A 57298-nucleotide genomic window follows, 5' to 3' on the forward strand; every position below is an offset into this window, starting at 1 on the left:
CCGCCCACTAGACCGCCACCCCGCCCACTAGAGTCGTGCCGTGGCCTCCCGGTTCGTGCCGTACATCGTCGTCGGCGTCCTCCATCTCCTGTCCGTGCTGCTCTCCGGCGTCCTGCCCGGCGCCGAGCAGCTCGTCGCCCTGACCAAGCCGCTGCTGATGCCGGTGCTGCTGGTCTGCCTGCTCTGGGCTCTGCCGGTGCGTCGCGGCGAGGTGGCTGTGCTCGGCTCGCTGGCCGTCCTCTTCGGCTGGCTGGGCGACGTGTCCCTGATGGATGTGGGCCCCGGCTTCGTGATCGGCCTCGGCTTCTTCCTGCTTGCGCATCTCGCGTACGTCGTGCTGTTCTGGCGCAGGATGCGCGTGCGCAGGCCGCCGTGGTGGGTCGCCGTCTACCTGCTCTGGTTCGCCGCGCTGCTCGGCGTGCTCGCCCCGCACGCCGGCGTGCTGCTCGTGCCGCTGGCGGCGTACGGGCTCGCCCTCGTCGCGCTCGGCGCATCCGGGGCCGCCTGCAACAGCTGGATCGCGGTCGGTGCCGCCTGCTTCGTCGTCTCGGACAGCCTGCTCGGCCTCGACAGGTTCCTGCCCGGCTTCGCCCTGTGGCAGGTGGACGCGCTGATCATGCTGACCTACATCGTCGCCCAGGGACTGATCTGCTTCGGCATCGTGCGCAGGATGCGTGCCGCAGTGCCCGCCGCCCCTGCGCCGCTCGCGCCCGTGGTGGGAGGCTAGGCCGGTTCGCCTACCGACCGCCGGGCCGCCCGGTCTATCGTGCCGCCGCCCGCGCCTCCACCGCGCGGTCGACCAACGTGGCGGCCACCAGCGCCGACGCCACCACCGCCACCCCGATGGCCACGCCGATCAGCCCGATCACCGGCGACGCCAGCGGCAGGGCGAGCAGCAGGACCACGGCGATCCCGGTCTTGAGCGGCCGCACCACCACCTCGTCCACCAGCGGTCTGTGCAGCACGTACAGCATCACCAGGAACACCGCGACGGGCACGACCACCGCGTACTCCACCACCGTGTCGGACAGCGTGACCCCGCCCTCCGAGCCGCGCTGCACCGCCGTCTCCAGTCCAGCGCCGAGCGCAGCGAGCGAGGCGAACACGAGGTAGTGCCCGTAGCCCCAGTAGAACGAGCGACCGCGCCGCGACCGCAGCCCCTCCGCCGCGGGCTCGAGGAAGTACAGCCACCAGAGCGCGAACAGCAGCACCAGTCCCGCGGAGGCGATCACCACCAGCGTGACCGAGACGCCGTTCGCCTCCAGCGCCTTCTGCACCCCGATGGCCGACGCGGACACCGACTCGCCGAGCACGATGATCGTGAACAGCCCGTACCGTTCGGCGATGTGATGCGGATGCCAGGAGGTCTTGCCCGTCCGCTCCGCCCAGATCGGGACGGAGAGGTCGAGGGCCGCCGCGATCAGGAACGTCCACAGCCCGGTCTCCGGAGGCAGGAACAGTCTGGACACCCACAGCACCTGCACCGCCGACACCCCCGCCGCGTAGCGGAAGGCCGTCACCCTGCCCTGTGGATGCTCGATCCCGGCCCTGATCCACTGGCTCACCAGCCCGACGCGCATGATCAGGTAGCCGATCGTGATGGCGGTGAAGTCGCCGCCGCCGAACGCGCTCGGGACCCCGGCGGCGAGCACCAGGACGCCGCCCATCTGCACGAGCGTCGTGATCCGGTACGGCACGTCGTCGGTGTCGTATGCCGACGCGAACCAGGTGAAGTTCATCCACGCCCACCAGATCGCGAAGAACACGGTCAGGTACGGCCCGATGTCGGCGGAGAGGTGCCCGTGCAGAGTGCCTTCCGCGAGCTGCGCCGCCACCTGGGCAATGGCGACCACGAAGGTCAGGTCGAACAGCAGTTCGAGCGGGCTCGAGACGCGATGGGCCTCGTCGGTCGCGCGGCCGGTCATCGGGATGCGGAAGGCGCTGGTCATGCATTCATTGTGGCCGAGGGGAGGGGCAGGCGGTGGGGCGCGTGCGCCGCCCGGCCGGGTGCGCCAGCATAGGGGTATGCTCCGCCGCCATCCCGTCCTCAGCATCGTCACGGCCCTCTACCTGGTCGCGGTCGGCTGGATCACCCTGTCGTCGCAGCCGCAGGACTCGGAGCAGAACACGTTCATCCGGGATGTCATCGCGCAGATCGGGCGGTTCCCCGCCACCTCCTGGGTCACGTACAACGGGGTCGAGTTCACCGCGAACATCGCGATGTTCGTGCCGATGGGCGTGCTGTTCACCCTGCTGCTCGGGATGCGCAGGTGGTGGGTCGCGCTGCTCATCGGCGTCGTCGCCACCTGCACCATCGAGTTCATCCAGCTGTTCCTGCCGACCAGGTACAGCGACGTGCGCGACCTCATCGCGAACACGGCGGGAACACTGATCGGGATCGGCGTGGTCGCGCTGATCACGTGGCTGAAACGACGCGGGAATAGTCAGGGCACACCGTCCGTTGATGACGATATCCATGCAAACGCATTGAAATAGGGAGCAGCGGAAATGCAGTTCGGAATCTTCAGTGTCGGCGACATCACCACCGACCCCACCACCGGTCACACCCCGACCGACGCCTCGCGGTTGCAGGACGTCCTCACCATCGCCCAGCACGCGGAAGAGGTCGGCCTCGACGTCTTCGCGATGGGGGAGCACCACAACCCGCCGTTCTTCCCGTCGAGCCCTGTCGCCATCAACAGCTACCTCGCCGCCAAGACCAGCCGCATCATCCTCTCCACGGCCACCACGCTGATCACCACGAACGACCCGGTACGCATCGCCGAGGAGTACGCGATGCTGCAGCACCTGTCCGGCGGCCGGATGGACCTCACCCTCGGACGCGGGAACACCGGTCCGGTGTACCCGTGGTTCGGCGAGGACATCCGCCAGGGCATCCCGCTCGCGCTCGAGAAGTACGCGCTGCTGCGCCGGCTCTGGACCGAGGAGTTCGTGGACTGGGAGGGACGCTTCCGCACACCGCTGCAGGGCTTCCAGTCGACCCCGCGCCCGCTCGACGACGTGCCCCCGTTCGTCTGGCACGGCAGCATCCGCAGCCCGGAGATCGCCGAGCAGGCCGCGTACTACGGTGACGGCTTCTTCGCGAACCACATCTTCTGGCCGGCATCGCACACCCAGCAGATGATCGCCCTCTACCGTCAGCGCTTCGAGCACTACGGTCACGGCGCCGCCGACCAGGCGATCGTCGGCCTCGGCGGTCAGGTGTTCATGCGCAAGAACTCGCAGGATGCCGTCGCAGAGTTCCGCCCGTACTTCGACAACGCGCCGGTGTACGGCCACGGCCCGACGCTCGAGGAGTTCACCTCGCAGACGCCGCTGACCGTCGGCAGCCCCCAGGAGGTCATCGACCGCACCCTCGGCTTCCGCGACTACGTCGGCGACTACCAGCGCCAGCTCTGGCTGATGGACCACGCCGGCCTTCCGCTGAAGACCGTGCTGGAGCAGCTCGATATCCTCGGCGGGGAGGTCGTGCCCGTGCTCCGCAAGGAGTTCGCGAAAGACCGTCCCTCCCATGTGCCGGACGGCCCGACCCACGCCGCGATGGTCGCCGAGCGCGACGCCGCGGAGCTCGTGGCCGACGCCGACGCAGCAGGCGCGGACGCCGCATCCACTGTTTCGGAGGTGAAGTGATGACCGCCAGGAAGATCGCCGTGATCTCGGCCGGCCTCAGCCAGCCGTCGTCGTCCAGGTTGCTGGCCGACCGGCTCGCCGAGGCGACCGTCCGCCGGCTGGAGGAGCAGGGCGTCGAGGTCGAGGTGACCACGATCGAGCTGCGGGATGTGGCGAAAGACGTGACCAACAACCTCCTCGCCGGGTTCCCCAGCCCCGCGCTCGCCGACGTCATCGAGACGGTGACGGGAGCCGACGGCCTGATCGCCGTGACGCCCATCTTCACCACGAGCTACAGCGGGATGTTCAAGTCGTTCTTCGACATCCTCGACCCGACAGCGCTCGACGGGATGCCCGTGCTGATCGGCGCGACCGGAGGAACCGAACGGCACTCGCTCGCCCTCGAATACGCGATGCGCCCGATGTTCACCTACCTGCACAGCGTCGTCGTGCCGACCTCGGTCTACGCGGCGTCGGCGGACTGGGGGAGCGGAGCGGACACGGTCAAGGCGCTGCCCGACCGCATCGAGCGCGCCGCCGGCGAGTTCTCCACGCTGGTGAGCGCGTCCGACCGCTCGTCGCGCATCACGGATCCCTTCGCCCTCGACGGCGACTTCGCCTCGATGATCGGCGGGTTCCAGGGGGACTAGTCCTCCTGCTGCTCCTCCCGCCCGCGAGTAGGTTCAGTGCATGACCGACGCCGTCGAGAAGTCCAGGCCGGATGCGCCACCGCTGTTTTTCGAAGCGGAGGCCGCCGGCCTGGACTGGCTCGCCGCCGTGACTCCCTCCGGCGGAGCGCGGGTGGTCGGCGTCGTGGAGGTGGCCCCCGGCCGGATCGTGCTCGAACGCGTCCAGGAGGCGCGCCCCACCCCGGATGCCGCCCGTGCCTTCGGCGCTGCCCTCTCGGTGACCCACGCCGCGGGCGCCGCCGCGTTCGGTGCTGCGCCGGACGGCTGGGACGGCCCGCTGTTCATCGGCAAGCGCCCGCTGCCGGTCGCCGCCGAGTCGTCCTGGGGCCGGTTCTACGCGCGCGACCGCGTTCTGCCGTACCTGGACATCGCGGTGAACGCCGGCGGCGTGTCCGCTGCGCAGCTGCCGGTGATCAGGGAGGCCGTCGACCGGGTCGCGTCCGGCGAGCTCGACGACGGTGAGCCTCCCGCCCGCATCCACGGGGATCTGTGGAACGGCAACCTGCTGTGGGATGCGCGCGGCTGCGTGCTCATCGACCCGGCGGCCCACGGCGGCCACGGCGAGACCGACCTCGCCATGCTCGCCCTGTTCGGCGCCCCGCTGCTCGACGAGATCACGGCGGGGTACGACGCCGCCCGGCCGCTGCGCGCCGGCTGGCGGGAGCGCATCCCGCTGCACCAGCTGCATCCACTGGCCGTGCACGCCGCGTCGTACGGGCCGTCGTACGGCGACGCGCTGGCCGCCGCCGCGCGCGCCACGCTCGCGCTCCCGCTGCCGGAATAACGGCCTCACCTGCTAGGATTCTTGTGGTTGGCTGCATGCCGACCGCAAACTCAATACTGAGTACCAAACGGAGCAGGCTGGCAGGAGCTGGTCCTCGGTGGTGGTATCCGGATGCGAATGGCAGCTCTGACAGGCGCGCAACCGTGTATTTCTACTGATGGCCAGACGGGCACAGAACCGCGCCGGGACATCGTCCTGCGCGCAGGAAGCCGCACGTACACGGAGGACTTCCGTGTCGATCTGCCTGTTCCCCTGCTCCGATGGAGGAGTCGCCGCCCATACGGGGCGACGACGTAAAACAAAGGAGAAAGACCTCTTGGAAGGTCCCGAAATCAAGTTCGCCGAAGCAGTCCTGGACAATGGACGATTCGGCACTCGCACGGTCCGGTTCGAGACCGGACGCCTCGCACAGCAGGCACAGGGCGCCGTCGCCGCCTACCTCGACGAGGAGACCATGCTGCTGAGCGCGACCAGCGCCAGCAAGCACCCGAAGGACAACTTCGACTTCTTCCCGCTGACCGTCGACGTCGAAGAGCGTTCGTACGCAGCAGGCAAGATCCCCGGCTCGTTCTTCCGTCGTGAAGGCCGTCCGTCGACCGAGGCCATCCTGGTCTGCCGTCTGATCGACCGGCCCCTGCGTCCGTCGTTCGTCGACGGCCTGCGCAACGAGGTCCAGATCGTTATCACCGTCCTGAGCATCGCTCCCGACGAGTTCTACGACGCTCTCGCGATCAACGCCGCATCCATGTCGACTCAGATCTCCGGCCTGCCGTTCAGCGGCCCGATCGCCGCGGTGCGCCTCGCGCTCATCCCGGGCAACGGTGCTGCAGAAGACCAGTGGATCGCGTTCCCGAAGGCGTCGCAGCTGGAGGAGGCCGTCTTCGACATCGTCGTCGCCGGTCGCGTCATCACGGACAAGAACGGCCAGGAAGACGTCGCGATCATGATGGTCGAGGCCGAGGCCACCGAAGGCAGCTGGAACCTCATCCAGGCCGGCGCCACCAAGCCCAACGAAGAGGTCGTCGCACAGGGCCTCGAGGCCGCGAAGCCGTTCCTCAAGCAGCTCGTCGCCGCGCAGAACGTCGTCGCGGAGCAGGCTGCCAAGGCCATCGCCGACTACCCGGTGTTCCTGCCGTACTCGCAGGAGACGTACGACAACGTCGCCGGCCTCGCGTACGACGAACTGGTGAACGTCTACCAGATCGCCGACAAGATCGAGCGCCAGAACGCCGACGACGCCCTCAAGGACCGCGTCAAGGTGGCCCTGACCGAGAAGGTCGAGGCCGGTGCGCTTCCCGCAGAGGTGCTCACGCAGTTCTCCGCGGCGTACAAGTCGGTCTCCAAGGTCGTCATGCGCGGACGCGTCCTCCGCGAGGGCATCCGCATCGACGGCCGTGGCCTCACCGACATCCGTCCGCTCGACGCCGAGGTGCAGGTCATCCCGCGCGTTCACGGTTCGGCGATCTTCCAGCGCGGAGAGACCCAGATCCTGGGCGTCACCACGCTGAACATGCTCAAGATGGAGCAGCAGATCGACTCCCTGTCGCCTGTCACGAAGAAGCGCTACCTGCACCACTACAACTTCCCGCCGTACTCGACCGGTGAGACCGGCCGCGTCGGTTCGCCGAAGCGTCGCGAGATCGGGCACGGCTTCCTCGCCGAGCGCGCCCTCGTGCCGGTGCTGCCGAGCCGCGACGAGTTCCCGTATGCGATCCGCCAGGTGTCCGAGGCTCTCGGCTCCAACGGCTCGACGTCGATGGGCTCCGTCTGCGCATCCACCCTGTCCCTGCTGAACGCCGGTGTGCCGCTGCGCGCCCCGGTCGCCGGCATCGCGATGGGCCTCATCTCCGACACCGTCGACGGTGAGACCCGTTACGCGGCCCTCACCGACATCCTCGGTGCGGAGGACGCGCTCGGCGACATGGACTTCAAGGTCGCCGGCACGAGCGAGTTCGTCACGGCGATCCAGCTCGACACCAAGCTCGACGGCATCCCCTCCGCCGTTCTGGCCGGTGCGCTGAAGCAGGCGAAGGATGCTCGGACGACCATCCTCAGCGTGCTGAACGCCGCCATCGACCAGCCGGACGAGATGGCCCCGACCGCGCCCCGCGTGATCTCGGTCCAGATCCCCGTCGACAAGATCGGTGAGCTGATCGGCCCGAAGGGCAAGACGATCAACGCCATCCAGGACGAGACCGGCGCCGACATCTCCATCGAGGAGGACGGCACCGTCTACATCGGCGCCGTCGACGGCCCGTCGGCCGAGGCAGCCCGCGCCCAGGTGAACGCGATCGCGAACCCCACCAACCCGGAGGTCGGCGAGCAGTTCCTCGGAACCGTCGTCAAGATCGCCGCGTTCGGTGCGTTCGTCTCGCTGCTCCCGGGCAAGGACGGCCTGCTGCACATCTCCGAGGTGCGCAAGCTCGCCGGTGGCAAGCGTGTCGAGAACGTCGAAGACGTGCTCGGCGTCGGCCAGAAGATCCTGGTGGAGATCACCAAGATCGACGACCGCGGCAAGCTGTCGCTCGCCCCGGTGCTCGCCGAGGCCGACGACGCGGACACCCACGGCCGCGACGCCGCCAGCGAGGGCCCCACGGCTCCCGCCGAAGGCGAGTAGTCCCGTTTCCACGAAGGCCGTCCCGACTCCGTCGGGGCGGCCTTCGTCGTCCCCGCCGATAGCTGCGGTCAGCGCGCGGCGTCTCTGGCGAGCAGGGGATGCAGGCGGTAGGCGATGAGCTCGCCCATGTCGAGCGCGGTCTCTGCGCGTTCGACGCCCTCGGCGGCCTGGATGGCGCCGGTGATCCGGAACAGGTCTTCCGCGTCCGTGCAGACGACGCGCACGAGCAGGTCGGACGGGCCGGAGAGCCCGTGCGCAGACACGATCTCCGGGATGGTCGCCAGCTGCTCCACGATCGTCGCGAGCTTCTGCTGGTGCACGTGCACCGTCACGAACGCGGCCAGCGGGTAACCGGCGGCGTTGGCGCTGATCCGGCGATCGAACGACAGGAACACCCCGGACCGCTCCAGCTCCGCCACTCGCGACTGCACCGTGTTGCGGCTCAGGCCGAGGCGGTCGGCGAGCGTCACGTTGGACGATCGGGGGTCCTCCGTGAGGGCCACGAGGATGCGTCGGTCGGTGCTGTCGATAGTGCGCATAGTGTGAAAGCTAGCACGCGGCGACACGGCCGAATAGTGCAGGTTGCACGGTCGACACGCCGATGGTTGTGCGTGGTGATCCGAAAGCGTAACGTTCCGGGTAATTCCGGCAAGGACGCCGGAAGCCGGTCCACAGCGCCACAAGCGTGAGGGCCGGGCGCGAGAGTGAAGGTTGCGTGAACCGTGACGATCGACAATCAGCCTGACATCCGGATGTCCGACGACGACGGCCGGATGGACGATGTGCACCTCGGCGAGCTGCGGCTCGGCGGCATCGACACCGTGCAGCTCCTGACTCCCGACGGGATGCGGTTGAGCGACGACAGGTACGACGCCTGGATCTCCGACATCGGCGACGAGCAGCTCCTCTCCTTCTACGAGGACATGGTCGTCATCCGCCGCATCGACACCGAGGCGACCGCGCTGCAGCGTCAGGGCGAGCTGGGACTCTGGCCGCCGCTGCTCGGCCAGGAGGCCGCCCAGATCGGCTCCGGCCGCGCCCTCCGCTCCGACGACTTCGTCTTCTCCAGCTACCGCGAGAACGGCGTCGCGTACTGCCGCGGCGCCCAGCTCACCGACCTGGTCAGGGTCTGGCGCGGCACGGCGCAGTCCGGCTGGAACCCGTACGACATCAACATGGCCACCCCGCAGGTCATCATCGGCGCGCAGACGCTGCACGCCACCGGATACGCGCTCGGCATCCAGGCCGACGGCACCGACGCGGTCGCCGTCGCATACTTCGGCGACGGCGCCACCAGCGAGGGCGACGTGAACGAGGCGATGATCTTCGCCGCGACCTATGCCGCCCCCGTCATCTTCTTCTGCCAGAACAACCAGTACGCGATCTCCGAGCCCGTCGCGCTGCAAGCGCAGCGGCCGATCGCCGAACGCGCTCCCGGGTTCGGCATCCCGAGTGTGCGGGTGGACGGCAACGACGTGCTCGCCGTGCTCGCGGTGATGCGCTCTGCGCTCGAACGGGCGCGGTCGGGAGGCGGCCCGACCTTCATCGAGGCGGTCACATACCGGATGGGCCCGCACACCACTGCAGACGACCCCACGCGCTACCGCGACCCCTCCGAGCTCGAGCAGTGGAAGGTGAAGGACCCGATCGCTCGCGTCGGCGCATACCTCAGCCGCAGCGGCGCGCTGGACGCCGCCCGCGAGGAGCAGGTCGCCGCGAAGGCCGACGCCGTCGCCGCCGAGCTGCGCGCCGGATGCGTCTCCCTGCCGGATCCCGACCCGATGACCGTGTTCGACAACGTGTACGCCGAAGCGCACACCGGGATCGCCCGCGAGCGCGACCACTACTCCCGCTACCTCAGAACCTTCGTCGGAGGTGACTCGCGATGACGACGCTGACCATGGCGAAGGCCATCAACGCCGGGCTCCGCCACGCGCTGGCGGACGATGACCACGTGGTGCTGATGGGCGAGGACATCGGCACCCTCGGCGGCGTCTACCGGGTGACGGACGGCCTGCAGACCGAGTTCGGCCCGCGCAGGGTGATGGATTCCCCGCTCGCCGAGTCCGGCATCCTGGGCACGGCGGTGGGTATGGCGTACCGCGGGTACCGTCCGGTGGTGGAGATCCAGTTCGACGGGTTCATCTACCCGGCGTTCGACCAGATCGTGAGCCAGGTGGCGAGGATGCACTACCGGACGGCCGGCGCCGTGCGGATGCCGATCACCATCCGGGTGCCGTTCGCGGGCGGGATCGGCGCTGCCGAGCACCACTCCGACTCTCCGGAGGCCTACTTCGCGCACGCGGCGGGGCTGCGGGTGGTCAGCCCGTCCGGTCCGGAGGACGCGTACACGCTCATCCGGCAGGCCATCGCCTCCGACGACCCCGTGCTGTATTTTGAGCCGAAGCGCCGCTACCACGTGAAAGGCGAGGTGGATGAGGACGCCCCACTCGCCGACGCCCGGCCGATGGGCACGGCGCGCGTGGTCGTCCCCGGAAGCGATGTGACCCTCGTGACCTACGGTGGCCTGGTGCAGACCGCCAGGGATGCGGCCGCCGCTGCCGCCGACGACGGCGTCTCCATCGAGGTGATCGACCTGCGCTGCCTCTCGCCGCTCGACGTCGACACCGTCGCCGCCTCCGTGCGGAAGACCGGCCGCCTGGTGATCTCGCACGAGGCCGCGCTGTCCGGCGGGATGGGGGCGGAGATCGCCGCGTCCATCACCGAGCGCTGCTTCTACCATCTGGAGCACGCGCCGGTGCGCGTCACCGGCCACGACATCCCGTACCCGGCCGCGAAGCTGGAGGGGGCGCACCTGCCCGACCTCGACCGCATCCTGGACGGCGTGGACCGCGCGCTGGACCGCCCGAACTCGCTGAGCGGGGTGGAGGAACTGTGACCGTCAAGGAGTTCGCCCTCCCGGATCTCGGCGAGGGGCTGACGGAGTCCGAGCTGGTGAGCTGGCGGGTCGCGGTGGGGGACACGGTGCAGCTGAACCAGATCATCGCCGAGGTGGAGACCGCGAAGGCGCTGGTCGAGCTGCCTGCGCCGTACGAGGGCCGCGTGTCGCAGCTGTTCGTGGAGCCGGGCGTGACGGTGTCGGTGGGGGAGCGGATCGTGGCGTTCGAGGTGGGCGGCCCGGAGGAGCCCGCACCGGATGCGCCGACTCGGGACGCGCAGGAGCCCGCCGTCGTGGACGCCCCGGAGCCCAACCTGGTCGGCTACGGCGCGAAGGCCGAGTCGACGGCGCGACCGCAACGCCGTGCCCGGGTGGCGGCGTTCGCGGCGGGGGCGACGACGGTTCCGGATGCGCGGGTGACGGCGCCGTCCGACGTGCCCAGCGCTGCACCTACCGCCGACCGGCCGCGCAGCACGCCTCCCGTGCGGAAGCTCGCGCGTGAGCACGGGGTCGACCTCGCGAGCATCGCGGGAACCGGCGAGCGCGGGCTGGTCACGCGGCACGATCTCGAGGCGTTCCTGGAGGCTGCGACCGGCGCCGCCTCGACGGGTGCGACCACTGCCGCCTCCGCGGCAACGTCCACGGGCCGCGAGACGCGCATCCCGATCAAGGGGGTGCGCAAGGCGACGGCCGAGGCGATGGTGCGCAGTGCGTTCACCGCTCCGCAGGCGACCGTCTTCCTCACCGTCGACGCCACGCCGACGATGGAGTTGGTCGAACGACTGCGGGCGGCCGCCGAGAGCCCGGAGCGCCGCCCAGGCCTCCTCACCGTCATCGCGAAGGCGCTCTGCATCGCCGTCCGCCGCACGCCGGAGGTCAACGCGCGCTGGGACGACCCGGCGCAGGAGATCGTGCAGTTCGGCTACGTCAACCTCGGGATCGCGGCCGCGACGCCGCGCGGGCTGGTCGTGCCGACGGTGCGGGATGCTGACGCGCTCGGCCTCGGCGACCTGGCCGCGAGCATCCGAAGCCTGGCGGAGACCGCGCGGGCAGGACGCACCGCGCCGGAGAGCATGACGGGCGGGACGATCACGATCACGAACGTGGGAGTGTTCGGGATCGACGCCGGCACGCCCATCCTGACGCCGGGCGAGGCCGCGATCCTCGCGGTCGGCGCCGTACGTCGGCAGCCGTGGGAGTTCCGCGGCGAGGTCGCGCTGCGCGACGTGCTGACGCTCGCGCTCTCGTTCGACCACCGCCTGGTGGACGGCGAGCAGGCCGCCCGTTTCCTCGCGGACATCGGCCGGATCGTCTCCGACCCTGCCTCCGTCCTCACGATGGTCTGACGCCTCCGCATCCGTTCGAGCGGAGATCCCGGTCCTCCGGCCCCGGATCTCCGCACCAACGGAGGAATCCGCGGCGCGTCGGCCCGAACCTCCGCGCGAACCACAAAAACGGAACCTCGGGGAGACACGCCGCCGGGAACTCCGTTTGGACGGACTTTCGGCCGCATCTCGGGCAGTTCTCCGGTGGAGCGGTGTGCTGGCGGCGCGGTGGCGGACGCGGCCCGGCCTACGCGTGCAGGGCGGCGTTGAGCTCGACGCCGCCGCCTGCGCGGCGGAGGACCTCGACGGCGCCCGTGAGCGAGTTGCGGCGGAAGAGCAGGCCGGGCACGCCGGACAGCTCGACGGCCTTGACGGTGCGGGGTGCGCCGTCGGCCGTGGGCGCGTCTCCGACGAGCACGACCTTGGTGCCCGCGGTCACGTACAGCCCGGCCTCGACGACGCTGTCGTCGCCGATCGAGATGCCGATGCCCGAGTTCGCGCCGAGCAGCGCCCGCTCTCCGATGGCGACCCGCTGGGTGCCTCCGCCGCTGAGCGTTCCCATGATGGATGCGCCGCCGCCGATGTCGGAGCCGTCGCCGACCACGACGCCCTGCGAGATGCGGCCCTCGACCATCGAGGTGCCGAGCGTGCCGGCGTTGAAGTTGACGAAGCCCTCGTGCATCACCGTCGTGCCGGGGGCGAGGTGCGCGCCGAGCCGCACGCGGGAGGCGTCGGCGATGCGCACGCGGTCGGGCGTCACGTAGTCGAGCAGGCGCGGGAACTTGTCGATGCCGGTCACCTGGATGCCCGCCCGCTGCAGCTGCGGGCGCAGCCGGGAGTAGTCGGCGGGATGCACGGGGCCCGCGTTGGTCCACGCCACGATCGGCAGGTGGCTGAAGACGCCGTCGAGGTTCACCGTGTTCGGGGCGGCGAGCAGGTGCGAGAGCAGGTGGAGGCGGAGGTACGCATCCGGGGTGGAGGCCGGAGCGGCATCCAGGTCGATCTCGACCGTCACGATGTCGACGCGCACGTTGCGGCGGGCGTCTTCGACGGCCAGCGCCTCGAACTCGGCCGGAGCGATCCAGCGGTCGCGCCCGGCGGGCAGGGAACCCAGCCGCGGCTCGGGGAACCAGGTGTCGAGCACGGTGCCGTCGCCTGCGACGGTCGCGAGGCCGTAGCCCCAGGCGGTGCGGGGGGATGCTGGCGCGGCGGATTCGGAGGAAACGTCGGAGGGCATGGCTCTAGATTAGTAGGGTGCCTCTCGACCTCAGCGCCTCGTCCATCGACATCACCCGCCAGATCTGCGACATCGAATCGGTGTCGGGCAACGAGAAGGAACTGGCCGACGCGATCGTGGAGGCGCTCAGCGGCCTCGATCATTTGGAGATCATCCGCGACGGCGACACCGTCGTCGCGCGCACCGATCTCGGCAGGGAGCGCCGCGCCGTCATCGCCGGTCACATCGACACCGTGCCGCTGAACGACAACCTGCCCACCCGCTTCGAGACCGCGGACGGCATCCAGTACCTCTGGGGCCGCGGCACGGTGGACATGAAGTCCGGCACCGCCGTGCAGCTGAAGCTCGCCGCCGAGCTCACCGACCCGGCCATCGACATCACCTGGATGTGGTACGACCACGAGGAGGTCTCCGCCGACCTCAACGGCCTCGGCCGCCTCGCCCGCAACCGGCCCGACCTGTTCCGGGGCGACTTCGCCATCCTGGGCGAGCCGAGCAACGGCGTCGTCGAGGGCGGCTGCAACGGCAACCTGCGCGTCGAGGTGCGCACGTACGGACTGCGGGCGCACTCGGCCCGCGGCTGGATCGGCGACAACGCCATCCATAAGGCCACGCCCATCCTGGACACCCTGGCGGCGTACACGGCGCGCGAGGTCGAGGTCGACGGGCTCGTCTACCGCGAGGGCCTGAACGCGGTCGGCATCACCGGTGGCGTCGCCGGCAACATCATCCCGGACGAGTGCATGGTGCACATCAACTACCGGTTCGCGCCGTCCCGCACCTCCGAGGAAGCCGTCGCGCACATGCACGAGCTGTTCGGCGACTACGAGATCACCGTCGTCGACCGTGCGGACGGCGCCCGCCCCGGACTGGATGCGCCGCTCGCGCAGGAGTTCCTCGCCGCGGTCGGCGGAACGGCCAAGCCGAAGTATGGCTGGACGGACGTGGCGCGGTTCAGCGCGATGGGCATCCCGGCTGTCAACTACGGCCCCGGCGACCCGCTGAAGGCGCACGCAGACGACGAGCGCGTCGCGGTCGACCAGATCACCGCCGTCGAGGCGGGACTCCGCGCCTGGCTGACCGGTGCTTCCCGCCGCTGACGTCGAGGCGCCGCCGGCGGCGGGCGGCCTCCAGCGCACCTGGGCGCGCTGGTGGGTGCGGGTGCTGGCCGTGTACGCGGCGAGCAGGGTCGTCTCCACCGTCTTCCTGCTGATCTTCGCAAGCGTGCAGGGCAAGAACCCCTGGACGGGAGCGCACCCGGACTACTTCTCGTTCGCGACGATCTGGGACGGGCTCTGGTACAACATCGTCGCCGTATCCGGCTACCCGTCGTCCCTGCCGACGGTCGACGGCATCCACGTCACCGAGAACGCGTGGGCGTTCATGCCTGGATACCCCGGCCTCGTGAACGTCGTCATGTTCCTGACCAGGATGCCGTGGGCCCCCGCCGCCGTCACGGTCTCGGTGCTCTGCGGGGCAGGGGCGGCGCTCGTTTTCAACCGGCTGATGCTGCGGGTCGGCCTGTCCGCGTCGACCAGCCTGTTCGCGGTGGTGCTATTCTGCGTCTCTCCGGTCTCACCGCTGTTCCAGCTGGCGTACGCGGAGTCGCTGTACCTGCTGCTGCTCGCCACCGCCCTGCTGCTGCTCGTCGAGCGGCGGTACGGCTGGCTGTTCCCCGTGGTCACGGTCATGGCGTTCACCCGTCCGAGCGGACTGGCATTCGCGCTGGCACTCGGGATGCACGTGATCTATCGCTGGGTGGTGCGCCGCCGCGACCCGTTCCCGGTGCGCGACCGCATCCTGAGCCTGTCGCTGACGGTGTTCAGCGGGCTGGCCGGGCTGGCGTGGCCCGCCATCGCCGCAGCGGCGACCGGGTCGCTCACGGCGTACACGGACACCGAGCTGGCCTGGCGCTCTCCATACATCGGATACACGCACCTGGTGCCGTTCGCCTCGTGGTTCCAGGGCGCGTACTGGTGGTCGAACGCCATGCTCGGGCTGCCGGGCTGGCTCGGCATCGTGGTGCTCGTGATCGTGCTGGCCCTCTTCGCGATCACGCTGTTCTCGCCCGGTGTGCGCAGGCTCGGCGTCGATCTGCGGTTCTGGATCGTGGCGTACGCGCTGTATCTGCTTGCCGTGTTCTTCCCGCAGTCGAGCACGTTCCGGCTGCTGATGCCGCTGTTCCCGCTGCTCGGCGCGATGGCGCTGCCGCGCAGCAGGGTGTACCGGGTGGGGCTGGTGCTGCTCTTCCTGGCGCTGCAGGTGGGCTGGCTCGCGATCGCCTGGGGTGTCGACGGAGCCGACTGGTCGCCCCCGTGATCGGCGGTCAGCCCCGAACGCGGGTGGATTCGATTTCCGCCCGTCCGCTCCGATGACAGATAATAGACATACATCCACGAAAGGGGAGCTGCATGGCGGCCATGAAGCCGAGGACCGGGGACGGGCCAATGGAGGCTGTGAAGGAGGGTCGGCTCATCATCGTGCGGGTGCCGCTCGAAGGTGGGGGACGGCTCGTCGTCTCCGTCAACGACGCGGAAGCCAAAGAACTTCACGATGCTCTCGCGAGCGTCGTGACGACCTCCTAGCGCACACGAACGAGTACCCGAGGAACGGGCCCCACGGGGCCCGTTCCGCCGTTAAGTCGTCGGTTACGGCGTCAGCTTGGTGAGCTGCAGCAGGCCGTCTCCCGCGGGGGAGAGCGCGGCGATCACGGCGCCGGAGCCCGCGGTCTCCGTGATGAGGGTGCGGAAGCCGGTCGCGACGTCGTCCCGCGCCGCGGGGTCGGAGACGCGGCCCTTCCAGAGCGCGTGCGCCACGAGCACCGTTCCACCGGGGCGGGCGAGGCGGAGGCCGTGCTCGACGTACTCGATGACCGAGCCGGGGTCGGCGTCGACGAAGACGATGTCGTAGGAGTTCTCGTTCATGCGCGGGAGCACATCCAGTGCCCTGCCGGTGATCAGCCGCACCCGGTTGGAGGCGATGCCCGCCTCGGTGAAGAACCCGCGGGCGTGCTGCTGGTGGTCGACCTCGGAGTCGATCGAGGTGAGCTGCGCCTCCGTGCCGCCTGCGAGAAGCCACAGGCCGGAGACGCCGACGCCCGTGCCGATCTCGACGATGCTCTCCGCCGCCGTCGCGGCGACGACGACAGCGGCCTGCGCACCGATGCTCGGCGCGATCGGCTCGATGCCCAGTTCGAGCGACTGCTGCCTGGCGCGCGCGATCACCTCGCTCTCGACGATGACGTCGTCGGCGAACTTCCAATTCGAATCTTTGTCAGACACAGTGCTCCCGATGCTCTCCGGTCCAGGATACGGCCAGGACGCACAGCAACACCGCAGGCGCGACCGCGATACCCTTGCTCCTGTGTTCGGTCTGACTTTCGACAAGTTGCTCATCGTGGCGGTGATCGCTGCCTTCTTGCTCGGACCGGAACGCCTTCCCACCTACGCGGCCAAGCTCGGTAAGTTCACCAGGTCGCTGCGCGATTTCGCGAACGGCGCCAAGACCAGGATGCGCGACGAGATGGGCCCGGAGTTCGACGAGGTCGACTGGAAGAAGCTGGACCCGCGCCAGTACGACCCGCGCCGCATCATCCGCGAGGCGCTGCTCGACGATCCGGCCGCCACGTCGACGGTCACGGAGAGCAGCATCAAGCCGGTGACCGAGTCGGCGTACGCGCAGCGCAAGCGCAAGCTGGAGGCCGGCGCGGTCCCGCCGTTCGACACCGAATCCACCTGAGCGGAAGCCCGCAGCGCTGAATCCTCCGGGGAGGCCCCCGCATCCAATACGATGCGGGAATGATCGCAACGGAGCAGACGGTCGCACGCGCGACGGTCACGCGCTACGCCGTCGGCTCGCTCGGCACGGGCGGCTTCTCCACCCTGCCGGGGCTGGTGCTCGTCTACTACCTGACGGACACGCTCGGCGTCGCCGCGATCGTCGCCGGCCTCGTCGTGACGCTGGCCAAGGTGTGGGATGTGATCATCGACCCGGTGATCGGCGCCCGCTCCGACCGGATGCTCGCCGTCGGCGGGTCTCGCCGCCCGATGATGATCCTGGGCGCGGTCACCCTCCCCGTGCTCTTCCTGCTCACCTTCGCCGTGCCGGTCGGGACGCCCGAGCCGCTCGCGGCCGTGTGGGTGTTCGTGGCGTTCCTGCTGACGGCGACGGCGTTCAGCCTGTTCCAGGTGCCGTATATCGCGCTGCCCGCTGAACTCGCCTCCGGCTACGATCAGCGCACCAGGCTGCTGACCTGGCGCGTCGTGGTGCTCACCTTCGCGATCCTGCTGTTCGGCGCGGGTGGCCCTGCCTTGCGGTCGCTCGGCGGCGACAACCAGTTCGCCGGCTACTTCCTGATGGCGCTCGTCGCCGGTGTGGTGATCGGGGCCGGGATGCTCGTGTCGGCGTTCGTCGCACCGCGCCGGCCGGCATCCACCGTCGTCCCGCCGACGGTGGGCGTGCTCACGACGCTGCGCACGAACTACGCGGCCGGGGTGGCGGCGCTCCGCGACAGCCAGCCGTTCCGGGCGCTGCTGCTGACCTTCCTGCTGCAGGGGCTCGCCACCGGGCTGATGCTCGCCGGGGCCAACTACGTGGCGACCTGGGTGCTGCACTCGGAGGACGCCGTGACGTTCCTGTTCGTCGCGCTGATCGGTCCAGCGCTGATCGTGACTCCGCTGTGGGGCGTGATCTCCCGGAGGATCGGCAAGGAGCGCGGGTTCGCGGCGGCGAGCATCCTGTTCGGGGTCGCCGCGCTGTCGATGCTGCTGCTCGTCTGGTTCCCTGGTGCCTGGGTGTATGCGCCGGTCGCGCTGGTCGGCGCAGGGTACGCCGGGATGCAGTCACTGCCGATGGCGATGCTGCCCGACGTGATCTCGCACGACGCCACCCGTAACGGACCGGGGCGGGCCGGGACGTTCGGCGGGATGTGGACGGCGGGGGAGACCACCGGGATGGCGCTCGGCGCGACCGTGCTGACGATCATCCTGGCGCTCACCGGCTACGTCACCCGGTCGATGACGGAGTCCACGGCGATCGCCGCTGGGCAGCCGGCGAGTGCTGTCGTCGGCATCGTGATCGGTTTCAGCATCGTTCCCGCGGCGATCGTGGCGCTCAGCCTCATCCCGCTCTCCCGGTACGGCCTGCGCAAGGAGGACATTGATGGTCGCGTTTGACTCTGCGGCGATCCTGGGGCGGCTCGCCGCGCTCCGGGCGGCGGACGCCCCGACGCACGGCGGTCGCGTGCTGAGCTACGTCTACGACTCGGGTCTCGCCGAGGTGGACGAGCTGGCCGCGCAGGCGATGCGCCTGGTGCAGCCCGTGAACGGGCTCGACCCCACCACGTTCACCTCGGTGGCCGTGATGGAGCGCGAGGTGCTCGGCTTCGCCCGCGAACTGCTGCACGGCGCGGACGACGTGGTCGGCTCGGTGACGTCGGGCGGCACGGAGTCGTGCCTGCTCGCCGTGAAGACCGCGCGCGACGTCTGGCGGGCGGCGGGAGGCACCGGCCGGGCGCGGATGGTCGCTCCCGTGACGGTGCACGCTGCGTTCCAGAAGGCGGCGCACTACTTCGACGTGGACCTGGAGCTCGTCTCCGTGCATCCGGAGACGGGTGTGGTCGACGCGGACGCGATCGTCGGCAGGCTCGGGGCCGACGTGGCCCTGGTCGTCGTCTCCGCGCCCGGATACCCGCTCGCGGCGCTCGACCCCGTCGAGGCCGTCGCCGCCGCCTGCGCGGACGCCGGCATCGCTCTGCACGTGGATGCCTGCATCGGCGGCTGGATCCTGCCGTTCTGGCGGAACGCCGACGGCACTCCGCTGCCGCTCTGGGATTTCCGCGTTCCCGGCGTCACCAGCATCTCCGCCGACCTGCACAAGTTCGGCTACGCACCGAAGGGCGCGAGCGTGCTGCTGCAGCGCGGCCGCGACCGGCAGAGGATGCAGTACTTCGCGACCACGGGCTGGCCGGGCTATCCGGTGGTCAACCCGACGATGCTCGGCTCCAAGTCGGCCGGAGCCCTCGCGGCGTCCTGGGCGATCGTGCAGGCGCTCGGCGCGCGCGGCTTCGCCGAGCTGGCCGAGTCCTGCCGCCGGGCGACGCGCGCGCTGGCCGACATCATCGGCGACATCGACGGCCTGCGGATCGTGGGGGACCCTGTCGGGCCGCTGCTCGCGGTCGCCACCGACGAGTCCGTTCCTCCCGAGCGCCGCGTCGACCCGCACCACTGGGCGGACAGGGCGGGGCGCCGCGGCTGGCACCTGCAGCTGCAGCCCGGTCTGGTTCAGCCGGACGGAACGCGGCTGCCGCACACCACGCACCTCACGATCACCCCGGTGACCGAGGAGCGCGTGGACGAGCTCGAGGCTGCGCTGCGCGCCTCCGCCGACGAGGTGCGCGGGGTGCCGGCGGTCGACCCGTCCGCGATCCTGGGGGCGCTCCCGCCGGGCCTCGCGGACGGCCCGCTCGACGCGGAGACGGCGTGGGGCGTGCTGCAGGCGATCGGGCTCGCCGGCGCGAGCGACGACGCGTCAGGAGCCACGCTGCCGGACGAGCTGGCGCCGTTCCTCGCGCTGATCGGGGCGCTGCCCCGGCCGCTCACCGAACGTCTGCTGATCGAGCTGCTGGCGCGGATCGTCGAGCCGACCGAGAGCTGACGGTCAGACCACCGAGATCCCGAGTTTCCGCCCGGAGAGCCCGCGCGCCCGGGTGGCGAGCCTGTCCGCCACCGACCGGATGGCCACGGCTGCGGCATCGGCGGGGTCGGTGACCACGATCGGCGCGCCCGTGTCTCCACCCGCTCGCAACGGGATGCTCAGCGGCACCGACGCGAGCAGCGGCACCTCCTCGTCCTGTCCGGCAGAGAGGCGGCGCGCGACCTCGGCCCCGCCGCCGCTGCCGAACAGGTCGAGCACGGTGCCGTCCGGCTGAGGGAGCCCCGCCATGTTCTCGATGACGCCGATGACCTTCTGGCCGGTCTGACGGGCGAGTACGCCACTGCGCTCAGCGACGTCGGCGGCCGCGGGCTGCGGGGTGGTCACCACGATCACCTCGGCGTTCGGCAGCAGCTGCCCCACCGAGATCGCCACGTCGCCCGTACCGGGCGGCAGGTCGAGCAGGAGCACGTCGAGATCGCCGAAGAAGACGTCGCCGAGGAACTGCTGGATGGTGCGGTGCAGCATCGGGCCGCGCCAGGCGACGGCGGCCGACGGCGAGTCCACGAACATCCCGATCGACACCACCTTCACGCCGTAGGCGACGGGAGGCAGGATCATGTCGTCCACGCGGGTCGGGCGCTGTGCCACGCCCTCGGCGTCTGTAAGGCCCAGAATGCCGGGGATCGAGAAGCCGTGCACGTCCGCATCCACGATCCCGACCCGCAGGCCGCGCTCCGCGAGGGCGACGGCGAGGTTGGCGGTGACGGTCGACTTGCCGACGCCGCCCTTTCCGCTGGTCACCGCGTAGACGCGGGTGAGCGAGTCCGGCCCGAACTGCTGGGCCCGGGATGCGCGGCCTCCGCGCAGCTTCTCGGTGAGCGCCCTGCGCTCCTCCTTCGACATCACCGTCACGTCGACCGTGACGGCGGTGACGCCGGGCACGCTCGCGGTGGCGGTGCGCACATCCCGTTCGATCGTGTCGGCGGCCGGGCAGCCGACGATCGTCAGCTTGACGCCCACCGTCGCGTGCCCGGACGGGTCGACGGCGACGCCGCCCACCATGTCCAGCTCGGTGATGGGCTTGCGGATCTCCGGGTCGAGCACACCGGCGAGGGCGTGCATGACCGTGTCGGCCAGCTCAGCCACGCGCCTGCGCCCCGTCGCCGTCCCTGCCGTCGTCCTCGCGCCTGTCCAGGTCGTCGAGGAGGGCGCGCAGCTCGGCGCGGATGAAGTCCTTGGTCGCGATGTCCTTGATCGCCAGCCGCAGGGCGACGACCTCGCGCGCCAGGTACTCCGTGTCCGCCAGGTTTCGCTCCGCGCGCTGCCTGTCCTGCTCGATCTGCACGCGGTCGCGGTCGTCCTGCCTGTTCTGGGCGAGCAGGATGAGCGGGGCGGCGTACGACGCCTGCAACGACAGCACCAGGGTCAGCGCGATGAAGCCGAGCGCGATCGAGTCGAACCGCCAGGCGACGGGGGCGAGGGTGTTCCACGCCATCCAGAACACGACGAAGACGGTGAGGCCCAGGATGAACCAGGGTGTGCCCATCGCGCGGGCGATCCACTCGGTGAACCGGCCGAACCTGTCGTTGTTGTCGACGGTCTGGCCGCGGCGGGGGATGACGGTGGTGCGGAGGCCCTTGGGCGCATCCAGGCGGGTGTCCTGCTTACCTCGTGCCATTGCCGCCCCTCCTTCCGTTCACAATGCGGATACTGCCGGTCTGATCGGAGACGGGCGCGCGTTTCACGGGCTCGTCTTCGTCGCGACTTCGCCAGTCGTCTGGCAGCAGGTAGTCGAGGATGTCGTCAATGGTCACCACCCCGACCAGTCGGTGGTTGTCGTCCACGACGGGAACGGACACCAGGTTGTAGCTGGCCAGGATGCGCGACACCTCTGCGGCGGAGGTGTTCGCCGTCACGGGCTCCAGGCTCGGGTCGAGCAGGGTGCCCAGGCGCACGTGCGGCGGGTAGCGGAGCATCCGCTGGAAGTGCACGACGCCGAGGAAGCGCCCGGTCGGGGCCTCGTATGGCGGCAGTGTCACGCACACCGCTGCACCGAGCGCCGGGGCGAGCTCGTGCCTCCTGATCAGCGCGAGCCCTTCCGCGACGGTGGCGTCGGCGGAGACGATGATCGGCTCGGTCGTCATCAGACCGCCCGCGGTGTCCGGCGCATAGCTGAGCAGCATGCGCACGTCCTCCGCCTCCTCGGGCTGCATCAGTTCGAGCAGGTGCTCCCCGCGCTCGTCGGACAGCTGGGCGATGAGGTCGGCGGCGTCGTCCGGCTCCATCTGGTCGAGCACGTCCGCCGCGCGGTCGTCGTCGAGCTTGGCGAGGATCTGCACCTGCTCGGACTCCGGCATCTCCTCGAGCACGTCGGCGAGACGGTCGTCCGGCAGCTCTTCCGCGACCTCGAGCATCCGGAGCGGTGGGAGGTCGAGCAGGGTGTTCGCGAGGTCGGCCGGCTTCAGCTCGGAGTACGTGGCGATCAGCTGCTCGGCGGACTGCGCCTCGCCGCGCGCCTGCTTCTCGCGCACCTCGTTCCAGGCGACGAACGTGGTCGGGCCCTTGCCGAACGGGGACGATCCGGACTTCGGGCGGCGCACGAAGAGCTGGCTGATCGCCCACTCTCCCGTCGCGGACTCCTCGATCGCCACGTCCTCGATGGTCGCCTCGCCCGTGCCGTCGGCGAACAGCACCTTGCGGCCGAGCATCTCTGCGATCACGCGCACCTCGCCGCCGCGCTGCTCGAATCTGCGCACGTTGATGAGGCCGGTCGTGATGATCTGGCCGCTGCCGATGCTGGTCACCCGGCCGATGGAGACGAACACCCGCCGCTTGCCAGGGATCTCGACGATCAACCCGACGACGCGCGGCGGATCGCTTTTTCGGTAGACCACCAGGACGTCGCGCACCTTGCCGACCCGGTCGCCGACCGGGTCGAAAACGGTGCACCCTGCCAAACGGGCGACGAAGACTCTGGTGGCACTCACATGTAATAACTTAAGCCCTCCGGCCGTCAGGTCGCTGCGGATGGAAGAATGGAGCGATGAGCAGCCAGAGTCCGCTTGGCGGACGCAACCGTGTCATGTTCCCCACGCTCCCGCGCGGAGAGGTCGTCGCCACCTACGAGACCTACCCGGAAGCGCAGCAGGCGGTGGATGTGCTGGCGCGCGCGGACTTCCCCGTCGACAAGGTCTCGATCGTCGGAAGCGACCTCAAGAGCGTCGAGCGCGTGACGGGGAAGCTGACCTGGGGGCGTGTCGCGGTCGCCGGTGCGGCATCCGGTGCGTGGCTCGGAATCTTCTTCGGCCTGCTGCTGGTCATCTTCTCGCCGCAGGTCAGCCTAGCCTTCGTGCTCGCCGCCGTGCTCATCGGCGCCGGGTTCGGGATGCTGTTCGGCGTGGTCTCGTACGCCATCAACCGGCGCCGCCGCGACTACACCTCGGTGATGCAGGTGATCGCGACCAGCTACTCGGTGCTCGTCGACTCCGACCTCGTCAACCGCGCCCGCAACCTGATGCAGGGCGGCGTCGGAGATGGCAGGGAGGCGCCCGTCGCGCACCCGTCCGACCCGCCGGTGGCGCCGCATCCGTCCGACCCTCCGCCCGCGTTCCCGCAGCCGGAGCACCCGTCCGACCCGCCGCCGGCACCGCCAGCGCCGCCCGCTCCGGCTGGGCCGCCCGCGCCGGAGGAACCGCGCTAGCGCAGTCGCTGCACCCACGCCTCCACGTCGTCCGCCGTGCGCGGGATGGCGATGGAGAGGTTCTCCGCGCCGTCTTCGGTGACCAGGATGTTGTCCTCGATGCGCACGCCGATCCCGCGGAACTCCTCCGGCACCGTGAGGTCGTCCGGCTGGAAGTACAGGCCGGGCTCGATGGTGAACGTCATGCCCGCTTCGAGCACGCCGTCCAGGTAGAGTTCGCGGCGGGCCTGCGCGCAGTCGTGCACATCCAGTCCGAGGTGGTGGCTGGTGCCGTGCACCATGTAGCGGCGGTGGTGCTGGTTGTCGGCCTGCAGAGCCTCCTCAGCGGTGACCGGCAGCAGCCCCCACTCCGCCGTGCGGCGGGCGATGACCGCCATCGCGGTGGCGTGGATCTCGCGGAACTTGATGCCGGGACGCACGATCGCGAACGCGGCGTCCGCCGCCTCGCGCACGGTCTCGTAGACCAGGCGCTGCGTCTCGGTGAAGGTGCCGTCGATCGGGAACGTGCGCGTGATGTCCGCGGTGTAGTAGCTGTCGACCTCCACGCCGGCGTCCAGCAGGATGAGGTCGCCGGGGACCACGGGGCCGTCGTTGCGCGTCCAGTGCAGGATGCACGCGTGCGGTCCGCTCGCGGCGATCGTGTCGTAGCCCACCGCGTTCCCGTCAGCGCGGGCACGGCCGTTGAAGACGCCCTCGACCAGGCGCTCGCCCCGGGGATGCGCGGTGATGCGCTCCAGGTCGCCGATCACGTCGTCGAAGCCGCGCGCGGTCGCCGCGATGGCGGAGCGCAGCTCGGCCACCTCGTACGCGTCCTTCACGAGCCGCAGCTCGGACAGGTCGCGCGCCAGCTGGTCGTCCGCGTCGTGCTGTTCCGGGTCGTAGCCGGGCGCTGAGGCGTCGTCTCCCGCGAGGACCAGGCGGAGCGCATCCACGGAGTCGGTGATGGTGGAGTCTGCCTCGCGCAGCACGATGGTGTCTGCGTCGGTGGCGTCGACGACCGCATCCAGGTCGGCGATGCCGCGGGTGGCGAGCGCGAGATCGCTGGCGACCTGCGCGAGCGACGGGCGCGGGCCGATCCAGAACTCGCCGATCTCCGGGTTTGCGTAGAACTCGTCGGAGTCGCGGCCGGCGCGCTCACGGAAGTAGAGCGTCGCGTCGTGGCCGGCGTCCGTCGGTTCCAGCACGAGCACGCTGCCCGGCTCGGAGTCGGAGCCCCAGCCGGTGAGGTGCGCGAACGCCGAGTGGGCGCGGAAGGCGTAGTCGGTGTCGTTCGAGCGCTGCTTGAGGCGCCCGGCCGGGATGATCAGGCGCTTGCCGCGGTAGAGCTCGGAGATCGCCGCGCGGCGGGACGCGGCGAACGACGCCTGCTCCCGCGCATCCGGCAGCGTCTCCTCCCGCTCGGCCCAGCCGCTTCCGATGTATTCCTTGAAGCCGTCCGAACCCGGTGTCGTCGACCGGTTGGAGGTGGCGCGCGGGGCGGGGGCTGCTGTTGCCGGCTGGGTCTGCTGCTGCGAGGACATGCCGACCATTCTTCCACTCCTAGGATGGAGTGCATGGCTGATGTGCGACGCTTCCGTGGTCCCATCGACCTGCACACCCACTCGTCCGTCTCCGACGGCACCGAGACGCCGGCGGAGCTGGTGCGGGCTGCAGCGGTCGCCGGGCTCGGCACGGTCGCGCTCACCGACCACGACTCCACAGCCGGCTGGCTGGATGCTGCGGCCGCCGGAGCCGAGGTGGGCGTCACCGTCCTCCCCGGCATGGAGCTCAGCACGCGCATCGAGTTCGCCAGCGTGCACATGCTCGGCTACCTCTTCGACCCGCAGAACCCGGCGCTCGTGGCGGAGACGGCGCGCATCCGGGAGGGCCGGCTGACCAGGGCGGAGGAGATGGTCAACCGCATCGCGGAGGACTACGACATCACCTGGGCCGACGTGATGGACCAGGCCACAGAGGGGGCGACCGTCGGACGCCCGCACATCGCGGACGCCCTCGTCGCCCGCGGGCTCGCCAGCGACCGCAGCGCCGCCTTCGCGGGCATCCTGCACTGGCGAGGCGGCTACTACCAGCCGCACTACGCTCCGGAGCCGCTGACCGGGGTGCGTCTCATCCGCGAGGCCGGCGGCGTCCCCGTGCTCGCGCATCCGGCGACGGGCGGGCGCGGCAGGGTCATCCCGGAGCAGCGGCTCGCGCGCCTGGTGGATGCCGGCCTCTTCGGCCTGGAGATCGACCACAGGGAGAACACCGAGGACGGCAAGGCCAGACTGCACGAACTGGCCGCGAAGTTCGGGCTCGCCGTGACCGGGTCGAGCGACTACCACGGCGACGGGAAACCGAACCGGCTGGGGGAGAACACGACCGATCCTGAGGTTGTTGACAGGATCATCGAAGAAGCGACAGGCGCGGCGCCCTTCTACGCGTCCTGAGGTTTTCTGCTTAGCCTGGGTCGGGGTTCGAAGCACGGAGCCCAGGATCGAGCACGGGAGACGAGGTCAGGCGTGAGCCGACGGAGCTGGTCAGCAGCGGCAGCGGCCGCGGTGCTGGTCGCCGCCATCGTGACGGCGGGAGGAGCATCCCCTGCCATCGCGGACACCTCGTATCCGTCATGGGACGACGTGCAGGCGGCGAAGGCCAACGCCGCGGCCAGTCAGGCGGAGGTGGATCGCATCAACGGTCTGCTCGCCTCGCTGCAGACCTCCGCGGACGCCGCAGGCGACCTCGCGATCAAGCGCGCGGGCGAGTACGGGCAGGCGGAGGCCGCCCTGCAGGCGGCGACGCAGAAGGCCGACGATCTGCGGACGGCCGCGACGGCGGCGAGCACCAAGGCGGCATCCCTGCGCTCGCAGAGCGGCAAGCTCGCCGAGCAGCTCACCCGCTCCGGAGGGGCGGAGGTCTCTCTGCGGCTGTTCCTCACTGGGAACAGCTCGGTCAAGTCGTCGGAGCTGCTCTACCAGCTCGGTGCCGTCTCCAAGCTGGCCGACCAGGCGAGCACCCTGTTCGCGCAGGCCACGGCGCAGAAGAACCTCGCCGCATCCCTCAGCGAGCAGGCCGCCCAGGCGCGCACCATCCGCGACGGGCTGGCGACGCAGGCCAAGACGGCGCTCGACGCCGCCAAGGCGGCCAAGCAGGCGGCGGATGCGCAGCTCGCCGACCAGAAGCAGCACGCCACCACCCTGTACGCGCAGCTCGCCGCGCTGAAGAACACCGAGGCGTCGGTGGAGCAGAAGTACGCGGAGGGTGTCGCGGCGGCGCAGGCGGCGGCAGCGCAGGCCGCAGCGGCCGCAGCGGCGGCGGGCGACGGAGGGGCGGACGGCTTCGCCCCGCCGCCCGGTGTCGACGTCGACCCGGCCGGAGCGCAGAACTACGCGTCCAGTGTGCTCGGGTCGTACGGCTGGGGTGGAGACCAGATGGGCTGCCTCATCCGGCTCTGGAACCAGGAGTCCGGCTGGCGCACCGACGCGTACAACACCTCGAGCGGGGCGTACGGCATCCCGCAGTCGCTTCCCGCGAGCAAGATGTCGTCGGCGGGCGGCGACTGGATGACCAACTACCGCACGCAGATCAACTGGGGTCTGGGCTACATCAGCGGCCGCTACGGCTCACCCTGCGGAGCCTGGACCCACGAGATCGGCTACAACTGGTACTAAGAAATCGAGTCCGGACCTATTCACGCGACACGCCGGAGCGGTGCGTGAATAAGTCCGGACTCGATCGGTCCTGGCGCGGGTCAGGCGGTGGGAGCCGTCGGGGCTCCGCCGCGGGAGCGACGACGACGGCGGCGCGGTGCGCTGTTGCCGTCGTGGTGCTCTGCTCCTCCGCCGTCGTGGGTTCCGGATGCCGGTGCGTCGGTCGCGGGAGCGGTCTCGGCCGAGCCTGCTCCGCTCGGGCGTCCGCCGCGGGTGCGGCGACGGCTGCGCTGGCTGTCGCCGGCAGCGTCGGATCCGCCGGAGCGACCGCCCTCGGAGCGTCCGCCGTCTGAGCGCTGTCCGCCCTCCGAGCGTCCACCGTCCGAGCGTCCGCCCGAGCGCTGCGCGCCGTCGGCCTTCACCGCGGGCGTCGCCTTCAGGCGGCCCTTGGAACCGGCGGGGATGTCCAGGTCGGAGTACAGGTGCGGCGACGACGAGTACGTCTCCGTCGGCTCCGGCTGGCCGAACTCGAGGGCGCGGTTGATGAGCGCCCACTTGTGCAGGTCTTCCCAGTCCACGAACGTGACGGCGATGCCGGTCTTGCCGGCGCGTCCCGTGCGGCCCGCACGGTGCAGGTAGGTCTTCTCGTCGTCCGGGATGGTGTGGTTGATGACGTGGGTCACGTCGTCGACGTCGATGCCGCGGGCCGCGACGTCCGTGGCGATCAGGATGTCCTTCTTGCCGGCCTTGAACGCGGCCATCGCGCGCTCGCGCTGCTCCTGGTTGAGGTCGCCGTGCACGGCGGCGGCGTTGAAGCCGCGGTCGTTGAGCTCCTCGACCAGCTTGGCCGCCGCGCGCTTGGTGCGTGTGAACACCACGGTCTTGCCGCGGCCCTCCGCCTGCAGGATGCGGGCGACGACCTCGTCTTTGTCGAGCGAGTGGGCGCGGTAGATCAGGTGCTTGATGTTCGCCTGGATCTGGCCCTCGTCCGGGTCGGTCGCGCGAATGTGGATGGGGCGCGTCATGAAGCGGCGCGCCAGGGCGACGATCGGGCCGGGCATGGTCGCGGAGAACAGCATGGTGTGGCGCGTTGCCGGGGTCTGCGCGAACAGCTTCTCGATGTCGGCGAGGAAGCCGAGGTCGAGCATCTTGTCTGCTTCGTCGAGCACCATCTCGCGCACGTTGGAGAGGTTGAGGAGTCGCTGGCCGGCGAGGTCGAGCAGACGGCCCGGCGTGCCGACGACGATCTGCGCGCCCGACTTGAGCTGGGCGATCTGGCCTTCGTACGCCTTGCCGCCGTAGATGGCGACGACCTCGGTGTCGCGGTTCGCCGCCGCCTGGGAGAGGTCTTCGAAGACCTGGACGCACAGCTCGCGGGTGGGGACGACGACGAGTGCCTGCACCCCGGGCTCCGGGTGGAGTCCGAGACGCTGGATGATCGGGAGGCCGAAGCCGAAGGTCTTGCCGGTGCCCGTCTTGGCCTGGCCGATGATGTCCTGGCCGTCGAGAGCGAGCGGGATGGTCTGCGCCTGGATGGGGAAGGGCTCGATGATGCCCTTCGCGGCGAGAGCGTCGACCATGTCCTGGTCGATGTTGAGTTCAGAGAAAGTCACTAGAGAATATGCCTGTCGATCGTGAGTTGAAGGTCTACGCCTTGTTCCTCGTTCGCAGGCGTAGGGCCGTCGATCCAGCGCCGACGGCGGCACCAGCTTACTGGACGTCCCCGTTACACTGCTGTACGTGGCAACCTGGATCTCCCGACGCCGGCCCCCGGTCGAGCTTCCCCGACTGACGCCGCGGAACACTCCCACGCAGGCGATCCGCGTCGATCTGCACGAGGTCATGCCCGATCTGCTGCCGTATCTCGGCCAGGCCGCCTACCTCCAGCTGGAGACGTTCCAGACCCTCTCGCGCGTCGTCGGAGAGGTGGATGCGCTCTCCGCCAAAGAGAAGGTGGCTGCGGCAGCCGGCCACGCGCTGTCCAAGCACCAGGGCGTCGTGGCGGAGATCCGCCGCCGCGGAGACGACCCTGCCGAGGTGATGAAGCCGTTCGCCGACGAGATCGACGGCTTCAGCGCTCTGACGACCGGGGCGGACTGGCGCGAGACGCTGCTGGCCGTGCTGGTGACGAGCGGCCTGCTCGACGACTTCTTCATCCGCCTGGCGGCCGGGCTCCCCGGCGACGTCGGCCCGCGCATCGCCCAGCTGCTCGGCTCGGACGGCGGCCAGGAGGGCGTGCTCGACGTGCTGCGCGACGAGATCGAGGCCGACCAGCGGCTGTCGTCGCGCCTGGCGATGTGGGGGAGGCGCCTGGTGGGCGACACGCTCCTCGTCGCACGCTCGGCGCTGCACCTGTCCGGCAACGCCGCGAAGGACGACGAGCGCATCGAGCCGATCTTCACCGAGCTCATCGCGGCGCACACCCGCAGGATGGACGCCCTCGGCCTCACGGCCTGACGGCTTCATGGCCTGACGCGGCCTCACGGCCTGACCCGGCCTCGGGCTGACGCGGCCTCCAGGCCGACGCGGCCCCATCGGCAGCGGGAGTTCGACCGGAGTTCTGCCGTGACACGCCGCCGGGTTCTCCGCCCGAGCGGAGAAACTCGGCGCATCGGCCCGAAACTCCGCTCGAACGGACCGGGCGCGCGATGCGGAGATCCGTTGCGTCGGAGGAGTCGCGCGTGGCCGGGATCTCCGTCGTTGCGGAGGATGCGGGCGCAACGGCCGGGATCTCCGCAACTACGGAGAGTGCGGCGGCGTGTCGGGCGCGGATTCCGTTCGAGCGGAGCCGGTGGGACGGCCTCAGCGCGCGACGGCGCCCTTGGTGAGGTCGGCGAGCATCCGGTCGTCGTGCGCGGTGCGGACACGGCCGATGACCACGTCGACCACGGCGACCACCAGGGCGGTGCCGAGGAGCGTGATCCACCAGATCCAGCCGCCGTTCCACTTCAGGCCGGCCCAGGTGAGGGCGACCCAGAGCACGCTCGACACCATGACCCCGAGAGCGGGCATCAGCACGGCGCCGTGCGTGTGACGGTTCGGCAGCAGATAGCGGGCGGCGAGGCCGATGATGGCCCCGCCGAGCGCGACGAAGAGCAGTTCCACGCTGGCGAATCTAGCCGACGAAGCCGATGCGGCGCGACTCGTCCGAACCGATCTCGATGTATGCGATGCCGGCCGTCGGGACGACGTACAGCTTGCCCTTGTTGTCGGTGAGGCGGACGAATCCGGTGCCGCTCGAGAGCGCTGCCTCGACCTGCGATGCGATCTCCTCCGCCGTCTGGGACGACTCGAAGCTGAGCTCGCGAGGAGCGTTGACGATTCCGATGCGGATCTCCACGTGTGGTGCCTTTCGAATCTGACCGGCGGATGTGAGTTCAGACTACGACACGCAGCCTGCGGCGCTGCGCCGCGTTCTCTGTCGGCGGACGCCGGTAGCGTTTCAGGCATGACGATCCGAGGTTTCCGACCGCCGCCTTTCGCGGAGCAGACGGCGGCCGACCTCGCACTCGACGACACGCAGGCGGCCGTCCTCGCGCTGCCGGACGGCGCATCCGGTGCCGTCATCGGCGCGCCGGGCACCGGCAAGACCACCGCGCTGGTCGAGGCGCTCGCCGAGCGGGTGCTGCAGCGCGGCTACGGCTCGGGGGAGGTGCTCGCGATCAGCGCATCCCGGTCGGCGGCCACCCGGCTGCGCGACAGGATCGCGCTGCGGATCGGCGTCCCGACCAACGGCCCGCTGGCGAGGACGGCGACGTCGCTCGCGTTCCAGCTCGCGGGGGAGCGCGCCAGGGCGGCGGCACTGGAGCCGCCCCGCCTGCTCACGGGCGGCGAACAGGACCAGATCATCGCCGAGCTGATCGACGGCCACCTCGAAGACGGCACGGGACCGGCCTGGCCGGAGCCGCTGGTCGCCGACGTGCGCACCCTCCGCGGCTTCCGCACCGAACTGCGCGAACTGATGGCTCGCTGCGTCGAACTCGGCGTCACGCCCAGCAGGCTCTCCGAGCTGGGCGCGATCACGGGGCACGACGAGTGGAGGGCAGCCGCGCGTTTCATCGCGGAGTACCAGCGCGTGGTGGACAGCTATCGCGGCACCTTCGTCGACTCGTCGGAGCTGATCGCCGAGGCCGTGTCCGTCGTGCGCGGCGGCAGCTCGCTCGACCGGCTGAGGGCGATCTTCGTCGACGACCTGCAGGAAGCGACGCTCGCCACCGTCTCCCTCCTGCGCGCCTTCGCCGCCCGCGGCGTGGCGATCGTGGCGTTCGGCGATCCGGATGTGGCGTCCACCACGTTCCGCGGGGCGGAGGCGACGGCCATCGGCCAGCTGGAGGCGCGGCTCGGCGTCCCCGTCACGCGCTTCGTCCTCGGCACGGCGCACCGCCAGACGCCGGTGCTCCGCGACCTGACGACGCGCGTCACCGAGCGCATCGGAACGGCGGCGGCCGGCGTCCAGCGCCTCGCAGCAGCAGGCCGGAATGCGCCGCCGTCCGGCCAGGAGGTCGTGCGCATCGAGGCGTCGTCCGCCCCGGCAGAGGCGGCGCGGCTGGCCCGCAGGCTGCGGGAGCAGCACCTGATGAACGGCGTGCCGTGGAACAGGATGGCCGTCGTCGTCCGCTCCGGCGCGCACGTTCCTGGTCTCGCCAGGTCGCTCGCGGTCGCAGAGGTGCCGACGCGCACGAGCATCGCCGGCCGCGCGCTGCGCGACGACTTCGCCGCCCGGCAGCTGATCACGGTCGTCGGCGTCGAGCTCGGCGCCGTCGAACTCGACCCTCCCGTGGTCTCCGATCTGCTGCTCGGCCCGTTCGGCGGCCTCGACGGGATCAGCCTGCGCCGCCTGCGGCTGGCCCTCCGTCAGGAGGAGCTGGCCGGGGACGGCAACCGCTCGGCCGACGACCTCCTCGTCGAGGCGCTGAGCGCGCCCGGCCGGTTCTCCATCATCGACTCCGCCCCGGCACGCCGCGCATCCCGGCTCGCCGAAACCATCGCGGCCGGACGCGAGAAGGCGCAGAACGGCGCCACCATCGAGGAATTGCTCTGGCACGTCTGGGAGCGCAGCGGGCTCGCCAAGCGCTGGCTGGAGCAGTCGGAGCGCAGCGGCATCGTCGCCGACGAGGCCAACCGCCACCTCGACGGCGTCGTCGCGCTCTTCACCGCCGCCAGGCGGTTCGTCGAGCGCTATCCGGAACGTCCCGCGTCCGACTTCGTCGTCGAACTGCTCGGCGCAGAGGTCCCGGAAGACACCCTCGCCGCGCAGACGGCGGGGGAGGCCGTGCTGGTCTGCACCCCGAGCGCCACCATCGGCGCCGAGTTCGACATCGTCGCGGTCGCAGGGCTGCAGGAAAGCGTCTGGCCCAACCTGCGCCTCCGCGGCTCCCTGCTGCACCCCCAGGCCCTCGCGGACGCACTCGCCGGAACCACGTCCGACACGGTGGACGAACGCGCCCAGGTGCTCGGCGACGAGCTCCGGATGTTCGCGCTCGCGGTGTCCAGGGCGCGCACGCAGGTCATCCTCACGGCCACCGCCAACGACGACGAGCAGCCGTCCCCGTTCCTCCGGCTCGCCGGCGACCTGGCGTACGACGACACGGACGACTCCGTGCATCCCCTGTCGCTGCGCGGGATGGTCGGGCGGCTGAGGCGGCGGCTGGTCACCACCGGCGCCCCGGATGCGGCCGACGCCCTCGCGCGTCTCGCTGCCGCGGAGGTGGAGGGCGCGAGCCCGGACGACTGGTACGGCCTGATCGCGCCGTCGACCGAGGAGCCGCTGGTCGACCTCGACGATCCGGATGCGGTGGTCAGGGTCTCCCCGTCGCGCCTGGAGACCTTCGAGAAGTCGCCGCTCGCCTGGTTCGTCGACGCGATGGCGTCCTCGCCGAGCGGCCTCGCCGCCGGGATCGGCACCGTCGTGCACGCGGTGATGGAGCAGGTCAGCACCGAGCCGGACGGCGACCTCAGCGTCGAACGCGTCTGGCGCGGCGTCGAGGAACGCTGGAACGAACTGCAGTTCGAGTCCCCGTGGCTCGAGGAGAAGGAGCGCAGGCGCACCAGGAAGCTCGCAGAGGGCGTCTCCGAGTACCTGCGCGACTTCGAGCGGGCGGGAGGGGCGCTCCTCGGCTCGGAGGGCGCGTTCGAGCTCTCCGTCGGCCGCGCGCTCATCCGCGGCACCATCGACCGCGTCGAACGCACTCCGGAGGGAACCATCGTCATCGTCGACCTCAAGACAGGCAACACCGTGCCGAGCGCCGCACAGGTGGCCGGGCACGCCCAGCTCGGCGCGTACCAGCTCGCCCTGGAGCACGGAGCAGTGGAGGCGGCGGAGGGCGCCCCGTCCGGCGGCGCGAAGCTGCTCTATGTGAGCAAGGGCGTTCGCGGAAAGGGCTACAGGGAGGTGGCCCAGGAGCGGGTCGACGGCGACGGGCTCGACCGGCTGAAGGCCAGGGTCGAGCAGGCGGCGGCCGGGATGGCGGGCAGCACGTTCGCCGGAGTGGTCGACCTCGGAGACAGGGACCCGCACGCGAAGTACGAGTACCGCATCCACCTCGTTCCGGCGGTCAGCGCATGATCGGGGGGTGCGCATGATCGAGGAGAACGGCGACGGTCTGCTGGAGTGGGGAGCGGACGAGGCGACGCTCGACTTCGTGGAGCAGGCGTTCACGCTCGCGCACGAGGAGCATCCCCGACCGGCGCGCAGGATCAGTGCGGTCGAGATCGCGGAGGCGCTGGGGCTGCCCACCCCCACGCTGCAGCAGCAGGCCGTGATCGAGGCGCCGCTCGAACCGGCGATCGTCGTGGCCGGCGCAGGCAGCGGCAAGACGGAGACGATGGCCAACCGGGTGGTCTGGCTGCTCGCCAACGGGCACGTCAGGGTGCCGGAGATCCTCGGCCTCACCTTCACCCGCAAGGCGGCCGGCGAGCTGGCGATCCGCATCAGGAAGCGCATCGAGCAGCTGGTGGCGTCCGGGCTGACCGACATCGAGTTCGACCCGTTCGACGCGCCGGAGGTGGCGACGTACAACGCGTTCGCCAACGCGATCTTCCGCGAGAACGCGCTGCTGATCGGGCGAGAGCCGGAGTCCGCCGTGCTCAGCGAGGCGTCGGCGTGGCAGGTTGCCCGCCGCCTCGTGGTGACGAGCACGGACGATCGGCTGGTCGAGCTCGAGAAGAGCGTCGACACCGTCACCTCGGCCGTCATCTCGCTCAGCCGCGCGCTCAGCGAGAACGTGGTCGAGGCTGCGGACGTGCTGCGGATGACCGAGCGGTTCCAGACCATCGCCGACCTGCCCACCGGCAGCGGAAGGGTCAAGGAGCTGTACGCCTCCGTGCGTTCGGCCATCCAGGTGGTCGGTGCGCTCCCTCCACTACTCGATCTCGCGGAACAGTTCGCGGCGGAGAAGGTGCGCCGCGGCTTCGTCGAATACTCCGACCAGGTCGCGCTCGCGCTGCGCGTCAGCGAGCGCGTTCCGTCCGTCGCAGACGACTACCGGACCCGCTACCGGGTGGTGTTGCTCGACGAGTACCAGGACACCTCCGTGGTGCAGACCCGCCTGCTCTCGGGCCTGTTCAGCGGGCAGGCCGTCATGGCGGTCGGCGACCCGCACCAGTCCATCTACGGCTGGCGAGGGGCGAGCGCCGCCAACCTCGGCCGGTTCTCGCTCGACTTCACCGGCACCCGCGACGGCGCCGCCGAGTACGCGCTCAGCACCAGCTGGCGCAACCCCACGAGCGTGCTCGACGCCGCCAACGCGCTGGTCGCCCCACTGACCGCGAGCTCGCCCGTCCACGTCGAGCAGCTGCAGCCGAGGCCCGGCGCGGAGAAGGGCGAGCTGCTCGCCGTCTTCGAGCAGACCGTCGCCGACGAGGCGGAAGCGGTCGCCGCGTGGCTGGGCGCTCGCCTGGCCACCCGGGATGCGCGCGGTGCGGTGCCGAGCGCCGCCATGCTCTGCCGGTCGCTCAAGAAGATCGACGTCTTCACCGCGGCGCTCTCGCGGAGGAACATCCCGTATCACGTGCTCGGACTCGGCGGTCTGCTGGAGCAGCCGGTGATCGCCGACCTGGTGAGCGCCATGCGCGTCATGCACGACCCGACGGCCGGCTCGGAGCTGATCCGGCTGCTCACCGGTGCGCGCTGGCGGATCGGGCCGAAGGACATCCAAGCGCTGCGGAACGTCGCATCCTGGCTCGCAGCGCGCGACCACCGGTTCCAGGAGCTCGATCCCGAGGTGCGCAGGCGCCTGCGGCAGTCGGTGGCGGGCGACGAGTCCGCATCCCTCGTCGACGCCCTCGACTTCGTGGTCGAGGCGAAGGACGGGCACTCCCAGCTGGCCGGGTTCAGCGAGGCCGGCCTGCACAGGATGCGCGAGGCCGGCCGCCAGCTCGACCACCTGCGATCCAGGGTCGGCCTCGACCTGCTCGACCTCGTGACGCTGGTGCAGCAGGAACTGCTGCTCGACATCGAGGTCGCCGCGAACGAGACTGCCCAGCTCGGCCAGGCGAGCCTCGACGCGTTCGCCGAGCAGGTCTCCTCCTATCTGGCCAGCGACGATCAGGCCACGCTCGGCTCGTTCCTCGCCTGGCTGGCCGAGGCGGAGCGCAGAGACAACCTCGCGCCGCGCAGCGAGGAGCCGGAGCCCGGCACGGTGCAGATCCTGACCATCCACGGGTCGAAGGGCCTCGAATGGGATGTGGTCGCCGTGCCGCGGATGGTCGACGGCGAACTGCCGGGCGGGCCGCAGAGCAAGCGCGGCTGGTTCGAGTTCGGCGCTCTGCCGTACGAGTTCCGCGGAGACTCCACCGAGCTGCCCGTGCTGGCCTGGCGCACGGCGGAGACGCAGAAGGACATTGACGAGTCGATGACCGCGTTCGAGGAGGAGATCGTCGCCCGGCACGCCGCCGAGCAGCGGAGACTCGTCTACGTGGCCGTCACCCGGGCGAAGGAGCACCTGCTGCTCTCCGGGTCGTACTGGTCGACGCAGAAGAAGCCGCGCGGTCCTGGCGCGTACCTGCTCGAACTGCAGGCCGCCGGTCTGCTTCCGGACGACGCGTTCCCGGAGTGCGCTGAGCCGGACGAGAACCCGTTCGCGCTCGACGCGCAGACCGTGACGTGGCCGCTCGACCCGCTCGGCGTGCGGCACGACAGGGTGCACGCCGCCGCAGCAGCCGTCAGGAACGCGCTGGAGCGCGGGGCCGGCGACGGAGGAATCTACGCCGCCGACCTCGACCTGCTGCTCGCCGAGCGTGCCCGCCGCCTCGACGACGCCGGCCTGGTCGAGCTGCCGACGCGCATCCCGGCCTCGCGGTTCAAGGACTACGTCACCGATCCCGCGTCCGTCGCGGCAGCCCTCCGCCGCCCGATGCCCGAGCGGCCGTACCGGCAGACCCGTCTCGGCACCCTGTTTCACGGCTGGGTGGAGCAGCGCTACGGCACGGTGGCGGGAGCTGCCGACGTCATCGACGCCGCGGCATACGAACTGGACGACCCGGCGGGGGAACAACTCGAGGCCGAGCAGTTGGCCGAGCTGCAGCGCACCTTCGCGGCGAGCGAGTGGGCGGGCCGCCGCCCGGACGAGGTGGAGATCGAGATCCACGTCACGCTCGCCGGGCAGGTGGTGGTCTGCAAACTGGATGCGGTCTACCCGGCGGACGACGGCGTGCACAGCCACCAGATCGTCGACTGGAAGACCGGCAAGGCGCCGCGCGACGCCGCCGACCTCGAACGCAAGCAGCTCCAGCTCGCCCTCTACCGGCTGGCGTACGCGCAGTACGCCGGCGTCGACCCGGAGAAGATCGACGCCGTCTTCTACTTCGTGGCCGACGACGAGGTCATCCGGCCGGAGCGGCTCTACTCCGCGGAGGAGTTGCGGTCGCTCTGGTCTTCCTCGACGGGCTTCATCCCGCCGGCGTGACCGTAGGCATCCGAGCTGCGGTCGCCCGGCGTGCGGTCGAGCATCGCCTCGACGTCGTCGATGGCGAGGATCGGTCCCGTCGCGGTCGACAGCGGGGTGACCGCGTTGCTGTGCACCCGGTCGACCAGGCCGTCGAGCATCTGCACGGCGTCGTCGACGATGCTCTGGTCGCGCACCTCGCGGCCGTGCAGCAGCCAGCGGGCGACCTCGAGCTCCGCGTACAGCATCGCGCGCTGCGTGAACTGACGGTCGGTGGCGACCTGGCGCGTCGAGGCGTATGCGCCGAGCGCGCCCTCCGTCGCCTCCGGGTTCATCGCGAGGAGCCAGTGCAGGTCCCGTGCAGGGTCGCCGACGCGCAGCGCCGACCAGCCGAGAACGGCGAGCACGGTCTCGTCCTCCACGAGGAACGAGTCGGCGGTGAGCGCTCCGTTGACCACGGTGGGCTGGAACTGCCAGAGCGACTGGTCGGCCGACGCATCGCGCCAGCGGTCGCGGAGCGCACTCGGCAGCAGGCCGGTGGATGCGGCGGACTCGATCAGGGCCGTGGTGGACGTGTGGCACTCCGCGGCGCTCAGCACCGGGAGTCCCGCCTCGCCGACGAAGTTGGTCGGAAGCGTGTGGATGGCCGCGATGGCGTGCCCGATCGACCCGGCCAGGCCGTCGCCGGGCGGGATGTCGTCCACGTCGATGTGGTGGCCGGGCAGGAAGTCGTAGACGATCGCGCGCGTGCCGCCGACGGGAGCCTGGCCGAGGTAGGTCGGCACGTCGAACGGGAGGCGGCTGCGGATGCCGGTGGTCAGCGCGCGCAGGGCGACCAGGTCGGCGCTCTGCTCGGTCTCCGCCGCCTGCGACGTGGGAACCCGGATGACCGACGTTCCGCCGTCCCGCCCGCTGAGCAGCGCGGAGTCGAACTCGCCCGCGCCCCCGAGTGTGTAGCTGCGGGCACCGGAGACCTCGAGCCCCGGCACGGCCGAAGTGGCCAGCGCGGCTAGAGTGAGATGGGATCTGGCCATGCGCCAAGGTTAATTGGACTTCCCCGCGTGAGCCGTTCGCCACGCCCCGAAAGGACCTCGATGTCGCCCATCCCATTCGATTCGCTGCCGCTCTCGCGTCACGCCGTCGACCGCGATCATGTCTCCCGATCGCGTCCAGCGCTGTTCGACGAGCTCTGGGAGGAGCCGTCGACGCGCGTGCTCGCGCTCTGGAAGGGCAGGGCGCTGCTCACGGCGGACAGCGTGGAGGCGGCGACGCCCGCCGCGGACGGCTGGGGCGCATCCGGTGCCGGCGCTGCCGCGCTCGAGCTGCTTCCCGTCGAACGGGTGACCTCGGCACTGGTCAGGGTCTATCTGGGACGCACGCTCGTCGCGAGCGACGCGGAGCCCGCCGGCACGGCCGTCGTGCTCGAAGTGCTCACCGACGCCGCCGCGCAGGAGCTCGAACCGGATGAGGCCCGCTGGGGGAACCTGCGCACCGTCGCCACCGCGCTCACCGACCGTGACGCCGGGCTGTTCACCGAGGCGCTCGCGATCGCCAACTGGCACGCCTCCCACACCCACTGCCCGCGCTGCGGCACGCCGACCGTCGTGGAGCAGGCCGGCTGGGTGCGCCGCTGCTTCGAGGACGGCTCCGAGGTGTTCCCGCGCACTGACCCCGCCGTGATCGTGACCGTGCTGGATGCGGACGACCGGCTGCTGCTCGGATCGAACGCGATGTGGGAGAACTCGCGATACTCGCTGCTGGCCGGTTTCGTCGAGCCGGGGGAGTCGTTCGAGTCCGCCGTGCAGCGCGAGATCTTCGAGGAGGCGGGCATCCGGGTGGTCGACCCGCAGTACAAGGGCTCGCAGCCGTGGCCGTTCCCCGCATCGGTGATGGTCGGCTTCACGGCCCGGCTGGCCGACGACCAGGCGCCGTCCGGGCTCGCACCGGACGGGGAGGAGATCCTCGACCTGCGCTGGTTCAGCCGCACCGAGCTGTGGGAGGCGCGCGAGCAGGTCATCCTGCCCGGCCGGTCCTCGATCGCCCGCGCCCTGATCGAAGACTGGTACGGCGGATCGCTGGACGAGGCTCCGGTGACGCGGTGACCCGGGTGGCGCGGTGAATCCGGACAGTCTGCTCGACGGGCTGGATGCGCAGCAGAGGGTCGCCGCCGAGGCGCTGCTCGGGCCGGTCTGCATCCTGGCCGGTGCCGGCACGGGCAAGACACGCGCGATCACGCATCGCATCGCGTACGGCGTGGCCTCCGGCGCGTACGCGCCGAACCGCGTGATGGCGCTCACCTTCACCAACCGTGCGGCTGCCGAACTGCGCGGGAGGCTGCGCCAGCTCGGCGCGGGCGGTGTCGCGGCGCGCACCTTCCACGCCGCTGCGCTGTCCCAATTGAACTTCTTCTGGCCGCAGGTGGTCGGCGGCCAGCTGCCGAGCGTGCTCGACGGCAAGGGCAGGGTGCTCGGTCAGGCGGCCGAGCGCCTGAAACTGCGCGTCGACACGGCGACCCTGCGCGACGTGGCCGCCGAGGTGGAGTGGCGCAAGGTGTCCGGGCTCAGCATCGAGCAGTACGCCTCCGCCGTCGCGGACCGCACGGTGCCGGGCACCCTCACCGCCGAGCAGCTGGTGCTGATGCTGCAGACGTACGAAGACCTCAAAGACGAGCGGAAGCAGATCGACTTCGAGGACGTGCTGCTCGTCTGCGCGGGGATGATCGAGATCGAGCCGGCCGTGGCGATGCAGGTGCGCGAGCAGTACCGCTTCTTCGTGGTGGACGAATACCAGGACGTCTCGCCGCTGCAGCAGCAGCTCCTCGACCTGTGGCTCGGCGGTAGACGCGACGTCTGCGTGGTCGGCGACGCCAGCCAGACGATCTATTCGTTCGCCGGGGCGCGCAGCGCGTACCTGCTCGACTTCGAGCGGACGCATCCGGGAGCGACGGTGGTGCGGCTCGAGCAGAACTACCGCTCGACGCCCGCTGTGGTGGATGCGGCGAACCGGCTCATGCGCGGTCGCGCGGGCGCGCTGACGCTGCACTCGGCAGCAGCGGTGGTGGCGACGCCGGGCGAGGCGGCTACGGGTGCGGTCACGCCGGGTGCGGCCGCCTCCGCTGCGCCGGGCATCCCGTCGCCGACGGCGTACGAGAGCGACCGGGACGAGGCCCGCGCCGTCGCCCAGAAGATCGCCGCGGAGCTCGCCGCGGGAGCGAAGCCGGAGGACATCGCGATCCTGTACCGGGTGAACGTGCAGGCCGCCGCCATCGAGCAGGCGCTCGGCGATCTCGGCATCAGCTACCAGATCCGAGGCTCGAAGCGCTTCTTCGACCTGCCGGAGGTGCGCCAGGCGATCATGTCGCTGCGCGCCGCCAGCGTCGCGGTCGGCGACGAACCGCTCTTCAAGTCGGTCAGCGACGTGCTGCGCTCGCTGGGCTGGAGCCAGGAGCCGCCGGAGACTCGGGGCGCCGTACGTGACCGCTGGGAGTCGCTGAACGCCATCATGGGCCTGGTCGACACGATGCCGCCCGGCACGTCGTTCCGTCGCTTCACCGACGAACTGCTCACCCGCCAGGCCGGCCAGCACGAGCCGACCCTGTCCGCCGTGACCCTGGCGACCCTGCACTCGGCGAAGGGCCTGGAGTGGGAGTCGGTCTACCTCGTCGGCCTCAGCGAGGGGCTGGTGCCGATCAGCTACGCAAAGAGCTTCGAGCAGATCGACGAGGAACGCCGGCTGCTCTACGTCGGCATCACCCGCGCGCGCAGCAACCTGCAGCTCAGCTGGTCGCAGTCGGGCCAGTACGCCGGTCGCTCCTCCGTGCGCCAGCCGTCGCGATTCCTCGCCGAGATGGCCCCGCACGTGCCCGTCAGCCGCTGAGCGTCACGCGGGGTCGGCCGGCAGCCCCAGGCACCCGCATCCCGGATGCGCGGCCCAGTCCGTCTCCTCCCGCGCGCCCGTGACGTAGTCGACCGCCACGCTCGACCGGCTGAGCGCACGGCCGCCACGCAGCCGGTCGAGCACCGCGAAGCCGGCCACGCCGGAGGCGGCGGCCGCGACGAGCGGCGTCTCGCGTAGCGCATCCCGGGTGTACAGCTGCGTGGCCATCGCCGGCCAGGCCGGATCGGCGTCCGTGAGCCGGAGGTCCACGCAGCCGAGGCACGGTCCAGCGCCCGGGTCGACGAACGGCCCGACGCGCACCCGCTCGTCGCCGAACACGACGGCCAGGTGCGGCACGTCCCTGCGCAGCCAGCGGCGATGCCGCTCCGGCTCGATCGCGAACGAGCCGACCACGACGGCGGCCGCCGCCGTGTCGACGGCAGGGTCGTCCCAGGTCAGGCCGCTGCGCGCATCCACCGCGGCCTCGCCGAGCGCCTCGATCAGCCGGGCGGCGGTCTGCCCGGCGCCGTCGATCACGACGACGGGCCGCTCGCCCTCCGGCTCCGGCGGCGGCGCCAGCACGGGCGCGAGACGTTCCAGCAGTCGCGCAGGAGCCCCGGCGTCGGCACGTGCCCTCCTCGCCACCATCTGCAGCCCGGACATCGTCACGCCCGCGTCGAGCGCCACGAGCATCCGCTCGTCCGCATTGCTCAGGTCGTCCAGCGTCAGCACCGCCGTGTCCACCCCGAACTGCAGGGTGCTGGGCGACCGCCAGACCCGGTGGATGCGGGGATCGAGTGCGTAGACCATCCCGGCATCATCCCGCAGACCGCCGGACGGCGCCGGAGTTATCCACAAGCCGGAGGCGCCGTCCACACGCTCAGCACGAAAAAAGCGCCGCGCCCCGAAGGGCACGGCGCTGAATCCGGCGGACCGGCGACCTCGCAGACCGGCGGCCTACTCCTCCGTCGGCCGCTCCGTGTCGCCGCGGAGCAGGTCTTCGAGCGCCTGGTCGACCGCGTCGCGCTCCGGCTCCTGGCCGTTCGCGGTGGCGGTGAGCCTGGCGACGATCGCCGACGGGTCGTCGAGGTCGCTGGACTGGGGGAGCAGGTCGGGGTGCGACCACAGGTCGTCCCTGGCCTCCTGGCCGACGGCGTCGGTGACGGCCTGCCACATCGCGGCGGCGTCGCGCAGCCGGCGGGGGCGGAGTTCCAGGCCGACGAGCGTCGCGAACGCCGACTCGGCAGGGCCACCGGATGCGCGGCGCCTGCGGACCATCTCCGCGATGGCGTCCGCCTTCGGCAGCAGCCGGGTGGCGTTGGCGGTGACCACATCCACCCAGCCTTCGACGAGCGCGAGCACCGTCTCCAGGCGGGCGAGCGCCTCCTGCTGCTCCTCGGTCTTCGGCGGGATCAGCGCGCCGCTGACCATCGCCTCGCGCAGCTCTTCCGGGTTGGAGGGGTCGAAGCCCTCCGCCAGCTCTTCGAGCCGGTCGGTGTCGATGGTGATGCCCTTGGCGAAGGCCGTGATCTGGGTGATCAGCTGCAGCCGCAGCCACTTGGCGTGGCGGAACAGGCGGGCGTGGGCGAGCTCGCGCACCGCCAGGTACAGCTGCACCTGGTCGGCCGGGATGTCGAGGCCGTCGCCGAACTCTGCGACGTTCTGGGGGAGCAGGGCCGCCTGGCCGTCGGCGAGCAGCGGGATGCCGATGTCACCGCCGGAGACGACCTCCTTGGCGAGATGGCCGACCACCTGGCCGAGCTGCATCGCGAAGAGGGCTCCTCCGACGCTGCGCATGATCTGCCCGGCGTTGGCGAGCATCCCCTGCATCTCTTCCGGCGCCTGCTCGGTGAGCACGCGGGTGAGCGCGTCGGAGATGCTGAGGGCGACGGGCTCAGCGAGCTGCGTCCAGAGTGGCATCGTCTGCCTCGTCCATTCCGCGCGGCCGATCAGCTGGGGCGGGCTGGTGAGCTCGGACACCGTGGTGACCTGGTCGAGCCAGAGGGCGGCGACGTTGAACGCCTGGTCGAGCGTTGCGCGCTCGGCCGGGGTGACGGAGTGGGCGCCCTCGGACGCGAGCGTGCGGGCCTGCTCGAGCGAGAGGTCCCAGTTGATGCCGCCGTCGGTGTTGCGCATCGCGTTCTGCAGCTGGCCGATCAGGGCTTGGATGCTCGCTGGATCGCTCGGCAGTCCTGCGGCCCCTGCCAGCTGGCTCGGGTCGATGGACGCGTTTCCGGAGAGCATCTCGCGCAGCAGGCGGGCCAGCTCGTCGTCCGGTTCCTTGTTGGGATCGTCGGCCATCGTTACGCCTCTTTCGTGTGGTCCGGCTTTCAGGCTTGGAATCTACGCTAGACCGTGTACGACGGCGCCGGGTGAGAATTGGCCTAGGCTCGGGCTCTGGATGTGCGCCCGTGGCGAACAGACGAGCGACCAGCCGATGCAACACACGAAAGGGACAGTGCGTGAGCCTCTTCAGCGACGACGAACTGCAGCCGCCTGCGGAGGAGAGCACCACCAGGGTCGCCCCTCCCCGGCGGGTGATCGCGGGATGGATCGCCGTCGGCGTCGCCTTCGCGCTGACCCTCGTGCTCGCGGTCGCGCCGGCGCCGTTCGTGATCGAGCAGCCGGGCCCCGTGTTCAACACGCTCGGGAAGGACCAGCCGGTCGGGTCGAAGGAGAACGACAAAGCCAAGCCGCTGATCAGCATCCCGTCGCAGAAGACGTACCCGACGTCCGGTTCCCTCGACCTGCTGACCGTCTCCGTCGTCGGCAACCCGGACCAGCGGCCCAGCTGGTTCGACATCATCGCCGCCTGGTTCCAGCCGAGCAAGGCCGTGCTGCCGGTGGACGTCGTCTTCCCGCCCGGCACCACCACCGAGCAGTCCAATGCGGAGAACGCCGCGTTGATGGTCAACTCGCAGCAGGATGCGGTGGCCGCCGCCCTCAACCACCTCGGCTACGACTTCCCGGAAGCCGTCGCGGTCAAGCAGGTCATCAAGGGGACACCGGCAGCCGGCGTGCTGAAAGTGGACGACGAGATCACCAGCGTGAACGGCGAGCCGGTGCCCGGCGTCGCGACCCTGCGCGAACTGATCGACAAGAACGGCACCGACAAGGCGGCCGAGGTCGGCATCATCCGCGGCGGTGCTGCATCCACGGTGTCGATCACGCCCGTGAAGTCGGGGGCGCAGACGGTCCTCGGGATCGGCGCCGGAATGGACTACACCTTCCCGTTCGACGTGAAGATCCAGCTCGACAACGTGGGAGGGCCGAGCGCCGGCCAGATGTTCGCGCTCGGGATCATGGACCAGCTCACCCCCGGATACCTCAACGGCGGCAAGAAGGTCGCGGGCACCGGCACGATCGACAACGAGGGCAACATCGGCCCGATCGGCGGCATCCGGCAGAAGATGTACGCGGCGAGGGACACCGGGGGAGCCACGTACTTCCTGGCGCCAGCGACGAACTGCAACGAGGTCACCGGACACATCCCGTCCGGGCTGCACGTCTTCGCGGTGAAGACGCTGGACGACTCGCTCGCCGCACTGAAGGCGATCAGCTCGGGAGGCAGCACCTCCGGCCTGGCCACCTGCCCTGCTTCATAGCGCTTACAAAGGCTTCGCCCGAGGCGTATTCCGATACGGCGTTCTCCAAGCGACGGACGCCTAGGATGGATTTCTGACCTTGCCACGCGAGAGCAATGAGGGCCATTCGTGAGTTCAACAGCAGCAGTCCGACCACCTGGGCGCCGTCGCGCGGCCATCTGGATCACCCTGGGGGTGATCGTCGCTCTGGTGATCGCCTTCTTCGTCTTCGCCGGACTGTACGCGGACATCCTGTGGTACCAGCAGGTCGGTTTCCTCAACGTCCTCACCACACAGTGGTTCGGCGCGATCACGATGTTCTTCATCGGGTTCCTCGGCATGGCCGTGCCCCTGTGGCTCGCCATCCAGCTCGCATACCGGCTGCGACCGGTCTACGCCAAGCTGAACTCGCAGCTCGACCGCTACCAGCAGGTCGTCGAGCCGCTGCGCCGCCTCGCGATGTACGGCATCCCGATCGTCTTCGGCATCTTCGCCGGCGTCTCGGCGGGCAGCCGCTGGCAGACCGCGGCGATGTGGCTGAACGGCACGGCGTACGGCAAGACCGACCCGCTGTTCCACCTCGACATCGGCTTCTACCTGTTCGCGCTGCCGTTCTACCGCGGCGCCGTCGGGTTCGCATCGGCCGTGGTGCTCATCGCACTGCTGGCAACGCTCGCCACCTGCTACCTCTACGGTTCGCTGAGGGTGAGCGGGCGCGAGGTGCGCATCTCGAAGGCCGCGCGCATCCAGATCTCGGTCATCTCGGCGCTCTACCTGCTGCTGCAGGGCGTGAGCATCTGGCTGGACCGGTACGCGACCGTCACCGACTCCAACGTCAACGACATGATCAACGGTGCGGCGTACACCGACGTGAACGCCACCATCCCGGCCCGCGCGGTACTGGCCGGAGCGGCGGTCTTCGTGGCGCTGCTCTTCGTGCTGACGGCCTTCATCGGCCGCTGGCGCTTCCCGATCGTCGGAACCGCGCTGCTCATCGTCGCAGCCCTCATCGCCGGTGCGATCTACCCGTGGGTGATCCAGCGCTTCCAGGTCGAGCCGAGCCAGAAGACGCTCGAGACGCCGTTCGTGCAGAACGGCATCGACGCCACCCGGGATGCGTACGGCCTCAGCGACATCGATGTCATCCCATACAACGCCACGACGGACGTCGAGCAGGGCCAGCTGCGCCAGGACGCGCAGACCACGGCGCAGATCCGCATCATCGACCCTGCCGTCGTCAGCCCGTCGTTCCGGCAGCTGGAGCAGTTCCGTCAGTACTACGCGTTCCCGAACAACCTCGCCGTCGACCGTTACGACATCGGCGGCAAGGAACAGGATGCGGTGGTCGCGGTCCGCGAGCTGCAGCAGTCCGGCCTGACGAGCGCACGCAACTGGTACAACGACACCATCGTCTACACGCACGGCTACGGCCTCGTGGCCGCGTACGGCAACAAGCGCTCCGTCGACGGCCAGCCCGTGTTCCTGGAGTCGGGCATCCCGAGCCAGGGGTCGCTCGGCACGTACGAGCCGCGCATCTACTTCGGCCAGCAGTCGCCGACGTACTCGATCGTCGGCGGTCCGAAGGGCGGCAAGAACGTCGAGCTCGACTACCCCGGCGGCAAGGGTGACGCGCAACAGACGTACACGACGTTCAGCGGGGAGGGCGGCCCGAAGCTCGACAACATCTTCAAGCGGCTGGTCTACGCGCTCAAGTTCCAGGACGAGCAGATCGTGCTGTCCGACGCGGTCAACAACGACTCGCAGATCCTCTACGACCGCGACCCGGTCAAGCGCGTGCAGAAGGTCGCGCCGTACCTGACGCTCGACTCGCAGGCGTACCCGACGGTCGTGGACGGCCGGGTCAAGTGGGTCATCGACGGATACACCACGAGCGACCAGTACCCGTACTCGCACGTCGGCAGCCTGAGCGACGCCATCGCGGACACCGAGACGCCGAAGCCGGCATACGCCTTCGACGACATCAACTACATCCGCAACTCGGTCAAGGCCACGGTCGACGCGTACGACGGTTCCGTCACGCTCTACGCCTGGGACGCCAAGGACCCCATCCTGAAGACCTGGGAGAAGATCTACCCGGCCACGGTCAAGCCGATGAGCGACATGAGCTCGCAGCTCCTCAGCCACGTGCGCTACCCGGCGGACATGTTCAAGGTGCAGCGCTCGGTGCTCGGTCAGTACCACGTGACCGACGCGGGATCGTTCTACTCGCGGGAGGACGCGTGGACGACGCCGAACGACCCCGTGTCGTCGCCGACCGATCCCACGCTGCAGCCGCCGTACTACCTGACGATGCAGATGCCGGGTCAGAAGGCGCCGTCGTTCTCGCTGTACACGACCTTCATACCCCAGGCATCCAGCGAGTCGAGCAGGTCGGTGCTGAAGGGCTACCTGGCCGTCGACTCCGATGCGGGCTCGACGAAGGGCAAGGTCTCATCGGCCTACGGCAAGTTGAGACTCTTGACCCTGCCATCGAGCGACACGGTGCCAGGGCCTGGACAGGTGCAGAACACGTTCAACTCCGACCCGACGGTCTCCGCGCAGCTCAACCTGCTCAGACAGGGCAAGACGGACGTGATCAACGGCAACCTGCTGACGCTGCCGGTGGGTGGCGGTCTGCTCTACGTGCAGCCGGTCTACGTCAAGTCCACGGGCGAGACGAGCTACCCGCTGCTGCAGAAGGTGCTGGTGGCGTTCGGTGACAAGATCGCGTTCGAGGACACCCTGGACCAGGCGCTCGACGCGCTGTTCGGCGGTGACTCCGGTGCGACCGCCGGCGACAACAATGTGCCGCAGACCGGGGGAGGCACCGGGGGAACGGACGGAAGCACCGGAGGCGGCGGCACGGAGACCGGGTCGGGCGGCTCGGGCTCTGCGCAGAACAACCCGGCCCTGCAGCAGGCGCTCGCGCAGGCGAAGCAGGCGCTCGCCGACCGTGAGACGGCCCTGAAGGCGGGCGACTGGGCCGCGTATGGTCAAGCCGACCAGCGCCTGCAGCAGGCGCTGCAGGACGCACTCGCGGCGGAGGGCACCAGCTCCTCCAAGTAGCGGGCGGACTCCGACGGGCGGGGCGTGCATCCACGGGATGCGCGCCCCGCCCTTTTTCGTGTGCTCGGTCCTGTATGTTCAGCCGCCGTACAAAGTGTCGCGGGCGGGGACGCGCGCGAGTGGCGGATTTCCGCGACGCGCCGCCGCAAGGCCAGGAAATGCTTGCGAAAACTTTGATTGTCGACTTTACTAACAAACATGCTGGTCGATGAAGGACGGCGCTCCACCGCGAGCGAGCACAGCACGATCCCGCAGGATCGCGGCATGGTTCCCGGGCGTGCGCTGCGCCCGCGCGGCAAGGTGCTCCCCGAGCACGCCCGCAATCACAACCGCTCCCTGGTGTTGCAGACGCTGTATCGCGCCGGCCAGGTGAGCAGGGCGGACATCGCGAGGGAGACCGGCCTCACCAGGGTCACCATCTCCGACCTCGTCGGCGACCTGATCGCCGAGGGCCTGGTCATCGAGCTCGGTCAGCGGGACGATGCGCGGCCGGGCAAACCGGCCGTGCTCCTCGACATGAACAGGGCGGCGACGCAGATCGTCGGCGTCGACCTCAGCGAGCACTCCGCCTTCCGCGGCGCGGTGCTCGACATCGACGGCACGATCCTGGCGACCGCTGAGGTCGCTCTCGCCGGCAGCCACGGCGAGGAGGCCGTGGCCAAGGTACTTGGGCTCGTGGACAGGCTGGTCGGGATGACGACAGCGCCCATCCTGGGCATCGGAATCGGCTCGCCCGGCATCGTCGACCCGTCCGGAACGGTGGTCGCCGCGCCGAACCTCGGCTGGACGGACCAGCCGCTGCAGCGCCGGATCGAGGAGCGCACCGGCCTGCCGGTGTTCGTGGCGAACGACGCGAACGTCGCGGTGCTCGCCGAGCACGGCTTCGGCGGCGCGCACGGGGACATGATGCTCATCAAGGTGGGCCACGGCGTCGGCTCCGGGCTGCTCGTCGCCGGTGCTCTGGTGCTCGGCAGCAGATTCGCGGCCGGCGAGATCGGCCAGGTGATGGTCGGCACGGACGACGGCGCGGAGGCGGAGTACGACAGGGAGAAATGCCTGGAGGCCTGGCTCGCCGTGCCCCGGCTGGAATCGCGCGTCGCGGCCGCGGCGATCGCCGGAGAGCCCGTCCACCAGGTGCTGCGGGTGGCCGGGCAGCGGCTCGGCGTGGCGCTCGCGCCCATCGTCGGCGCACTGAACCTGTCCGAGGTCGTGCTCAGCGGCCCGGAGGAACTGCTCGACGGCGCGCTGATCGATGCGGTGGGAGAGACCCTGCGCAACCGCACGATGGCCGGCTTCCACTCGGACGCCACGCTCCGCATGACGAGTCAGGGCCGCGACATCGTGGTGCGCGGCTGCGTGGTCATGGTGATGTCGGCGCAGCTCGGGGTGTCCTGATGTCCCTGGTGCTCGACCGTCCGGCGACCTCGGAGGTGATCGCCCGGTCGTTCGCGTTCGCGCCGGCAGCTCAGGATGCGCTTCCCGCCTTCCGTGGGCGCTGCACGGTGGTGCGGCTGGCCACCGTCGACAACGAGCTGCTCGGCGTGCCGCGCTGGTCGACCCTCGCCGAGGCGTGGGCGGAGCCGGACTCGCCGTCCGGGCGGCAGTGGGCCGCCAACCCGGTGGTGTCGGTCGCGGAGGGCGACGACCCGCATCTGGTGCTGGCGACGCAGGCTCCGGTGGTGATCGTCGGCATCGACAACGAGCGGAGCGCGTGGGTGCGCGCCGTGGTCGACGCGGTGCGCGCATCCTGCCGGTCCGTGCTGGTGGTGGATCTCGGGCACAGGCTGACCGGTCACGCCTATGCGGACATCGCGACGTTCGGGTTCGACAGGGCGCGCGGGGGAGCGCTGCTCGACCTGCTGACCGGGGCGCACGAGCACGAGCACGCGCATGAGCTCCGGGCGGAGCGGGACGGCGCCGCTTAGAGCGCCCAGCTGACCCCGAGGGTCGACTGCATGGCGTGCTGCGCCGCGCCGCGGAAGGGCTGTTCGAGCGCGACCTTCGCGTAGCGGAAGCTGAGCGGCATGGCCGCACGCACCGGGTGCCGTGCCGCCTCTGCGCGCAGGTGGCCGATGAACTCCTCGCCGAGCTTGGGCGCCGTGCCGCCGAGCACGACGTTCGGCACATCCAGTGCGGCCCCGACGAGCAGCAGCGACCGGGCGAGCACGCGAGCGCCGAACGCGATGCGCTCGCGGGATTCCGGCGTCGCGGCGAGTCCGGCCACATCCACGGATTCCAGGTCGGTTCCGTGCGGGAGGCCGAGCAGAGCGGTGACGGAGACGACCTCTTCGAGGCAGCCGCGGTTGCCGCACGGGCAGAGCGGCGCATCCTGGCCGAACAGCACGGGCACGTGGCCGATCTCGCCTGCACGGTGGGCGGCACCGGCGAGCACGCTGCCGTCGACGATGAACGCGGCCCCGACGCCGGTGCTCAGCGACACGATCATCTGGTTGGCGCCGAACTGGTCGGAACTCGAATAGTCGGCGAGGGCTTCCGCGTCTGCGTCGTTGACCAGGTGCACGGGGGCGTCGACGATGCCCAGGAGCGCGGCGCCGAGGTCGACGTCCGTCCAGCCGAGCTGCACGGACTCCCGGATGAGCGGGCCGTCCGCGATGCCGGGCACCTGCACGCCGACGGCGACGATGGCGGCGGTGGTGGATGCGGCGAGCCTGCGCACGACGGACTGCACGTCCTCGATGGCGCCGGGCGCAGACGGGCGCTGGGACACGGTGGTCAGTTCGGCCCCGAGCAGGTTGACGACCGCGCCGCGCACGAGACCCGGCTGCACGATCACCGACAGCAGCACGTGCCGTTCCTGATCCACCTGCAGCGTCGTCGCGCGCTTGCCGCCGGTGCTCTCCGCACGCTGCCCTTCGAGGACGAGGCCGTCGGAGATCAGCCCGGAGAGGAGGGAGGACACGGTGGCGGAGGTGAGGCCGGTGCGCCGGGCGATCCCGGCGCGCGTCGCCGTGCCCCCACCGGAGAGGACGAGCTGCAGGGCGCTCCGGACGTTGCGCTCACGGATGGCGGCCTGCGTCGCCGTGCTGTGATCGTCTGCCACTGTCTTCCGCTCCTCGGTGCGCATTGCTCCCCGCTGTCGACCATAGCGAATCGGGCTCGCCCGGGATGCTGCACGGACTGGCGGGTCGCCGGGGGTGGGCGGATGATGTGGAGATGGGTTACGGACTGATGCTGGTGGATGTGCAACGCAACATGCTCGACGGCGAGACGGCGATCGAGGGTGCTGCGGCGTTCCGCGAGACCATGTCCGGGCTGCTCGAACGGGCGAGGGAGGCGCGCATCCCGATCGTCCACGTGCAGAACGACGGACGGCCGGGAGACCCGGACGAGCCGGGGACACCGGGCTGGGAGTTCGTCTTCCGACCGCTGCCAGGCGAGCCGGTGGTGCGCAAGGACGTGGCCAACACGTTCGAGTCGAACCCCGCGCTCGCCGACGTGCTGCACGCGATGGGCGTCTCCACCCTGATCGTGGCCGGGCTGCAGAGCGAGTACTGCATCCGGTCGACGGCGCTCGGCGCGCTGGAACGCGGCTTCGAGGTGATCCTGCCCGCCGACGGGCACGCCACATACGACGACGGCGAACCGGCGGAGGACATCCGTGAGCGGATCGAAATCGAGCTGACCGCCGAGGGCGTCACCATCGTGGATCTGGTGGAGGTGCGGTTCGACTGAGGCGGGCCGGCAGGGTTGCGCGGCGTCGGCGCAGGCGTCGGCGTCCGGGTGACCTCACCACCCGCCTCCGCCGCCTCCACCCCCGCCGCCTCCGGAGAAGCCGCCGCCGCTTGCGCCGCCGGTGAAGCTGCTGCCGCCCGACCCCGAGTACGACGAGACCGGCGGCGTCGTCGCGAACGGGGTGCCGTGGTACAGCGAGCTGAACGCGGCGACTTGGAGGGGGAGGAGCGCCGGGTTGGCCGAGCCGGGCATCCACTCGGGTTGGGTGGCGGTGACCTCGTAGGAGTGGGCGAGTTCGCGCATCCACTCCTTCTCGACGCCCCACACGATCGCGTACGGCAGGAGCTTCTCGTTGAGTTTGACCACGGCCGTGCCGTCGCGCGCGTCCACGCGCTCCGCGCCTTCCGGGCTCTGCAGCACGCGGAAGCGGTCGGCCTCGGCGAGGGCGAGATAGTCGCGCAGGCCGAGGAGATAGTCCCGGAGCTCGACCCCCTTCTCGGTGAGCAGGTTCGGCACGGCGCTCAGCGGGAAGACGGCGATGGTTGCGACGATCACGCCGGCGAAGCCCCATCCCAGAACGGCCGTCGTCGCGTTCTGGGTGGTCGACCAGGCGAACACGACGATCCAGGCGATGAGGATCAGCACGATGCCCAACCGGAACAGGAGCGGGAGGCGGCTTTTCGGGCGTGCCCTCAGGCCGCGTTGGGCTACCACGGTGTTCAGTGCGCCGCCGAGTCCGGCCAGGCGGTCGCCGAGAACCTGGTTCTGCGGGTCGAGCACTTCCTCGTTTCCGGGTTCCGCCGCACCGAAGACCCTGGTCAGGATGTCGCGCTCCGCGTCGTCTCTCACGGTCGCGGGGTCGGCGAGGAGGCGCAGGCCGAACGGCCGGGACTGGGAGGCGTCCGAATGGTCGATGATCGCGGCGACCCGGTTGACGGCGAAGCCGACGAGCTGGGCTGGGAGCGCGCGGTCCTCCCGCTTCAGGAGCGTGGCGGCCAGGGCGGGGAACACGCCGGGCGGAGGGGTGTACTGCGGCACGATGATGCCGCGCCCGCGCGTCGTCCGCCAGAGGACCGAACGCGCGACCAGGGCGCCCGCGACGATCAGCGCGGCGATGGCCAGCAGGATCCAGGGCAGCACGGCGAAGGGGAAGGCGTCCCTGGCGTCCGGCGGGGGAGCGAACGTCCCCGGGCGGAAGCCGACGGCGATGGTGACGTTCTGCCGGGGCGGCACCGTCGCCTGGCTCACGGAGATCACCGTCCCGTCCGGTGCGGGAGCCGACGAGATGGTGCACGGCGCGGTGCTGCCCTGCTCGCCGACGTAGCAGGACTGCTGACGGGTCAGCGCGCTCGTCAGCGCGCTGTCGAGATGGAGACGTGCGCTGACTTTGCCGAACGGTTGATCCCATCCGGTGCCGTTGACGTCCCAGTAGAACTCGTCGTCGTGCGTGTCGGCGAACGGCCGGACCACGAAGCGCTGGGTGTAGGTGATCACGTAGGTCTGGCGTCCGTGCACGTATGCATCGGCGGAGCCGATCGTGAGCCGTGCGAAGCCGTCCTGATCGTCGCGGGTGAACGGGATGGCCGTGCCGTCCGCGTCCGTGACCGAACGGACGTCGAGCCGGAGATCGGTGTGCTGATTCGACAGCGGGATGGCGCGGACGATGCCGTGGTTCTGATCGAACGACGGGAACTCGGCCACCAGCGTCTCGATGGTCGTCAGCGTCGAGTCCTTGTTCGCATCGCGCGTGAGCGTGTAGTCGGCGTCGAAGGAATCGAAGGTGAAGTCGGCGGCGTCGGCGCGGACGGGTCCGGCGGCCTGGGCGGGACCGGCGGGCTGGGCGAGACCGGCGGCGACCGCTGCCGTCGCGGACCCGGCGCCGATCAGGCCGAGCGCGACGACGGCGGCGACGACGACGGCGCGAATTCCAGGCAACCAAGACACGAGAATGAGGCTACCCGAGGGTGCTGACCGGTCGAGACGCAAAGAACAAGGCCCGGATTTCCGTGGAAATCCGGGCCTTTCTGGTTGCGGGGGCAGGATTTGAACCTACGACCTCTGGGTTATGAGCCCAGCGAGCTACCGAGCTGCTCCACCCCGCGTCACAAGAATTTACTTTAGCACCGGCCGGCGGCGAAGGGAAAATCGGGGTCGCATCCCGGGCGTGCCGCGTCGTCGGCGGCGGTCGCCGGTAGACCGATCTGTCGATGCCGTGTTTCGGGGCCGGAACCTGAGCGGCCCCGCCGGTAGAGTCGACGCAGGGAGGGCGCCCATGCCGAGTTCGCTTCAGAAGTACCGGGTCTGCGTGATCGAGGACGATCCGGATGTCGCCTTCTACATGAAGACCGTGCTGGAGAAGCGTGCGGACGCATCGGTCATCGCGATCACCGATCCGTCGAAGGCGTTGGCCGCCATCGCCGACTTCGAGCCGGACCTCGTGCTCACCGACATCGAGATGCCCGGCATCTCCGGCCTCGACCTGCTCAAGGAGCTGCGCAGCCAGTATCCCGGGATGCCCGTCGTCGTGATGACGGCGCACGTCTCTGTCGACTACGCCGTGTCCGCGCTGCGGGCGCAGGCAGACGAGTTCCTGACCAAGCCGGTCTCCTCCGCCGACCTGGTGTCCATCGTGACGCGGCTCGCCGAGCAGGGGCGCACCAAGAAGGCCGCACAGCGTCCGCAGGTGGTGCTGGCCATCGGCGCGCATCCCGACGATGTCGAGATCGGCGTCGGCGGCATCCTGTCCGCCCACCGGGATGCGGGCAACACCGTGGTCATCCTCACCATGTCGAGGGGTGCCAGGGGAGGGGATGCAGACGACAGGCAGCACGAGTCGCTGGCCTCCGCCGAGCTGCTCGGCGCCCGCCTGTTCATGGAGGACCTGGAGGACACGCAGATCTCGGCGGCCGACCCGACCGTCGGCATCATCGAGCGCGTCGTCGCCGAGGTGCAGCCGGACATCGTTTACACGCACTCCGCGCACGACCGTCACCAGGATCACCGCGCCGTGCACTCCGCGACCCTGGTGGCCACGCGGTCGGTGCGCACGGTCTGCTGCTATCAGAGCCCGTCGGCGACGATCGACTACCGGCCGACCCGGTTCGTGCCGATAGATGGTTTCACAGACGCGAAACTGCGGCTGATCGACTGCTTCCGGTCGCAGACCGAGCTCCGCTCCTACCTCGAACCCGATTTCGTGCTCGCCACGGCGCGCTACTGGTCGCGGTTCGGCGGAGGGCAGAGCTGCGAGCCGCTCGAAGTGATCAAAGACACCGCCGACATCTCGGTGCCCGCATCGTCCCTGACGACGGACGCCAGGACGAGAGCGAAAGAAATGGATAGAGGAACAGAGAAGTGACCCGTGTTCTCGTGACAGGCGCAGGCGGCCCAGCCGGTGTCGCCGTCATCCGCTCCCTGCTGGCCCGCGACGACGTGCAGGTGCTCGCCGCCGACATGGACGGCTGGGCGAGCGGCCTCTACCTCGTCGACGCCGCCGACCGGCGCATCGTGCCCGCCGGAAAGTCGGCCGGGTTCGTCGACGAACTGATCGGGATGTGCGAGGCGGACGGCATCGACGTCCTGTTCTCGACGGTCGACGTCGAATTGCCCGGCCTCGCAGCCCGGCGCGACGACCTGCTCGCCGTCGGAACAGCGCTCGCCGCCCCCAGCATCGAGACGCTGACCGTCTGCCTCGACAAGTACCTGCTCGCCGAGCGCTGCGCCGGGTCGCTCGCCGTTCCGGAGACGCGGCTGCTGAACGCGGACGGCGTCGCGCACGACTGGACGTTCCCCGTCATCATCAAGCCGCGCAGCGGGGCGGGCTCCCGCGGCGTGCGACTCATCCCCGACCGCGAGACGCTCGAGTCGCTCGGCACGGACGAGAGCATCCTGATCCAGGAGAACCTGCCCGGCGACGAGTTCTCCGTCGACGTGCTCGCCGCACTCGACGGCAGCGTGATCGCCGCCGTTCCCCGCTCGCGCGAACGCGTCGACTCCGGGGTGTCCATCGCCGGACGCACGGTGAAGCGCGACGAGCTCTCCCGCACGGCGGCCGACGTGGCGCGCGCGATCGGGCTCACCGGTGTGGCGAACGTGCAGCTGCGGTACAGCACGGCGGGCATCCCGGCCCTGCTGGAGGTGAACCCGCGCTTCCCCGGCGCGATGCCGCTCACCATCGCCGCCGGCGTCGACATGCCGTCGCTGCTGCTCGACCTGGTCACCGGGGTCGGCGCACCCGCCACCGTCGACTTCGTCGAGCTGGCGAACGTGCGCTTCCTCGAAGACGTGTTCCTCGACCCGTCCGACGTCCTCGTGTCCGAGAACGCCGCCCACGCGGAAGGCCCGGGCGAGGAGTGACGACGGCCCCGCGCGAGCTGCTGCTCGGCGACTACCACGTCCACTCCACCTTCTCCGACGACGCGGTCAGCACTCTCGCGGAGAACCTCGCCGCCGCGGAGGCGGCCGGTCTCCGCGAGCTGCGGCTGATCGACCACGTGCGGGCGTCGACCACCTGGGTGCCCGAGTTCGTCCGCGCCGTCGCGGCCGAGCGCATCCCGAGCGGTCTCACGGTGTTCACGGGGGTGGAGACGAAGCTGCTGGATGCGTCCGGCGCCATCGACACGCCGCCCGGCCTGATCGTCGGAGGCGACGGCGGGGTCGACGCCATCGTGATCGGCGACCACCAGTTCCCCGGCACGGACGGCCCGTGGTCGCCGCGCGAGACGACAGAGCGCCTAGCGGCGGGACTCTCGGCGGACGACGCACTGGATCAGCTGGTCACAGCGAGCATCCTGGCCATGCAGCGCACGCCGAACGCGCAGCTGGCGCACTGGTTCTCGATCCTGCCCAAGGTGGGCCTGTCGGAGGACCAGCTGGGCGCCGACCGGCTCTCCGCCTGGGCGGAGGCGGCGGCACGCACGGGCACGATCGTCGAGGTCAACGAGAAGTGGGCGTGCCCCGGTCCGGAGGCGGTCGCGGCCCTGATCGCGGCCGGTGCACGCCTCGTCGCGTCGACGGACAGCCACGACGCGGCGGACGTCGGCCGCTACGAACGTGTGGCGTACATCCTGGACGACGCCTATCGTCGTCCCCAGGACGACGTCGAACGAGCACGAGAACGAGCACGAGCAGCAGGGGAGGAGGACCGATGAGTCCCATCCAGATCGACAGTGAGACGTACGACGAGATCCAGCGCGAGATCGACGCGAACAAGCGCTGGGAGTTCCGTCTGCTGCCGTACGCGGGGATCGCGCTGGTCGTGCTGGCGGCGATCGTCGTGGTGCGCACGGTGTTCCTCACGTGAGCAGCGCAGGCGTTCCGAGGGTCGTCATCGCCGATGACGACGACGACATCCGCGGGCTGATGCAGATCGCCGCGCGCCGCGCGGGCGTCGAGGTGGTCGCGGCCGTCGACAACGGACCGGCGGCGCTCGACGCCGTGCGGGCGGGCGGGATCGACCTCGTGGTCCTCGACATCTCGATGCCGGGGATGAACGGGGTGGAGGTGGCAGAGGCCGTCAGGGCCGATCCCGTCGCCAGTGCGACGCTCATCCTGATGGTCTCCGCGTCCGTGCAGCTGCTCACCGACCACGGCGTCGTCGCCGAACGATCGGACAGCTTCATCATCAAGCCGTTCAGCCCCAAGGTCCTCACCGCGCGGATCCGGGAGATGCTCGGGATGGAGGCGACGGTATGACCCTCGATCGCTGGCTCGGCAGGATCTCGCTCGACTCTCCCACCCCGTTCGTCAAGCAGCTTCCGACGATCATCGGCTTCCTGATCGCCATCGGCGTCATCCTGCTCCCGGTGAGCCCGTGGCCGACGGAGCCGCTCTACTTCACCATCGGCGTCGTGCTCGCCGCCCTGGCGAGCATTCTGTCGTTCGCCCTTCCGTGGAAGAAGATCCGCACGGAGTGGTCGATCCTCATCCCGGTGGTGTCGCTGATCGCGGTCGGACTGTTCCGTCTGGGGACGGGCGGGTCGACCTCGCCGTACGGCGCACTACTGCTGCTGCCGTTCGTGTGGATCGCGACGGA

50 protein-coding genes and 1 tRNA gene (1 of these 51 cut by a window edge) are annotated in these 57298 nt (G+C 70.3%); 34 read left to right on the forward strand and 17 right to left on the reverse strand.

From position 1 onward, the window contains the following. Positions 1-40: 40 nt before the first annotated feature. Positions 41-727: a lysoplasmalogenase gene (locus B7438_RS09995; RefSeq protein ID WP_085369412.1), complete on the forward strand. Its 687-nt coding sequence runs from the start codon at positions 41-43 to the stop codon at positions 725-727. Positions 728-761: 34 nt separating this feature from the next. On the opposite strand, the gene B7438_RS10000 is transcribed toward B7438_RS09995, so the two are convergent. After that, on the reverse strand, positions 762-1949 hold the full coding sequence (locus tag B7438_RS10000; protein WP_085369413.1) for a low temperature requirement protein A: 1188 nt from the start codon (positions 1947-1949) through the stop codon (positions 762-764). Between the two features lie 76 nt (positions 1950-2025). On the opposite strand from B7438_RS10000, the gene B7438_RS10005 reads away from it, so the two are divergent. The 5 genes from B7438_RS10005 to B7438_RS10025 all read left to right on the forward strand — a co-directional run bounded on the left by B7438_RS10005 (position 2026) and on the right by B7438_RS10025 (position 7720). Then, positions 2026-2496: a VanZ family protein gene (locus tag B7438_RS10005; protein ID WP_085369414.1), complete on the forward strand. Its 471-nt coding sequence runs from the start codon at positions 2026-2028 to the stop codon at positions 2494-2496. Between the two features lie 12 nt (positions 2497-2508). Next, positions 2509-3651 (forward strand): LLM class flavin-dependent oxidoreductase, encoded by a 1143-nt coding sequence (locus tag B7438_RS10010; protein WP_085369415.1) that lies wholly within the window; start codon positions 2509-2511, stop codon positions 3649-3651. Beyond that, entirely contained in the window at positions 3651-4280 is a 630-nt protein-coding gene (locus B7438_RS10015) for an FMN reductase (RefSeq protein WP_085369416.1), read from the forward strand. The genes B7438_RS10010 and B7438_RS10015 overlap by 1 nt, the downstream gene beginning before the upstream one ends. 40 nt (positions 4281-4320) lie before the next feature. Then, positions 4321-5103, forward strand: coding sequence for a fructosamine kinase family protein (locus tag B7438_RS10020; protein ID WP_085369417.1), 783 nt, complete (start codon positions 4321-4323; stop codon positions 5101-5103). A 316-nt stretch (positions 5104-5419) separates the two neighbouring features. Beyond that, positions 5420-7720 (forward strand): polyribonucleotide nucleotidyltransferase, encoded by a 2301-nt coding sequence (locus B7438_RS10025; protein ID WP_085369418.1) that lies wholly within the window; start codon positions 5420-5422, stop codon positions 7718-7720. A 68-nt stretch (positions 7721-7788) separates the two neighbouring features. Here B7438_RS10025 and B7438_RS10030 read toward each other — a convergent pair whose 3' ends face one another. Next, positions 7789-8259, reverse strand: a complete 471-nt coding sequence (locus B7438_RS10030) for an Lrp/AsnC family transcriptional regulator (RefSeq protein WP_085369419.1) — start codon at positions 8257-8259, stop codon at positions 7789-7791. A gap of 234 nt (positions 8260-8493) precedes the next feature. Here B7438_RS10030 and pdhA point away from each other — a divergent pair, with 234 nt between their 5' ends. Genes pdhA through B7438_RS10045 form a run of 3 tightly spaced genes read left to right on the forward strand, consistent with a single transcriptional unit; the run spans position 8494 to position 11965 of the window. Continuing rightward, positions 8494-9609: a pyruvate dehydrogenase (acetyl-transferring) E1 component subunit alpha gene (pdhA, locus tag B7438_RS10035; RefSeq protein ID WP_256921977.1), complete on the forward strand. Its 1116-nt coding sequence runs from the start codon at positions 8494-8496 to the stop codon at positions 9607-9609. Next, positions 9606-10619, forward strand: a complete 1014-nt coding sequence (locus B7438_RS10040; RefSeq protein ID WP_085369420.1) for an alpha-ketoacid dehydrogenase subunit beta — start codon at positions 9606-9608, stop codon at positions 10617-10619. The genes pdhA and B7438_RS10040 overlap by 4 nt, the downstream gene beginning before the upstream one ends. Beyond that, positions 10616-11965: a dihydrolipoamide acetyltransferase family protein gene (locus tag B7438_RS10045; protein WP_085369421.1), complete on the forward strand. Its 1350-nt coding sequence runs from the start codon at positions 10616-10618 to the stop codon at positions 11963-11965. The genes B7438_RS10040 and B7438_RS10045 overlap by 4 nt, the downstream gene beginning before the upstream one ends. Before the next feature lie 226 nt (positions 11966-12191). On the opposite strand, the gene dapD is transcribed toward B7438_RS10045, so the two are convergent. Beyond that, the gene (gene dapD / locus B7438_RS10050) at positions 12192-13181 is read right to left on the reverse strand and encodes a 2,3,4,5-tetrahydropyridine-2,6-dicarboxylate N-succinyltransferase (protein ID WP_085369422.1); all 990 of its coding nucleotides are present in this window, start codon (positions 13179-13181) and stop codon (positions 12192-12194) included. A gap of 17 nt (positions 13182-13198) precedes the next feature. Between dapD and dapE the strand changes: the two genes are divergently transcribed. From dapE to B7438_RS10065, 3 genes are all read left to right on the forward strand, one after another. Beyond that, entirely contained in the window at positions 13199-14281 is a 1083-nt protein-coding gene (dapE, locus tag B7438_RS10055; protein WP_085369423.1) for a succinyl-diaminopimelate desuccinylase, read from the forward strand. Continuing rightward, on the forward strand, positions 14265-15500 hold the full coding sequence (locus B7438_RS10060; protein ID WP_085369424.1) for a hypothetical protein: 1236 nt from the start codon (positions 14265-14267) through the stop codon (positions 15498-15500). Before dapE ends, B7438_RS10060 begins: the two co-directional genes overlap by 17 nt. Positions 15501-15592: 92 nt before the next feature. Next, entirely contained in the window at positions 15593-15766 is a 174-nt protein-coding gene (locus B7438_RS10065; protein WP_082581279.1) for a DUF3117 domain-containing protein, read from the forward strand. Between the two features lie 63 nt (positions 15767-15829). Here the strand turns inward: B7438_RS10065 and B7438_RS10070 are convergent, their stop codons facing one another. Then, positions 15830-16462 (reverse strand): O-methyltransferase, encoded by a 633-nt coding sequence (locus B7438_RS10070; RefSeq protein WP_085369425.1) that lies wholly within the window; start codon positions 16460-16462, stop codon positions 15830-15832. An 82-nt stretch (positions 16463-16544) separates the two neighbouring features. On the opposite strand from B7438_RS10070, the gene B7438_RS10075 reads away from it, so the two are divergent. From B7438_RS10075 to B7438_RS10085, 3 genes are read left to right on the forward strand one after another with little or no spacing between them, the layout of a single operon-like run. Next, positions 16545-16919, forward strand: coding sequence for a twin-arginine translocase TatA/TatE family subunit (locus tag B7438_RS10075; protein ID WP_085369536.1), 375 nt, complete (start codon positions 16545-16547; stop codon positions 16917-16919). Between the two features lie 59 nt (positions 16920-16978). After that, the gene (locus B7438_RS10080) at positions 16979-18355 is read left to right on the forward strand and encodes an MFS transporter (protein ID WP_085369426.1); all 1377 of its coding nucleotides are present in this window, start codon (positions 16979-16981) and stop codon (positions 18353-18355) included. Beyond that, positions 18342-19835, forward strand: a complete 1494-nt coding sequence (locus B7438_RS10085; protein WP_085369427.1) for an aspartate aminotransferase family protein — start codon at positions 18342-18344, stop codon at positions 19833-19835. The genes B7438_RS10080 and B7438_RS10085 overlap by 14 nt, the downstream gene beginning before the upstream one ends. A 3-nt stretch (positions 19836-19838) precedes the next feature. Here the strand turns inward: B7438_RS10085 and B7438_RS10090 are convergent, their stop codons facing one another. The 3 genes from B7438_RS10090 to B7438_RS10100 are packed head-to-tail and all read right to left on the reverse strand — an operon-like array spanning position 19839 to position 22822. Continuing rightward, positions 19839-20957 (reverse strand): Mrp/NBP35 family ATP-binding protein, encoded by a 1119-nt coding sequence (locus B7438_RS10090; protein ID WP_085369537.1) that lies wholly within the window; start codon positions 20955-20957, stop codon positions 19839-19841. A 16-nt stretch (positions 20958-20973) separates the two neighbouring features. Beyond that, positions 20974-21513 carry a DUF1003 domain-containing protein gene (locus B7438_RS10095; protein ID WP_085369428.1) on the reverse strand — a complete coding sequence of 180 codons (540 nt, stop codon included), beginning with the start codon at positions 21511-21513 and terminating at the stop codon, positions 20974-20976. Further along, positions 21500-22822, reverse strand: a complete 1323-nt coding sequence (locus B7438_RS10100; RefSeq protein ID WP_085369429.1) for a magnesium transporter MgtE N-terminal domain-containing protein — start codon at positions 22820-22822, stop codon at positions 21500-21502. Before B7438_RS10100 ends, B7438_RS10095 begins: the two co-directional genes overlap by 14 nt. Positions 22823-22878: 56 nt before the next feature. Here B7438_RS10100 and B7438_RS10105 point away from each other — a divergent pair, with 56 nt between their 5' ends. Beyond that, positions 22879-23535, forward strand: coding sequence for a general stress protein (locus tag B7438_RS10105; RefSeq protein WP_085369430.1), 657 nt, complete (start codon positions 22879-22881; stop codon positions 23533-23535). Here B7438_RS10105 and B7438_RS10110 read toward each other — a convergent pair. Then, positions 23532-25064: an aminopeptidase P family protein gene (locus tag B7438_RS10110; protein ID WP_085369431.1), complete on the reverse strand. Its 1533-nt coding sequence runs from the start codon at positions 25062-25064 to the stop codon at positions 23532-23534. The two genes, B7438_RS10105 and B7438_RS10110, sit on opposite strands and share 4 nt — an antisense overlap. A 24-nt stretch (positions 25065-25088) precedes the next feature. On the opposite strand from B7438_RS10110, the gene B7438_RS10115 reads away from it, so the two are divergent. Continuing rightward, positions 25089-25961, forward strand: coding sequence for a PHP domain-containing protein (locus tag B7438_RS10115; RefSeq protein WP_085369432.1), 873 nt, complete (start codon positions 25089-25091; stop codon positions 25959-25961). 72 nt (positions 25962-26033) lie between these two features. Next, positions 26034-27182, forward strand: a complete 1149-nt coding sequence (locus B7438_RS10120; protein WP_085369433.1) for a lytic transglycosylase domain-containing protein — start codon at positions 26034-26036, stop codon at positions 27180-27182. Between the two features lie 80 nt (positions 27183-27262). On the opposite strand, the gene B7438_RS10125 is transcribed toward B7438_RS10120, so the two are convergent. After that, positions 27263-28774, reverse strand: coding sequence for a DEAD/DEAH box helicase (locus B7438_RS10125; RefSeq protein ID WP_085369434.1), 1512 nt, complete (start codon positions 28772-28774; stop codon positions 27263-27265). 127 nt (positions 28775-28901) lie between these two features. Between B7438_RS10125 and B7438_RS10130 the strand changes: the two genes are divergently transcribed. Further along, positions 28902-29618 carry a ferritin-like fold-containing protein gene (locus tag B7438_RS10130; RefSeq protein ID WP_085369435.1) on the forward strand — a complete coding sequence of 239 codons (717 nt, stop codon included), beginning with the start codon at positions 28902-28904 and terminating at the stop codon, positions 29616-29618. 345 nt (positions 29619-29963) lie between these two features. Here B7438_RS10130 and B7438_RS10135 read toward each other — a convergent pair whose 3' ends face one another. Together B7438_RS10135 and B7438_RS10140 are read right to left on the reverse strand one after the other, a co-directional pair. Then, positions 29964-30266, reverse strand: coding sequence for a hypothetical protein (locus tag B7438_RS10135; RefSeq protein ID WP_085369436.1), 303 nt, complete (start codon positions 30264-30266; stop codon positions 29964-29966). A 10-nt stretch (positions 30267-30276) separates the two neighbouring features. After that, positions 30277-30501 (reverse strand): DUF3107 domain-containing protein, encoded by a 225-nt coding sequence (locus B7438_RS10140; protein WP_085369437.1) that lies wholly within the window; start codon positions 30499-30501, stop codon positions 30277-30279. Positions 30502-30609: 108 nt separating this feature from the next. Here B7438_RS10140 and B7438_RS10145 point away from each other — a divergent pair, with 108 nt between their 5' ends. Then, the gene (locus B7438_RS10145; RefSeq protein ID WP_085369438.1) at positions 30610-33726 is read left to right on the forward strand and encodes an ATP-dependent DNA helicase; all 3117 of its coding nucleotides are present in this window, start codon (positions 30610-30612) and stop codon (positions 33724-33726) included. 13 nt (positions 33727-33739) lie between these two features. Then, positions 33740-37066 (forward strand): ATP-dependent DNA helicase, encoded by a 3327-nt coding sequence (locus B7438_RS10150; RefSeq protein WP_085369439.1) that lies wholly within the window; start codon positions 33740-33742, stop codon positions 37064-37066. Here B7438_RS10150 and B7438_RS10155 read toward each other — a convergent pair. Next, complete coding sequence (locus tag B7438_RS10155; RefSeq protein ID WP_085369440.1) at positions 37003-38079, reverse strand: phosphotransferase; 1077 nt, start codon at positions 38077-38079, stop codon at positions 37003-37005. The two genes, B7438_RS10150 and B7438_RS10155, sit on opposite strands and share 64 nt — an antisense overlap. A 60-nt stretch (positions 38080-38139) precedes the next feature. On the opposite strand from B7438_RS10155, the gene nudC reads away from it, so the two are divergent. Then, positions 38140-39147 (forward strand): NAD(+) diphosphatase, encoded by a 1008-nt coding sequence (gene nudC, locus B7438_RS10160; protein ID WP_085369441.1) that lies wholly within the window; start codon positions 38140-38142, stop codon positions 39145-39147. Positions 39148-39160: 13 nt separating this feature from the next. Next, positions 39161-40921, forward strand: a complete 1761-nt coding sequence (locus B7438_RS10165) for an ATP-dependent helicase (protein WP_085369442.1) — start codon at positions 39161-39163, stop codon at positions 40919-40921. A gap of 3 nt (positions 40922-40924) precedes the next feature. Here B7438_RS10165 and B7438_RS10170 read toward each other — a convergent pair whose 3' ends face one another. Both B7438_RS10170 and B7438_RS10175 read right to left on the reverse strand, forming a co-directional pair. After that, a complete protein-coding gene (locus B7438_RS10170) occupies positions 40925-41731 on the reverse strand; it encodes a hypothetical protein (RefSeq protein ID WP_085369443.1) in 807 nt (268 codons plus the stop codon). A gap of 147 nt (positions 41732-41878) precedes the next feature. Beyond that, positions 41879-43222: a zinc-dependent metalloprotease gene (locus B7438_RS10175; RefSeq protein WP_085369444.1), complete on the reverse strand. Its 1344-nt coding sequence runs from the start codon at positions 43220-43222 to the stop codon at positions 41879-41881. Positions 43223-43383: 161 nt separating this feature from the next. Here B7438_RS10175 and B7438_RS10180 point away from each other — a divergent pair, with 161 nt between their 5' ends. From B7438_RS10180 to B7438_RS10195, 4 genes are all read left to right on the forward strand, one after another. Further along, the gene (locus B7438_RS10180) at positions 43384-44526 is read left to right on the forward strand and encodes a PDZ domain-containing protein (RefSeq protein WP_085369445.1); all 1143 of its coding nucleotides are present in this window, start codon (positions 43384-43386) and stop codon (positions 44524-44526) included. A 108-nt stretch (positions 44527-44634) separates the two neighbouring features. Continuing rightward, positions 44635-47571 carry a UPF0182 family protein gene (locus B7438_RS10185; RefSeq protein ID WP_179150779.1) on the forward strand — a complete coding sequence of 979 codons (2937 nt, stop codon included), beginning with the start codon at positions 44635-44637 and terminating at the stop codon, positions 47569-47571. A 198-nt stretch (positions 47572-47769) separates the two neighbouring features. Further along, positions 47770-48966 (forward strand): ROK family transcriptional regulator, encoded by a 1197-nt coding sequence (locus B7438_RS10190; protein ID WP_085369447.1) that lies wholly within the window; start codon positions 47770-47772, stop codon positions 48964-48966. Then, positions 48966-49496 (forward strand): hypothetical protein, encoded by a 531-nt coding sequence (locus B7438_RS10195; protein ID WP_085369448.1) that lies wholly within the window; start codon positions 48966-48968, stop codon positions 49494-49496. The genes B7438_RS10190 and B7438_RS10195 overlap by 1 nt, the downstream gene beginning before the upstream one ends. Here the strand turns inward: B7438_RS10195 and B7438_RS10200 are convergent. After that, positions 49493-50632, reverse strand: a complete 1140-nt coding sequence (locus B7438_RS10200; protein WP_085369538.1) for an ROK family transcriptional regulator — start codon at positions 50630-50632, stop codon at positions 49493-49495. The two genes, B7438_RS10195 and B7438_RS10200, sit on opposite strands and share 4 nt — an antisense overlap. A gap of 113 nt (positions 50633-50745) precedes the next feature. On the opposite strand from B7438_RS10200, the gene B7438_RS10205 reads away from it, so the two are divergent. Then, a complete protein-coding gene (locus B7438_RS10205; protein WP_179150780.1) occupies positions 50746-51264 on the forward strand; it encodes an isochorismatase family protein in 519 nt (172 codons plus the stop codon). 54 nt (positions 51265-51318) lie between these two features. Here B7438_RS10205 and B7438_RS10210 read toward each other — a convergent pair whose 3' ends face one another. Continuing rightward, positions 51319-53208, reverse strand: coding sequence for a DUF2207 domain-containing protein (locus B7438_RS10210; protein ID WP_179150781.1), 1890 nt, complete (start codon positions 53206-53208; stop codon positions 51319-51321). 81 nt (positions 53209-53289) lie between these two features. Beyond that, positions 53290-53366 (reverse strand) — tRNA-Met (locus B7438_RS10215). Between the two features lie 170 nt (positions 53367-53536). On the opposite strand from B7438_RS10215, the gene B7438_RS10220 reads away from it, so the two are divergent. The 6 genes in view from B7438_RS10220 to B7438_RS10240 are tightly spaced (each overlapping or abutting the next) and all read left to right on the forward strand, a layout consistent with a single transcriptional unit that may run on beyond the window. Beyond that, a complete protein-coding gene (locus tag B7438_RS10220; protein ID WP_085369451.1) occupies positions 53537-54622 on the forward strand; it encodes a response regulator in 1086 nt (361 codons plus the stop codon). After that, on the forward strand, positions 54619-55620 hold the full coding sequence (locus B7438_RS10225; RefSeq protein WP_085369452.1) for an ATP-grasp domain-containing protein: 1002 nt from the start codon (positions 54619-54621) through the stop codon (positions 55618-55620). Before B7438_RS10220 ends, B7438_RS10225 begins: the two co-directional genes overlap by 4 nt. After that, on the forward strand, positions 55617-56414 hold the full coding sequence (locus B7438_RS10230; protein ID WP_085369453.1) for a PHP domain-containing protein: 798 nt from the start codon (positions 55617-55619) through the stop codon (positions 56412-56414). The genes B7438_RS10225 and B7438_RS10230 overlap by 4 nt, the downstream gene beginning before the upstream one ends. Beyond that, positions 56411-56566 carry a hypothetical protein gene (locus tag B7438_RS20530; protein ID WP_168689167.1) on the forward strand — a complete coding sequence of 52 codons (156 nt, stop codon included), beginning with the start codon at positions 56411-56413 and terminating at the stop codon, positions 56564-56566. Before B7438_RS10230 ends, B7438_RS20530 begins: the two co-directional genes overlap by 4 nt. Next, positions 56563-56958 (forward strand): two-component system response regulator, encoded by a 396-nt coding sequence (locus tag B7438_RS10235; RefSeq protein WP_256921967.1) that lies wholly within the window; start codon positions 56563-56565, stop codon positions 56956-56958. The genes B7438_RS20530 and B7438_RS10235 overlap by 4 nt, the downstream gene beginning before the upstream one ends. Next, positions 56955-57298: the beginning of a cell wall metabolism sensor histidine kinase WalK gene (locus B7438_RS10240; protein ID WP_085369454.1), read on the forward strand. Its footprint extends 1420 nt past the window's final position; the window shows 344 of its 1764 coding nt (coding positions 1-344); it begins with the start codon at positions 56955-56957; its stop codon lies off the right edge, out of view. The genes B7438_RS10235 and B7438_RS10240 overlap by 4 nt, the downstream gene beginning before the upstream one ends.

Source organism: Leifsonia sp. NCR5 (assembly GCF_002105485.1).
GTDB lineage: Bacteria > Actinomycetota > Actinomycetes > Actinomycetales > Microbacteriaceae > Leifsonia.

What these genes read in the sequence shown, in the direction of transcription:
- B7438_RS10205 (WP_179150780.1), top strand. Translation starts at nt 50,746, where the DNA reads ATGGGTTACGGACTGATGCTGGTGGATGTGCAACGCAACATGCTCGAC.
- B7438_RS10000 (WP_085369413.1), bottom strand. Translation starts at nt 1,949, where the DNA reads ATGACCAGCGCCTTCCGCATCCCGATGACCGGCCGCGCGACCGACGAG.
- B7438_RS10005 (WP_085369414.1), top strand. Translation starts at nt 2,026, where the DNA reads ATGCTCCGCCGCCATCCCGTCCTCAGCATCGTCACGGCCCTCTACCTG.
- B7438_RS10010 (WP_085369415.1), top strand. Translation starts at nt 2,509, where the DNA reads ATGCAGTTCGGAATCTTCAGTGTCGGCGACATCACCACCGACCCCACC.
- B7438_RS10085 (WP_085369427.1), top strand. Translation starts at nt 18,342, where the DNA reads ATGGTCGCGTTTGACTCTGCGGCGATCCTGGGGCGGCTCGCCGCGCTC.
- B7438_RS10030 (WP_085369419.1), bottom strand. Translation starts at nt 8,259, where the DNA reads ATGCGCACTATCGACAGCACCGACCGACGCATCCTCGTGGCCCTCACG.
- B7438_RS10040 (WP_085369420.1), top strand. Translation starts at nt 9,606, where the DNA reads ATGACGACGCTGACCATGGCGAAGGCCATCAACGCCGGGCTCCGCCAC.
- B7438_RS10080 (WP_085369426.1), top strand. Translation starts at nt 16,979, where the DNA reads ATGATCGCAACGGAGCAGACGGTCGCACGCGCGACGGTCACGCGCTAC.
- B7438_RS10020 (WP_085369417.1), top strand. Translation starts at nt 4,321, where the DNA reads ATGACCGACGCCGTCGAGAAGTCCAGGCCGGATGCGCCACCGCTGTTT.
- B7438_RS10150 (WP_085369439.1), top strand. Translation starts at nt 33,740, where the DNA reads ATGATCGAGGAGAACGGCGACGGTCTGCTGGAGTGGGGAGCGGACGAG.
- B7438_RS10220 (WP_085369451.1), top strand. Translation starts at nt 53,537, where the DNA reads ATGCCGAGTTCGCTTCAGAAGTACCGGGTCTGCGTGATCGAGGACGAT.
- B7438_RS10190 (WP_085369447.1), top strand. Translation starts at nt 47,770, where the DNA reads ATGCTGGTCGATGAAGGACGGCGCTCCACCGCGAGCGAGCACAGCACG.
- B7438_RS20530 (WP_168689167.1), top strand. Translation starts at nt 56,411, where the DNA reads ATGAGTCCCATCCAGATCGACAGTGAGACGTACGACGAGATCCAGCGC.
- nudC (WP_085369441.1), top strand. Translation starts at nt 38,140, where the DNA reads ATGTCGCCCATCCCATTCGATTCGCTGCCGCTCTCGCGTCACGCCGTC.
- dapD (WP_085369422.1), bottom strand. Translation starts at nt 13,181, where the DNA reads ATGCCCTCCGACGTTTCCTCCGAATCCGCCGCGCCAGCATCCCCCCGC.
- B7438_RS10175 (WP_085369444.1), bottom strand. Translation starts at nt 43,222, where the DNA reads ATGGCCGACGATCCCAACAAGGAACCGGACGACGAGCTGGCCCGCCTG.
- B7438_RS10145 (WP_085369438.1), top strand. Translation starts at nt 30,610, where the DNA reads ATGACGATCCGAGGTTTCCGACCGCCGCCTTTCGCGGAGCAGACGGCG.
- B7438_RS10170 (WP_085369443.1), bottom strand. Translation starts at nt 41,731, where the DNA reads ATGGTCTACGCACTCGATCCCCGCATCCACCGGGTCTGGCGGTCGCCC.
- B7438_RS10195 (WP_085369448.1), top strand. Translation starts at nt 48,966, where the DNA reads ATGTCCCTGGTGCTCGACCGTCCGGCGACCTCGGAGGTGATCGCCCGG.
- B7438_RS10110 (WP_085369431.1), bottom strand. Translation starts at nt 25,064, where the DNA reads ATGGTCGGCATGTCCTCGCAGCAGCAGACCCAGCCGGCAACAGCAGCC.
- B7438_RS10155 (WP_085369440.1), bottom strand. Translation starts at nt 38,079, where the DNA reads ATGGCCAGATCCCATCTCACTCTAGCCGCGCTGGCCACTTCGGCCGTG.
- B7438_RS10115 (WP_085369432.1), top strand. Translation starts at nt 25,089, where the DNA reads ATGGCTGATGTGCGACGCTTCCGTGGTCCCATCGACCTGCACACCCAC.
- B7438_RS10095 (WP_085369428.1), bottom strand. Translation starts at nt 21,513, where the DNA reads ATGGCACGAGGTAAGCAGGACACCCGCCTGGATGCGCCCAAGGGCCTC.
- B7438_RS10015 (WP_085369416.1), top strand. Translation starts at nt 3,651, where the DNA reads ATGACCGCCAGGAAGATCGCCGTGATCTCGGCCGGCCTCAGCCAGCCG.
- B7438_RS10105 (WP_085369430.1), top strand. Translation starts at nt 22,879, where the DNA reads ATGAGCAGCCAGAGTCCGCTTGGCGGACGCAACCGTGTCATGTTCCCC.
- B7438_RS10065 (WP_082581279.1), top strand. Translation starts at nt 15,593, where the DNA reads ATGGCGGCCATGAAGCCGAGGACCGGGGACGGGCCAATGGAGGCTGTG.
- B7438_RS10090 (WP_085369537.1), bottom strand. Translation starts at nt 20,957, where the DNA reads ATGCACGCCCTCGCCGGTGTGCTCGACCCGGAGATCCGCAAGCCCATC.
- pdhA (WP_256921977.1), top strand. Translation starts at nt 8,494, where the DNA reads ATGGACGATGTGCACCTCGGCGAGCTGCGGCTCGGCGGCATCGACACC.